Origin of the sequence: Pantoea eucrina (assembly GCF_002095385.1) — a bacterium.
Classification (GTDB): domain Bacteria; phylum Pseudomonadota; class Gammaproteobacteria; order Enterobacterales; family Enterobacteriaceae; genus Pantoea; species Pantoea eucrina.
In genome coordinates this window covers 1-57,671 of sequence record NZ_MIPP01000016.1, presented here as the reverse complement: position 1 = coordinate 57,671, position 57,671 = coordinate 1, and the positions used below count along the sequence as shown (strand labels likewise).

The window sequence follows — 57,671 nt, the reverse complement described above, 5'->3', positions numbered from 1 at the left end:
CGCCAGATTGTTTGCCACGCTGTCAGAAAACAGAAACGGCGTCTGGCTCACTACCGCCAGGCGGCTGCGCCAGCTGTCCAGCTGCAGCTGCGCCAGCGGCAGCTCGCCGTAGCGGATCTCTCCCCGAACGATGTCGAAGTGCGCTGGATGAGGCTGAGCAGCGTGCTTTTACCGCAGCCGGTCGGGCCACATAATCCCAGCATCTGCCCTGGCTGCAGCTGCGCGTGAATATCCTGCAGTACGGCATTTTCTGTCCCCGGGTAGTGAAAGGCGTCAATGGCGAGCTGCAGCACAGCCGGCTCAGGCGGTAACGTCAGGGTACCGTCAGCCACTGCCGGCGCTTCAGCCAGCAGCGCGCGAATACGGCTCCAGGCCGCACTGCCGCGCTCCACGATGTTGATCATCCACGCCAGCGCCAGCATCGGCCAGATCATCAGCCCCAGATACATCACAAAACTGGTGAGCTGGCCCAGCGTCAGGATACCGTGCCATACCATCCAGCCGCCGCCTGCGATCGCCAGCAGGTTGGAGAAGCCAACGGCGACGTAAATAATGGGATCAAATCGCGCATCCACCCGCGCAACATGCAGATTTTTACGTCCGGTATCGCTGGCGATGTCAGCAAACTGCTGCGACTGGTGATCTTCCAGTCCAAATGCTTTGATCATACGGATGCTGGTCAGGCTCTCCTGCGTCTGATCGTTAAGGCTGGAGAACGCCGCCTGCGCAACTTTAAAACGCTGATGCAGCCGGGAACCATCCCGCTGGATCGCCAGCGCCATAAAGGGCATCGGGATCAGCGCCAGCAGCGTCAGCTGCCAGCTTATCTGCGTACTCATGACCGCCAGCACTACCAGCCCCATGACCAGGGAGTCCACCAGCGTCAGCACTCCCTCTCCCGCTGCAAACACAACGCGGTCGACATCATTCGTTGCGCGCGCGATGAGATCGCCGGTGCGATGGCGCAGATAGAACGCAGGATGCTGCCGGCTTAGCTGACGATAAAAGTCCTCGCGCAGCTCTACCGCCAGCTGATACGAGGCGCCAAACAGCAGCACGCGCCAGACATAGCGCAGCAGATAAACGATAACGGCGGTCAGCAACATAACGCCGATCCACATCATAATCTGCCCGGCAGAGAGCCGCTGCTGCGTGACGCCATCGACAATTACGCCGACCAGATGCGGCGGGATCAGCTGCAGTAAAGCGATGATAATAAGCAGGCAGACAGCACCGGCATAGCGGCGCCACTCACGCAGGAAATACCAACTAAGCTGGCTGAATAATCGCACAATCTCTCTCTTTATTTACGCTTCAGGGCACAACGGGCAGCGCGGTTGAATATTTAATCTCTTCCATCGCAAAGCTGGAGGTGACATCTATCAGGCCCGGCACGCCATTCACCAGCCGCTTATAAAACGCGTCGTAGCTCTTCATATCCGCAACCTGTATTCGCAGCAGATAGTCATACTCACCGGCCATACGGTAGAACGCCATGACTTCCGGCATTGGCTCAACCACGGCGACAAACTGTCTGAACCATTCGCTGCTGTGCTGCTGCGTTTTGATCAGCATAAACGCGGTCAGTGACAGACCGAGTTTTTCACCATCCAGCAGCGCTACGCGCGCCCGGATGATACCGTCATCTTCAAGTTTTTTCAGGCGCTTCCAGCAGGGCGTGGTGGTCAGATTGACCGCCTCTGCCAGCGCCTGCAGCGATAGCGTGCAATCCTTCTGCAAAAGGGCGAGCAGCTTACGGTCAACTTTATCTATCATCACGCCTCACCGGAGAATATTTTTCTCTAAAAAGCCGATTATACCCTGGTTTTAGCAACCTCTTTTTCCTGCCCGTGCCGTACACTGGCGGCAATGAAAACCGGAGAGAATCGCCATGCAACCCCCCTGGATCCGCCACGCCATTAATGAGATCAACGCTGATATCCAGCGCTCGGCTGACACACACCTGATCCGCTTTACGCTGGACGATTTCCCGGGCATCTTTTTCTATCTCAAAGATGAGAGCACGCACCCCAGCGGCAGCCTGAAACATCGCCTTGCGCGTTCGCTGTTTCTGTATGGACTGGCTAATGGCTGGATCGGTGAAAAAACCCCGATTATTGAAGCGTCATCCGGCAGTACTGCCGTATCGGAAGCCTACTTTGCCCGGCTGCTCGGCCTGCCGTTTATCGCGGTTATGCCGGTCAGTACCGCAAAGCGCAAAATTGAGATGATCCGTTTTTATGGCGGAGAGTGCCATTTTGTGGCTGATCCGTGCCAGCTCTACGCGGAGTCTGAGCGGCTGGCGCGTGAACTCAACGGCCACTTTATGGATCAGTTTACCTATGCCGAGCGCGCGACGGACTGGCGCGGCAATAATAATATTGCTGAAAGTATTTTCCGGCAGATGGCGCATGAGCCGTTTCCGGTGCCGCATACGCTGATCATGAGCGCCGGCACCGGCGGCACTTCCGCCACGCTGGGCCGCTATATTCGCTATCAGGGCTACTCCACCCGCCTGCTGGTTACTGACCCGCAGCATTCGGTATTTTTTGACTACTGGCACAGCCGGGACAGCAGTTTGCGCAATGCACGCGGCAGCCTGATTGAAGGAATCGGTCGCCCGCGCGTCGAACCCTCTTTTCTGCCCGACGTGATTGATGAGATGATCAAAGTCCCCGATGGCGCCACGCTGGCGGCTATGCTGCGGCTGGAACAGATCCTCGGGCGGCGCCCCGGCGCTTCAACCGGCACCAACTTCTGGGGCATGATGCAGGTGGCGAAACGCATGCGCGCCAGCGGTGAACGGGGCGCGCTGGTTACGCTGCTCTGCGACAGCGGTGAACGCTATCCTGACACCTATTACAACCCGGCGTGGGTTGCGGCGCAGATTGGCGATATTCAGCCCTGGCTGCAGGCGCTGCAATAAAAAAACCGGACATCCGGTCCGGCTCACGGCAAGACTCAGCCCCGGGGGGAGTAATCAAGGTGGGGCGTGGTCAGCCAGTGATTTAAATAGTGAGACACCGCCTGTGTCTCGCAATGGCCGATAACCGGCAAATGCGGCAGCGCGGCTTTAAGCTGATGCATCGCGTTGCCCATAACAAAGCCTTTACCTACCTGCTCCAGCATCTCGCGATCGTTCATCGCATCACCAAAGGCCATACACTCCGCCAGCGGCAGATCGAGATGTTCGCACAGTCGCGCCAGCGCCGCGCCTTTATGGCAACCTGTCGGCAGAACCTCAAGACAGTCCCAGGCGGAAAAACAGATAGTGGCACGCGCGCCCAGCGCCTGCTGCAGCTCTTCCTGCAGCGCCAGCAGCATCTCGTGGGGTGCGATAAAACAGATTTTGGTGATGTTATTTCCTGACATCTGCTGCAGATCGCACAGCTGATAGCTAAATCCGCTCAGCGAGTGCGCCTCCAGCGCGCCAGGCAGTGGCTTATCAGTAAACCAGCCCTCGTCGGTAAACAGGTGAATGGAGGCTGGCGTTTCCCAGCGGGTTCGCATGACCTGCTCTGCGACGTCCGCTGGCAGATCGCAGCCATACAGCTGGTTGCCCTGCGGGTCGTGAATACGCGTGCCGTTACCGGTTATCAGCCAGGCAGGCAGCGTGATCTGTGTACGGATCACCTGCATATCCAGCAGATGGCGACCGGTGGCAAAAGCCAGAATCACATTGCGCTGCTGCAGCGCATGCAGGGTTTCCAGCGTCTCTTTACCTAACTGATGCGTGGGCAGCAGCAGCGTGCCGTCCATATCAAATGCTGCAAGACGAGCCATGCCTGTTCTCCTGTCAGGGGATGCTTTTACTATCGCCTGGTAATTACGGAACGAATAGTGAATACTTTTTGAAAACTGTTCCGGGTTTAACTATGCGTGAACTTCATCGTGTCAGCCAGTTTCAGCGGCTGTGGCACGCCAGCCAGGGAGAGACGCAGCGACTAAGCGTTGCCATGCTGGCTCAGCGCTGTTTCTGCAGCGAACGTCATGCGCGTACTCTGCTGAAAAAATGGCAGCAGGCGGGCTGGATCCGCTGGAGCAGCCAGCCGGGGCGCGGTAAGCAGGGTGAACTGCAGTTTCTGATCGCACCGGAGACGCTGCGCCAGCAGCTGCTTAACCGCCAGCTACTGGCGGGCGAACCGATCCAGATGCTGCAGACGCTTGATCTGCCGCCGGAACGCCTGCTGCAGCTGCTGCAGCCACTGATGGGCGGGCACTGGCAGGATCGTATGCCGGTGCTGCGCATTCCTTATTATCGTACCCTCGCGTTCCCGGCCCCCCTGCAGCCTCTCGGTCGCGCTGAGCAGCATCTGGCCCGGCAGATTTTCTCTGGCCTGACGCGCGTAGAAAACAACCGCGTCAGCGGCGATCTGGCGCACCACTGGCAGCATGACAGCAGCGGACTGAACTGGAGCTTCTGGCTGCGTCCGCAGCTCAGCTGGCATAACGGCGAGCCGCTGTATGCCGCGCAGCTGGCAGCGGTCCTGCAGCAGATTATCCGCAGCCCCGACGGCCGCGCGCTGCTTGCCAGCGTGGCGCAGATTGACGCGCCGCATCCGCTCACGCTGCGTATCCGGCTGCATCGGCCCGACTACTGGCTGCCGCAGCGGCTGGCTCATCAATTTTGTCTGCTGCCGCACCCCGACAGCCCGCAAACCGGCAGCGGTCCCTGGCAGCTGGTGCAGTTTACCCCGACCCTGCTGCGGCTGGAGAGCTATGCGCGCTGGCATCTGCAGCGCGCGCTGATCCAGCGTATTGAATACTGGATCACGCCTGCCCTGTTTATGCCGGAACAGGGCAACAGCTGCCGGCATCCGGTACAGATTGCGATTGGCAATGCTGACGAACTGCAGCAGCTGCGGCCGGTAGACCGCAGTATCAGCCGCGGCTTCTGCTATCTGGCGACCCGCCCCTCGCTGCGTTTCAGTACGGCTCAGGCCCGGACGCTGATTGCGCTGATCCAGCGCAGCGATGTGATCCGCCAGCTGCCGCTGGCAGAAGGATTGATTACGCCGAGTCACTCGCTGCTGCCCGGCTGGCCGGTTCCGCAGACCGGGGCGGACCCCGTTGCCCTGCCCGCCCGACTGACCCTGCATTACCATCTGCCGGTTGAACTGCACGTGATGGCGGAGGCGCTGGTCACGCTGCTGGCTTCACACGGCTGTGAGCTGAGCTGCGTCTTTCATGAGGTAAAAAGCTGGGGCCACGCGCAGGATCTCACCGCAGCGGATATTATTATGGGCGACCGGCTGATCGGTGACGCGCCGCAGTTTACCCTGCTGAACTGGCTGGAGCAGGACAGGTTGTGGCAGCCGCTGCGCGACAGCTTTCGTCAGTCGCTTCAGCAGATCGCCCGTGAGCCAGACGACAGCGTACGCTCGTCCGCCGTTCAGCAACTTTTCCATACGCTGATGAGCGAAGGTTATCTGCTGCCGCTGTTCAATACCGTTATCAGGTACTGGCACCAGCGGGCGTTGAAGGTGTGCGGCTGACTTCACTGGGCTGGTTTGACTTTACCCGGGCGTGGATCCCGCCGCCAGCCTTCAGCCCTGTTCACTCCGGCGCTGACGCAGTACCATAAGAGACCACACCAGGAGAGATAAGTTAATGAAACGCGCCGTTGTCGTTTTTAGTGGTGGACAAGACTCCACCACCTGCCTGATTCAGGCTCTGCAGCACTATGATGAAGTTCACTGCGTCACCTTCGATTATGGCCAGCGCCACCGCGAAGAGATCGAAGTGGCGGCGGAGCTGGCACGTAAACTGGGCGCGCGCGCGCATAAAGTACTGGATGTCACCCTGCTTAACGAACTGGCGATAAGCAGCCTGACGCGCGATAACATTCCGGTACCGGCCTATGAGGCTGATGCCAGCGGATTACCCAGCACCTTTGTCCCGGGCCGTAATATTCTGTTTCTGACGCTCGCTTCTGTCTACGCGTATCAGGTAGAAGCTGAAGCTGTTATTACCGGCGTCTGCGAGACCGACTTCTCCGGCTATCCCGACTGCCGCGATGAGTTTGTTAAAGCGTTAAATCACGCGGTCAGCCTTGGCATGGCTCGCGAGATACGTTTTGAGACGCCGCTGATGTGGCTGAATAAAGCAGAGACCTGGGCGCTTGCTGATTACTGGCAGCAGCTGCCGCTGGTGCGGACAGAGACGCTGACCTGCTATAACGGCATTAAAGGAGATGGCTGCGGAACCTGCGCCGCCTGTCATTTACGTGCCCGCGGGCTGGCGGAGTATCAGAACAATGCCGCCGCGATAATGACGGCAATGAAGCAAAAAAGCGGCCTGCGCTGAGTCAGCATGCCGCTGGCGTGGCGTCAGCAGTGACGCCACGGTTTAACGTCCGGCCATGAGAGCGGCCAGGCGTTCGCGCAGTTCTCCTTCCAGCGGCACCGCTTTTTGCGTCCGTAAATCGATACAGACAAACGTCAGCAGAGCGTCAGCCACCAGAGTGCGATCGTCTGCAAGCAGCACACGCTGTGCAATGATCCCGCTGCGGCCGCTGAGCTGTGACACGTCACTTTCAATAACCAGACGATCGCCCAGAACCGCAGGCCGGCGATAGTTGATATTGATGTTTACCACCACGAACGCCAGTTTTTGCGCCATCAGCCAGTTAAAGGCGTCCGCTTCTTCCAGCCACTGCCAGCGCGCCTCCTCCAGGAATTCGAGATAGCGCGCATTATTAACGTGCTGATAGACATCCAGATGATAGCCGCGCACTTTTATTGTGGTTTGCATCAACGCTCCTGAACAGGCTGAAATTGCTAACTGGTTGGACCTGTTGAGCATAGCACAGCCTGTTGCCGGGACTTACTGATACTTCAGCATCGCGAAGTGCTTCACAGTTTGAGTCGATCGCTGTTGCGTTCTACCAGCGCACTGCCGATACCGGGTACCTCTTTGAGCTGATCCAGCGCGGTGAAGCGCCCATACTCTTCGCGATAGCTGACGATCGCCTGCGCTTTTTTCAATCCGATGCCATTCATGGCGCTCGCCAGCTGCTCCGCGGTAGCGTCGTTGATGCTGACCGCTCCGGCCGTCAGCGATGCGGGCGGCTTCGCCTGTGCTTCCGCGGGCTCTCCCGCCGCATGCGCAAGAGTGCTGCCGCAGAGTGCGCCGCCCAGCGCCAGTGTCAGACAAAATGCGTGAAAAGTAGATTTGTTCATGCTGTTTTTCTCCTTGTGTTTGACAGCATCAGCAGCGTGTCACAGCAGAGGATGTCCGGCAAAAGGCGAAGCGCAGAGATGGAAAAGGCCGCAGAAGCGGCCTTTGATTGTTGCAGAGAATTACCTGTTTTTGTGAGGCTTACTGGGTTTGTGCCGCTGCCCCATATTTGATCTTCGCCTCTTTACGCAGGTTTTCAAGCAGCGCTTCAAACGCGATCTGCGCATTGTTCTGCGTCACGCCTTTGATCATCTCATCGACCTGGTTCTGCGGCAGGCTGCCGGCAGAGACTTTATCCAGCGCGACCAGCACGACGTTGCCCTGCATATCTTCGCTTACGCCCCAGGACGGTTTATTCTCTGCCGGCTGCGGCAGTGAAAATGCGGTCTGGGCGACCGGATCCTGTGCGTTACGATCAACCACTTTGCTGCTGCTCAGCGTCAGTCCTGCCGCGCTCAGCGCCTCACTCTTGCCCGCTTTCAGCCCGGCCAGCAGTTTATCTGCCTGCGCTTTAGCCTGCTGCGTCGCCTTATCGTGTTTGATGCGGTCGGTCACCTGTACCTTCACCTGGTCAAGCGGTTTTACCGCTTCCGGTTTGTGTTCGCTGATGCGCAGCACAAACGCGCGATCGCCATCCACGCTGATAATATCGGAGTTATTGCCCGGCGCGCCGTTCTGCCCAATTAAGCCGCCGCTGAAGACCGCCTGTTTAACCGCGTCAAAGTCGAGGTCGGCAGGCATATCATCACGGGTAAACCAGCCTGTTTCGCTGACCTTAAGACCCGATACCTGGGCTGCACCCGCCAGCGATTCATTGTCATTGCTGGCGGCTTCACTGACTTTCTGCTGCAGCTTATAGAACGCGTCAAGCGCTTTCTCCTGCTTAACTTTATCTGCAATAACGTCATGCACCTGCGCCAGCGGCTTCACCTGCTCCGGCTGGATATCATCCAGACGTACCACCAGGAAACCTACTGAGGACTTGATCACGTCTGAAAGCTGGCCTTTCTGCGTCAGGCCGGCGTTTTTCAGCTCGTCCGGCGTGGTTGCAGGCTCCAGCCAGCCCATATCACCGCCTTTACGCGCGGAGATAGGATCGGCAGATTTGCTTTTCGCCAGGCTGGCAAAGTCCCCGCCCTGCTTCAGCGCATCCAGTACCGATCGGGCTTCCGCCTCAGTTTTGGTCTGTATGATGCTGTAACGGCTGCGCTGGGGCTGTGAATAGTCCGCTTTGTGTTGATCGTACCAGCTCTGAATGTCCGCTTCGCTGACCGGCTGCTGCATCGCTGCTGCATCCATTTTGATGTAGCTGACGCGGAACTGCTCCGGAGCCATAAAACTGTTCTGATGCTGCTGATAATACTGCGCGATCTCATCGTCATTAACCGTCTGCTTCGCTGCCAGCGCATCCACGTTAATCACCGCCTGACGAATTTCCCGCTGCTGCGAGACTAAATCGGTCAGCTTTGTGGTTTCATCTTTCAGCATAAAATCAGTGTTAGCGATGGCATTGATCAGCTGCTGATTAAGCAACTGCTTGCGCAGCGCTTCTGCATATTGATCGGCTGAGAAGCCCATGCTGGTGATCAGACCGTTATATTTGGCATTATCAAATTTGCCGTTGGTCTGAAACGCTTTCTGGTTAAAAATGGCCTGCTTTACCTGCTCATCACTGATGCCAAGATGCAGCTCGCTGATGTACTGATCCAGCAGCGCCTGATCCACCAGCTGTGACAGCGCCTGCTGGCGCATCTGCTGGATATACCCATCATTGCTCGCCAGCTGCGAGAACTGATCGCCCAGCATCTGCTGCTGACGATTGCGCTCGCTGTTAAACGCCTGCTCCAGCTCAGCCCGGCTGATTTCGTGGCCGTTAACTTTCGCAGCGTAATCGCCATTGCCACCTATCAGGTAGTTGCCCACCCCGGTAAGCACAAAGGACAGGATAATCAATCCCAGAATAACCTTGAGCACGACATGATTCGACGCCGCGCGTAAATTGTCCATCATGGTATGACAACACTCCGCTGTAGTGTGAATGTAAAGCTCAGACACGATGCCATCATCGTGCAGCTGCAGTTCAGGCTGGCAGCTGGCAACCATGCGGAGACTGAAGCCACTGGCTTAAGCTGCGCATCAAATAAAAAGGGCACATCAGTAATGATGTGCCCGTATGTTACATGAGAACGGCTTTTTCGTCCTCAATCCAGAGAAGAAAATGCTTCACTGGTTAATCCTGACTGGCTTAATTAACGGCGTCTTTCAGCGCTTTACCGGCGCGGAATCCCGGTACTTTGCCAGCCGGGATGGTGATCTCTTTACCGGTCTGCGGATTACGGCCGGCACGCTCAGCGCGCTCGCGCACAGAGAAAGTACCGAAACCCACCAGGGCTACTTCGTCGCCCTCTTTCAGTGCGCCAGAAACAGATTCGGTAAAGGCCTCCAGTACACGTCCGGCTGCTGCTTTTGAAATGTCCGCTTCTGCAGCGATTTTGTCGATCAACTGTGACTTATTCACTCTCTTCATCCCCTCTTTTATTATTCACTTTGCCCCGTCTCTTTACGCCGGAGCAAACGCGCAGCCAGTTATAACAAGCCTGTGGTGCTGAAACAACGGTATTCATCTTAATCGCCGATCCAGCAGCCCTCTAACTTAACAGGCAAAAAAAGCTGGCAAGCCTGATTTGGCCTGCCAGCTTCGCTTTTTAGCCGCGTTTACTGCTCAGCGCTATTTTGCCGTCACAACCTGCATACCGGATGGCGCATTTTCCAGGGCCAGATTCAGCACCTCTTCAATGCGTTTAACCGGATGAATGCTGAGGTCAGCAATCACGTTTGCCGGGATCTCTTCCAGATCGCGCTTGTTTTCATCCGGGATCAGTACAGTTTTAATCCCGCCACGGTGTGCTGCCAGCAGTTTCTCTTTCAGACCGCCGATAGGCAGTACCTGACCGCGCAGCGTGATCTCGCCGGTCATCGCCACATCGGAACGGACCGGGTTACCGGTCAGACAGGAGACCAGCGCCGTACACATCGCAATACCGGCACTCGGACCATCCTTCGGCGTAGCTCCTTCCGGCACGTGCACGTGGATATCGCGCTTCTCGTAGAAGTCGCCGTTAATACCCAGTTTTTCTGCCCGGGCGCGAACCACGGTTAATGCAGCCTGAATCGACTCCTGCATAACCTCGCCGAGAGAACCGGTATAGGTCAGCTTGCCTTTACCTGGCACACACGCGGTTTCGATGGTCAGCAGATCGCCGCCCACTTCTGTCCACGCCAGGCCGGTCACCTGTCCTACGCGGTTTTCGCTGTCAGCGCGACCGTAATCAAAACGCTGTACGCCAAGGAAATCTTTCAGGTTGTCGCCATTAATTGTGATGCTCTTCTGAGTTTTATCCATCAGCAGCGCTTTGACCGCTTTACGGCATAACTTAGAGAGCTCACGTTCCAGGCTACGCACGCCTGCTTCACGCGTGTAATAGCGGATGATGCCGATGATTGCGCTATCGTCAACGCTGATCTCTTTCTCTTTCAGCGCATTGCGCTCAATCTGTTTTGGCAGCAGATGCTGCTTCGCAATATTGAGTTTTTCATCTTCGGTATAGCCCGACAGGCGGATCACTTCCATACGATCCAGCAGCGGTGCCGGAATATTCATGGAGTTGGAGGTCGCGACAAACATCACGTCAGACAGATCGTAGTCGACTTCCAGGTAGTGATCGTTAAACGCGATGTTCTGTTCCGGATCCAGCACTTCCAGCAGCGCCGAAGCGGGATCGCCGCGCATATCAGACGACATTTTATCAATCTCATCCAGCAGGAACAGCGGGTTTTTCACCCCGACTTTTGCCATTTTCTGGATCAGCTTGCCCGGCATTGAACCGATATAGGTACGACGATGTCCGCGAATTTCTGCTTCATCGCGTACGCCGCCCAGCGCCATACGCACATATTTACGTCCGGTCGCTTTCGCAATCGACTGTCCCAGAGAGGTTTTACCCACACCCGGCGGGCCAACCAGACAGAGGATTGGGCCTTTGATTTTGCTGACGCGACTCTGCACCGCAAGATACTCAAGGATGCGATCTTTGACGCGCTCAAGACCAAAGTGATCGGTATCAAGCGTCTCCTGCGCTTTGCGCAGATCTTTCTTCACCTTACTGCGCGCGTTCCATGGAACCTGCACCATCCAGTCGATATAGCCGCGTACCACTGTCGCTTCCGCCGACATCGGCGACATCATCTTCAGCTTCTGCAGCTCAGCTTCCGCTTTTTCACGCGCTTCAGCCGGCATTTTAGCCGCGTCGATTTTACGCTTCAGAGCTTCATACTCGTCTGGCGCATCATCCATCTCGCCCAGCTCTTTCTGAATCGCCTTCATCTGTTCGTTCAGATAATATTCGCGCTGGCTTTTTTCCATCTGCTTTTTGACGCGATTGCGAATACGTTTTTCAACCTGCAGCAGGTCGATTTCCGATTCCATCATCGCCATCAGATATTCCAGACGCTCGTTAACGTCGGACATCTCCAGCACGGACTGTTTATCCGCCAGCTTAAGGGGCATATGCGCCGCCACGGTATCGGCCAGGCGCGCCGCGTCATCAATGCTGTTCAGCGACGTCAGCACTTCAGGCGGGATCTTTTTGTTCAGCTTGATATAGCCTTCAAACTGATTAATCGCGGTGCGCACCAGCACTTCCTGCTCGCGCTCTTCAATTTCTGGCGAAGTCAGATATTCAGCCTGAGCGACAAAGTGATCGCCATTGTCAGATAGCGTGGTAATGCGGGCACGCTGCAGGCCCTCCACCAGCACCTTAACCGTGCCATCAGGCAGCTTCAGCATCTGCAGTACGGACGCCACTGTCCCTACGGCAAAGAGATCGTTAATTCCAGGTTCATCCGTTGAAGCCTCTTTCTGGGCAACCAGCATGATCTTCTTGTCATGATCCATTGCTGCTTCCAGGCAACGAATCGATTTTTCCCGACCAACAAACAACGGAATTACCATGTGCGGATAAACCACCACGTCGCGCAGCGGCAACACGGGGATTTCAATGCGTTCAGAACGCTCAGGATTCATAGAGCTCTCTCTTAGTTTAATGTCCGCCAGGTGATGGGTACCGCGTAATACAGGCTGTATGCAGTTAAACCCACAGGATTATGAGTATATGGGGATGCTTGTCCGACATTCAATGTCACAGCGGTGAGAAAAGTAAAAGGGGAATAAAATTCCCCTTTTTTAAGATAACAACGTGATTTGGCTGCTTATTTATTCGCCAGAAGCTTGTGCTTCATGCTTACCATAAATCAGCATTGGATCGGACTCGCCATCAATCACCGAATCATCGATAACCACTTTCTCGACATCTTCCATTGAAGGCAGGTCATACATGGTTTCCAGCAGCGCCGCCTCAACGATAGAACGCAGACCGCGCGCACCGGTTTTACGCGACATCGCCTTTTTAGCGATAGCCGTCAGCGCTTCGTCGCGGAACTCCAGCTCAACGCCTTCCAGGTTAAACAGCGCCTGATACTGCTTGGTGAGCGCATTTTTCGGCTCGCGCAGGATCTGAATCAGGGCTTCTTCGCTCAGCTCGTTCAGCGTGGCAACCACTGGCAGACGACCGATAAATTCCGGAATCAGACCAAATTTGATCAAATCTTCCGGTTCTACCTGTGACAGCAGTTCGCCTTCGCTGGCTTTTTGCGATTTGCCTTTTACTGTCGCGCCAAAGCCGATACCCGATCCGGTTTCTACACGCTGCGAAATCACCTTATCAAGGCCGGCAAATGCGCCGCCGCAGATAAACAGGATTTTCGATGTATCAACCTGCAGGAACTCCTGCTGCGGATGTTTGCGGCCACCCTGAGGCGGGACAGCGGCAACGGTGCCTTCGATCAGCTTCAGCAGGGCCTGCTGTACGCCTTCGCCTGACACATCACGCGTAATAGAAGGGTTATCAGACTTACGGGAGATTTTATCGATCTCATCGATGTAGACGATACCGCGCTGCGCCTTCTGCACATCATAGTCGCACTTCTGCAGCAGCTTCTGGATGATGTTTTCTACATCTTCGCCCACGTAGCCCGCTTCGGTCAGCGTAGTGGCGTCCGCCATGGTAAAAGGCACATCCAGCAGGCGCGCCAGCGTCTCTGCCAGCAGTGTCTTACCGCTACCGGTTGGGCCGATCAGCAGGATGTTACTTTTGCCCAGCTCAATACCGTTGCTGGTATCGCCATTGCGCAGACGTTTGTAGTGGTTGTAAACGGCAACCGCCAGCACTTTTTTCGCCTTTTCCTGACCAATAACATAGTCATCGAGATGGTGACGAATTTCATGTGGCGTTGGCAGAGCGCTACGCTCGCGATGGGGCGCAACCTCTTTGATCTCTTCACGAATGATGTCATTACATAAATCGACACATTCGTCGCAAATATAGACTGACGGCCCGGCAATCAGCTTACGGACTTCATGCTGGCTTTTGCCGCAGAAAGAGCAGTACAGCAACTTACCTGAACCGTCTTTGCGCTTATCTGTCATCAGCTAACCTCTTTTCGTTCTCAGACCTACTCTGGTGTACGGCACTGGCCGTACAACAACGGCCGGTATGCATGCAACTCATCTGCCTGCCCCCCGTTAACTATAGCGTAAGGGCCAGGCAGGTGCGTCTTATTGACGGTGTGTCAGTATAGAGTCAACCAGGCCATACTCTACCGCTTCGCTGGCAGAGAGGAAACGATCGCGTTCGGTATCGCGCTCAATCTGCTCCAGCGATTTGCCGGTATGCTCAGCCATCAGCTCATTCATGCGCTGTTTTACTTTCAGAATTTCACGCGCGTGAATTTCAATATCCGTTGCCTGTCCCTGATAGCCGCCCAGCGGCTGGTGAATCATCACGCGGGAGTTAGGCAGGCAGAAGCGTTTACCTTTGGTTCCTGCCGTCAGCAAAAACGCGCCCATTGAGCACGCCTGGCCCATACAGATGGTGCTGACGTCCGGCTTAATGAATTTCATGGTGTCGTAGATCGACATACCAGCCGTAATCACGCCACCCGGTGAGTTGATGTAGAGATAGATATCTTTTTCCGGATTCTCTGCTTCCAGAAACAGCATCTGCGCCACAATCAGGTTCGCCATGTGATCTTCAACCTGACCGGTCAGAAAGATAACGCGCTCTTTAAGCAGGCGGGAATAGATGTCGTAAGAACGCTCGCCGCGCGAGGTTTGTTCGACCACCATTGGCACCAGCGCATTAGTTGGTGCAGTAAATTCACGATCGCCACTGTATGACATTACCGTCTCCTGATAAATTTCATTGGCAACATTCTGTACCGATTCTACGTGAGACGCGCTGCGAAAACTATGCACAGCCGCCTCGTTCCGACATTTCAGGACGGTTAATCAGCCAGCCTCACGGTTCTCTCGCATTCTTCCTCTATCTGGGGATGCTGCCCGGTTGTTTCAAGCATAACAACCTTTTCTCTATTCGCTAACCTGGAAAAAGAGCATAACGGATAATTTGCCGCTTAATTAGTCAAATAGCAGTGCAGGAAGGGGGTTTTTATCATAAATATAAAAAAGCCCGCGACAGGAGGTCGCGGGCTGAGCACATTCCGTTAAGTGATTAATCAGGCCGCAGAGGTCTGGTTCATCAGCTCCTGGAAAGAGGTCGCTTTGTCGGCGACTTTGGCTTTCGCCAGCAGAGCCTCGACCGCCTGCTCTTCCAGCGCAACGTTGCGCATGTTGTTCATCAGCTCGCTGTTCTTGCTGTAGAACTCGATAACTTCCTGCGGATCTTCATACGCAGAAGCCATCTCTTCGATCAGCGTCTTAACGCGATCTTCATCCGCTTTCAGCTCGTTGATGCGGATCACTTCGCCCAGCAGCAGACCTACAACAACGCGACGTTTTGCCTGCTCTTCGAACAGCTCACGTGGCAGTTCCAGCGCCTGCTTCTCATTGCCACCAAAGCGCTGAGCAGCCTGACGACGCAGCACGTCGATTTCGCCATCAATCAGAGCGGCTGGCACGTCGATGTTGTTCGCTTCAACCAGACCATCCAGAACCTGAGACTTCACGCGGTTGCGGATAGCGCCTTTGAGCTCGCGCTCCATGTTTTTACGCACTTCTGCACGCAGGCCATCAACTGAACCATCTTCTACGCCGAAACGTTTGATGAAATCAGCGGTCAGTTCTGGCAGTTCACGGGTTTCAACTTTCTTCAGAACGATATCAAACTTCGCATCTTTCCCTTTCAGGTTTTCTGCGTGGTAATCGTCCGGGAATTTAACGTCGATAGTAAAGGTGTCACCCGCTTTCTTACCGGTGATGCCTTCTTCAAAACCAGGGATCATACGACCCTGACCCATCGCCAGTACGAAGTCAGACGCTTTACCGCCTTCAAACTCTTCGCCATCAACAGAACCGTTGAAATCGATGGTAGCGCGATCTTCAGCGGTAGCCGCTGCGTCAGTCTCTTTCCAGGTAGCCTGCTGCTTCTGCAGGGTATCCAGCATCGCGTCAACGTCTGCATCGGTCACTTCAACAACCGGTTTTTCAACTTCGATTGCGTCCAGACCCTGTAATTCCACTTCCGGGTAGACTTCAAACTCAACCGCATAGGTAAAGTCTTCGCCTTCTTTATACTCACCCGGCACGTAGTCAGGCGCGCCTGCTGGATTGATTTTCTCTTTGATGATGGCGTCAACAAAGTTACGCGTCATCAGCTCGCCCAGCACATCCTGGCGAACAGAGGCGCCGTAGCGCTGATTGATGATATGCGATGGCACTTTACCTTTACGGAAACCATCGATACGGACTTTCTTAGCCACTTCAATCAGTTCTTTCTTAACTGCAGCGTCAATGCTGTCAGCTGGAATAGTAATCGAAATGCGGCGGCCCAGACCCTGGGTGGTTTCTACTGAAACTGTCATTTTGTTACCTCAAAAAATCACGTGCTCGGTCAACTTCAGACACCACACAATTAATGCGCCGTATCCAATAACCGGGACGGCCTCTGCGGGCAGAACCACATCCCTGTCACCAGAAGCGTCCCGAAGACATTCCGGAAAAATAGACGCCGCATTATAGCGGCATCGCCGGAATGAGTCGAGGCTGCAAACTCACCACTTTTTAACGACTTTGCTGCTTTTTTGCGCCGCAGATCGCGTTTAGCGTCTGAGAAACGAAAAAACGGCCCGCAGGCCGTTTCAGGAAAGGTTGAAGATGCCAGCATCAGGCAAGCGTACCGGCACCCCGGCAGTTAGGCGAAGCCAGAACAGTATCCTGCAGCCCGTGCCACTCTTTTTGCGTGTAAGTATGCAGCGCCAGCGCGTGTACGCTGCCTGCCAGTTCCGCAGACAGTTCGCCATAGATGGCGCGATGCCGCTGTAAAAAGCGCTGGCCGGTAAAGTGATCGCTGACAATCACCACTTTAAAGTGACTTTCAGAACCGGCAGGCACGTTATGACGATAGCTTTCATCATGCACTTCGAGGTGTGCAGGTGTGAAAGCGTTGCGCAGCTTTTCTTCTATTTGTTCGCGAATCATTGTTTACACCCTCTCCGGCGAGCGCTGTGCCCCATCTGTTTAAATATTAGTAGGTTTTGCATTACTGCCCGGTAAAAATCAGAAAATATTCCCGCTCTGCAGCGCATCATAACCGGCAATCCGGGCGGGTCAACCTGCGGGTTTTCCTCCGGGCTGAAAAAAGCCTTTACAATCAATTTCCCGGTGGCTGGGGCTTTTTTCACCTCGCTGCAATGCTATGATGACGCCGGATTTATCTCCCAACCTAACGCTAATGAGAATGAGTATGTTGAAAAAACTGTTATTCCCTCTGCTGGCTGCTTTTGTTTTAGCCGGCTGTGCCAGCAACAGTACAACCCTGAACATTCAGCCAAAGATCCAGCTGCCACAACAGGATCCGAGCCTGATGGGCGTTACCGTCAGCGTAAACGGTGCCGATCAGCGCAGCGATCAGGCGCTGGCAAAGGTTAACCGCGATGGACAGCTGGTTACGCTGACGCCATCACGCGACCTGCGTTTTCTGCTGCAGGAAGTGCTGGAGAAGCAGATGACCTCCCGCGGATATATGATTGGTCCGAACGGCGCAGTGGATCTGCAGATTGTGGTGAATGGCCTCTACGCTGACGTCACGCAGGGTAACGTGCGCTACAGCATCACCACGAAAGCGGATATCTCTATTATTGCCACGGCGAAAAACGGCAATAAGCAGGTGAAAAACTACCGTCAGACCTACAGCATTGAAGGCGCTTTCAATGCCACCAATGACAAGATCACCAACGCTGTGAATGCGACGCTGAGCGATGTGATCGCCGATATGGCGCAGGACACCAGTGTAAACAACTTTATTAAACAGAACGCACGCTAACCGCTCCGCTGTCATCTGCCCGGCCGTCTGTGCCGGGCACTACCTCAGGCTGGCTATGACCTCTCACTATCTGCGAATATTTACCCAACGTAACGCGGCGGTACTGCTGCTGCTTGGCTTTGCTTCCGGCTTGCCGCTGGCGCTGACTGCGGGCACGCTGCAGGCATGGATGACCGTAGAGAATGTCGACCTCAAAACTATTGGCTTCTTTTCTCTGGTAGGACAGGCTTACGTTTTCAAATTTCTCTGGTCGCCGGTGATGGACCGCTATACGCCGCCGTTTCTGGGACGTCGCCGGGGCTGGCTACTGCTGACTCAGCTGGCGCTGATTGCCGGCATTGTCGCGCTCGGTTTTATGCATCCGGCTCAGGATTTAACGCTGCTGGCGGCCATCGCCGTGCTGGTCGCATTCTGTTCCGCCTCTCAGGATATCGTTTTTGATGCGTGGAAAACGGATATCCTGCCGCCGGAAGAGCGCGGCAGCGGCGCAGCGATTACGGTGCTGGGCTATCGCCTGGCGATGCTTATCTCCGGCGGGCTGGCACTCTGGCTTGCCGATCGCTATCTGGGCTGGCGCGCAACCTACTGGCTGATGGCGCTGCTAATGATCCCGGGGCTGATTGCCACGCTGCTGGCTCGCGAGCCCGCTGCAGCTAAACGCGAGCCGCATACGCTGCGCCAGGCCGTTACGTTTCCTCTGGCGGATTTTTTTCAGCGTAACAATGCCTGGCTGCTTATCACCCTGATCATCCTTTATAAGCTGGGAGATGCCTTCGCGGCGTCGCTGACAACAACCTTTCTTATCCGCGGCGTCGGCTTCAGCGCGGGCGATGTTGGCCTGGTGAATAAAACGCTGGGGCTGCTGGCGACGATTATCGGCGCACTCTATGGCGGCGTGCTGATGCAGCGTCTGAGCCTGTTTCGCGCTCTGATGCTGTTTGGCATTCTGCAGGCCGTATCGAACGCCGCTTACTGGCTGCTGGCGGTTACCCCGCCCCACCTCTGGAGCATGGCCAGCGCGGTGTTTATTGAAAATCTGTGTGGTGGCATGGGAACAGCAGCCTTTGTGGCGCTGCTGATGACCATGTGTAATAAAGCGTTCTCTGCCACCCAGTTCGCTCTGCTCTCAGCGCTGGCTGCTGTTGGCCGCGTTTATGTGGGTCCGGCCGCCGGCTGGCTGGTTGAGCTATGGGGCTGGTCAGCTTTCTATGCGTTTACCGTTGTGGCTGCGCTACCGGGACTGCTGCTGCTGTGGCTTAGCCGCACCACGCTTCTTCAGATGCAGCAGAGCGGCACGTTTATTCCGCGTACCAGCTGGCCTGTGGGCTATCGCTGGATTGTCCGCCTGTTCACCGCAGGCTGCGCGTTACTGAGCTGCTGGCTGCTGACGCTGGCGCTAACAGCTGCAGGCGCAGAATCGCTGACTGCGCTGCTGACGCCACTGTTTGAGGCGGGCATCGGCATTGCCGTTCTGGCCGTTATGCTGGGCGTGGTACTCGACTGTCTGGCTCTGAGGAAAACCCACCGGCTCGCTGAGCGATAGCCAGACACTATTTGCAGGCGCTATTTATTTTGTTTAAAAATAGCACCTGCGAATTAGCGCAAATAGCATTTTTTTCATCGCGAAATAAAAACATTAATTTAACAACATCGGGCGATATTTAAATCCGGTGAGCAATCAGTTTGTGGAAAAATTATCGCTCAAATGATGCATAATTGTTAAATAAGTGAGCATTAAAAGTACGGTTTATGCTTTCCCTGTTTTTTCTGCGGTTTCTGTCATTGCTTTTTGTTATATTGCCGCCAACTGCTTGTCGCGGTTAATAATTTGTCACTCTGCGTAACATCTGTGACTCCCTTAGCAAAAGGTGTCAACACCCTTCTGACACATCCTTAAGCTGGTTTACACTGCATAAACCTTACCGTAAAATGCGCGCACACTTAAACGACAATAGAGCCCTTGTCATTGAGGTCGTTAAATGAGACTCATGAAATACAATAAATGTTTGGGGATTTTGTCATTAATCGCAGGCGCTGTATTACTCAGCGGCTGCGATAGTGCGTTGTTAAATCCCAAGGGACAGATTGCAATGGAGCAACGTTCACTGATTCTGACAGCCTTTGGCTTGATGATGATTGTCGTTATTCCGGCAGTCTTAATGGCTGTTGTGTTTGCCTGGAAATATCGGGCGACCAATACCGAAGCGAAGTACAGCCCTAACTGGTCACACTCTAACAAAGTGGAAGCCGTGGTCTGGACCATTCCGATCCTGATCATCATCTTCCTCGGCGTGCTGACCTGGAAATCAACGCATGCGCTGGAGCCGGCTAAACCGCTGGTCTCTGACGTTAAGCCTGTTGAGATCGATGTGGTTGCACTGGACTGGAAATGGCTGTTCATTTACCCGGAACAGGGTATTGCCACCGTTAACCAGATTGCCTTCCCGGCAAATACGCCAGTTAACTTCAAAATCACCTCTAACTCCGTGATGAACTCGTTCTTCATTCCTACGCTCGGCAGCCAGATCTACGCCATGGCGGGCATGCAGACCAAACTGCACCTGATCGCCAATGAGCCAGGAACGTTTGACGGTATCTCATCAAACTTCAGTGGTCGCGGTTTCTCTGGCATGAAGTTCAAGGCCATTGCAACTAAAGATGATGCGGAATTCCAGCAGTGGGTTGCCAAAGTTAAAGCGGCACCTAACACGCTGACCACCATGGATGAGTTTGAGAAACTGGCTTCGCCAAGTGAGAATCATCCGGTGGAATATTTCTCAACTGCGAATCCTGAACTTTTCAAGCAGATTATTGATAAGTTCAAGATGAGCCACGGGAAAATGGACATGTCACACGAAGGCATGGACATGAATCACGCCGCTGCTGCGGGAACCGGGGAATAATACGATGTTCGGAAAATTAACACTGGATGCAGTGCCGTACCATGAGCCTATTATCATGGTTACGGTCGCCGCTATCATCATTGGTGGTCTGGCGCTGGTTGCCGCCCTCACCTATTTTGGTAAGTGGAAGTATCTGTGGTCAGAATGGCTTACCTCCGTTGACCACAAAAAACTGGGTATCATGTATATCATCATGGCATTCGTCATGCTGCTGCGCGGCTTTGCCGATGCAGTAATGATGCGTACCCAACAGGTTATGGCTTCTGCCGGTGAGGCGGGCATTCTGCCTCCGCACCACTACGATCAGATCTTCACTGCTCACGGCGTGATTATGATCTTCTTCGTGGCAATGCCATTCGTTGTAGGTCTGATGAACATCGCGGTTCCGCTGCAAATCGGTGCCCGTGACGTTGCGTTCCCGTTCCTGAACAACCTGAGCTTCTGGTTTACCGCGGTCGGTGTGATCCTGGTGAACATCTCTCTGGGTGTAGGCGAGTTCGCACAGACTGGCTGGCTGGCTTATCCGCCGCTTTCTGGCGCGGAGTATAGTCCTGGCGTCGGGGTCGACTACTGGATCTGGAGTCTCCAGCTCTCAGGGATCGGGACCACGCTGACCGGTATCAACTTCTTCGTGACCATTCTGAAGATGCGTGCGCCGGGCATGGACCTGTTCAAAATGCCGGTCTTTACCTGGGCATCACTCTGCACCAACGTCCTGATCATCGCTGCGTTCCCGGTTCTGACCGTGACGCTGGCACTGTTGACGCTTGATCGTTACCTCGGCTTCCATTTCTTTACTAATGATATGGGCGGTAACATGATGATGTACGTCAACCTTATCTGGGTCTGGGGTCACCCGGAAGTGTACATCCTCGTTCTGCCGGTCTTTGGTGTCTTCTCTGAAGTTACCGCGACGTTCTCGAAAAAGCGTCTGTTTGGTTACACCTCACTGGTGTGGGCAACCATCGCCATTACCGTACTGTCGTTCATCGTCTGGCTGCACCACTTCTTCACCATGGGTGCGGGCGCTAACGTTAACGCCTTCTTCGGTATCATGACGATGATCATCGCGATTCCGACCGGGGTGAAAATCTTTAACTGGCTGTTCACCATGTATCAGGGTCGTATTGAGTTTAACTCAGCGATGCTGTGGACCATCGGCTTCCTGGTGACCTTCTCAGTCGGTGGTATGACCGGCGTACTGCTGGCCGTACCGGGCGCAGACTTTGTCCTGCACAACAGCCTGTTCCTGATTGCACACTTCCATAACGTTATTATCGGTGGTGTTGTCTTCGGTTGCATGGCCGGTGTGACTTACTGGTTCCCGAAAGCATTTGGCTTCACGCTGAACGAAACCTGGGGTAAACGCGCTTTCTGGTTCTGGATCATCGGCTTCTTTGTTGCCTTTATGCCGCTGTACGCACTGGGCTTCATGGGTATGACCCGTCGTCTGAGCCAGGATATCGATCCACAGTTCCACTCGCTGCTGGTTGTTGCAGCTGGCGGTGCGGCGCTGATTGCCTGCGGTATTCTGTGCCAGCTGGTTCAGTTCTGGGTATCGGTACGTGACCGCGATCAGAACCGCGATCTGACTGGTGACCCGTGGGGCGGTCGTACGCTGGAGTGGGCAACCTCTTCACCACCACCGTTCTACAACTTTGCTGTTATCCCTCATATCCACGAGCGTGATGCGTTCTGGGAAATGAAAGAGAAAGGCGAAGCGTACAAGCAGCCAGAAAAATATGAAGAAATTCATATGCCGAAAAACAGCGGCGCGGCCATTGTTATCGCTGCATTCGTAACAGTCTTCGGTTTCGCCATGATCTGGCATATCTGGTGGCTGGCGGGTCTCACTTTCCTGGGCACTATCGTGACCTGGATTGTGAAGAGCTTCGATGAGGACGTGGATTACTACGTTCCGGTTGCTGAAATCGAGCAGATCGAGAAGAAGCACTTTGATGACATCAGCAAAGCAGGTCTGAAATAATGTCGACTCAAACCGTAAAACACCACCACGACGCCCATGCGGAGCATGGGCATCACGATGCAGGAGCCAATAAAGTCTTTGGCTTCTGGATCTACCTGATGAGTGACTGCATTATCTTCGCAACGCTGTTTGCGACCTATGCAGTAATGGTCAACAACACTGCCGGTGGCCCGGCAGGTAAAGATATTTTCGAACTGCCGTTTGTGCTGGTTGAAACCGCGCTGCTGCTGCTGAGCTCCATTACTTATGGAATGGCAGTGATTGCGATGAACAACCAGAACAAAGGTTCGGTCATTGGCTGGCTGGCCCTGACCTTCCTGTTCGGTGCCGGATTTATCGGGATGGAAATCTATGAATTCCATCACCTGATTGCGGAAGGCTTCGGTCCAAACCGTAGTGGCTTCCTTTCTGGCTTCTTTACTCTGGTTGGTACGCACGGTCTGCACGTTACCTCTGGTCTGATCTGGATGGCGGTTCTGATGTTCCAGATCGCTAAACGTGGTCTGACTGAGAGCAACCGTACCCGTATCATGTGCCTGAGCCTGTTCTGGCACTTCCTGGATGTGGTGTGGATCTGCGTATTCACCGTTGTCTATCTGATGGGGGCCATGTAATGAGTCATTCTGTAAACGAACATGGTGCATCACACGGTAGCGTGAAGTCTTACATGATCGGCTTCATCCTCTCTATCATCCTGACGGCGATCCCGTTCTGGATGGTAATGGATGGCAGTGCCTCACACGGCACCATCCTGGGTGTGGTTCTGGTGTGTGCAGTGGTTCAGGTGCTGGTGCACCTGGTCTACTTCCTGCATCTGGACAGCAAATCAGAGGGTGGCTGGAACATGGTGGCCATTGTCTTCTCAGCAATCATCATTCTGATTGTTGTGATCGGTTCACTGTGGATTATGTGGAACCTCAACTACAACATGATGGCCCACTAAAGAGTCACGCGTAATGATTAAGCAATACCTGCAAGTAACAAAACCAGGAATTATTTTCGGAAATTTAATTTCTGTCATCGGTGGATTTCTGCTGGCCTCTAAAGGCAGCATCGATTATCCCCTGTTTCTCACCGCGCTGGCTGGCGTATCGCTGGTGGTCGCATCGGGTTGTGTATTCAACAATGTGATTGACCGCGATATCGACATCAAAATGGAGAGAACGCGGAACCGGGTTCTGGTCAAAGGCCTGATCTCGGCGAAAGTAAGCCTGGTTTATGCCACTGCGTTGGGTATTGCTGGCTTTGCGTTGCTGTATTTCGGCGCCAACCCGCTGGCCATGTGGCTGGCGGTCATGGGCTTCGTGGTCTATGTTGGCGTTTACAGCCTCTATATGAAGCGTCATTCGGTCTACGGAACGCTGATCGGCAGCCTCTCCGGTGCTGCGCCACCGGTAATTGGCTACTGCGCAGTCACCAATGAGTTTGATGCTGGCGCATTAATTTTACTGGCTATCTTTAGCCTGTGGCAGATGCCGCACTCCTACGCGATTGCCATCTTCCGCTTTAAAGATTACCAGGCCGCCAACATTCCGGTTCTGCCGGTGGTGAAAGGCATCTCTGTGGCGAAAAATCATATTACGCTCTACATTCTGGCGTTTATGATTGCCACGCTGATGCTCTCACTGGGTGGTTATGCGGGCTACAAATATCTGATCGTGGCTGCGGCGGTCAGCGTCTGGTGGCTGGGTATGGCACTCTCAGGTTACAAAACCTCAAACGATAAAGTCTGGGCGCGTAAACTGTTTGTGTTCTCTATCATCGCCATCACCGCGCTGAGCGTCATGATGTCAGTTGACTTCATGGCTCCCGCATCCAAAGACCTGCTCACTTACGTCTGGTAAGCGGGCACCGTCACTCTGAGAAAGGGCGCGATTTTCGCGCCCTTTCTTTTTGTTACCACTGCTTAAAAACAAATGTTTTACCCGCCCTCCCCTGCTCCCTAAAATGGGTGCTAAATGCCCGAAATAAATCGATTTGCAGCAACAGGGTGTTACTGGCTGCTGCAGCATGGTGCATGACAGGCAGACACTTACAGAGGTTGGAATGAACGACAATAAAATGACGCCGGTAGAGCTGCGCGCTACATGGGGTTTAGGTACCGTTTTTTCCCTGCGTATGCTCGGAATGTTTATGGTTCTGCCGGTACTTACTACTTACGGCATGGCGTTGCAGGGTGCCAGCGAAACCCTGATTGGTCTGGCAATTGGTATTTATGGTCTGGCACAGGCCATTTTTCAGATCCCCTTCGGGCTGCTTTCCGATCGTATCGGACGCAAGCCGCTGATTGTCGGCGGCCTGCTGCTGTTTGTCCTTGGCAGCGTGATCGCCGCCACGACAACCTCAATCTGGGGCATTATTCTTGGTCGCGCCTTACAAGGCTCCGGCGCTATTGCCGCAGCCGTAATGGCGCTGCTGTCCGATCTCACCCGTGAGCAGAACCGCACTAAAGCGATGGCATTTATCGGTATCAGTTTTGGCGTGACCTTTGCGATTGCCATGGTGGCCGGACCCATTGTCACGCACGCACTGGGGCTGCATGCGCTGTTCTGGATGATTGCGCTGCTGGCAACGCTGGGTATCGTTATCACGCTGCTGGTCGTGCCGAATGCGCGCGGTCACGTGCTTAACCGCGAGTCCGGGATGGTAAAAGGCAGCATTCGCGCCGTGCTGGCCAATCCCAGACTGCTGAAGCTTAATATCGGCATTCTCTGTCTGCACGTGCTGCTGATGTCGAGCTTTGTCGCCCTGCCCGGCCAGTTTGAACTGGCAGGCCTCCCGGCAGCTGAGCACTGGAAAATCTATCTGGTGACCATGCTGGTTGCCTTTGTCGCCGTAGTGCCGGTCATTATCTACGCCGAAGTAAAGCGCCGTATGAAGCGGGTTTTTGTCAGCTGCGTGGCGCTGATTATCATTGCGGAAATCGTTCTCTGGGGAGCAGAAGGCCACTTCTGGACGCTGGTGGCTGGCGTGCAGCTCTTTTTCCTCGCGTTTAACGTAATGGAGGCCATTCTGCCCTCGCTGATCAGCAAAGAGTCACCGGCTGGTTATAAGGGCACCGCCATGGGTATCTACTCCACCAGCCAGTTTCTTGGAGTGGCGATTGGCGGCAGCCTCGGCGGCTGGATTTTTGGTCATATTGATGCGCAGACGGTATTTCTCATCGGAGCGATTATCGCTGCGGCCTGGCTGTTTGTTGCGATGTCGATGCAGGAGCCGCCTTACGTCAGCAGCCTGCGGCTGGTACTGAGCGACGCCGTGCTGGCCGTGCCGAATCTGGAAAAACGTCTGAAAGCTCAGCCTGGCGTGGCATCCGTATTTATCGTGCCGGAAGAGAAAAGCGCGTATATCAAAATCGACAGCAAAGTCACGAGCCGCGTTGAGATAGAGGCGCTGCTCGCCAGCTGCTGAATCTGAAGCCCGACCACTGCGTCGGGCTTTTTTTTACAGCGATCTATCCGGCATGGTGCGCTGTCGATCTATCGCGGTACGGCGTGCGCCAGAGAGGATTAATCGCGGAAGTTTTTGAACTGGAACGGCTGGCCGAGGTTGCCACCGCGCACCAGCGCCATCGCGCCCTGCAGATCGTCGCGCGATTTGCCGGTCACGCGCAGTTCGTCGCCCTGAATCTGCGTCTGCACCTTAAGCTTGCTGTCTTTGATCAGCTTCACCAGCTTTTTGGCAACGTCGCTTTCAATGCCTTTTTTCAGTTTGGCTTCTACGCTCCAGCTTTTACCGCTGTGTTCAATCTCTTCCGGCACCTCAATCGCAGCGTTTTCAATACCGCGCTTCAGTAGCTTTTCACGCAGAATATCGACAATCTGCTTCACCTGAAAATCGGACTCGGTGGTGATTTTAATCGTCTCGTTCTTCTCATTCAGCTCAACGCTGGCGGTGACGTTACGAAAGTCGAAGCGGGTTGAGAGTTCACGGTTGGTATTTTCTACCGCGTTGCGGACTTCCTGCAGCTCGACTTCGGAAACGATATCGAAAGATGGCATCTTTTCTTCTCCTGATACTAAAGTGACATGCATAATACGCGTCTTGCTGCGCTAATAAAACACGCGGCAGCTCAAAGCTATACTGAGTATGTGATGTGAAAATACCCCGCCAGCAGGAGGCAGAATGAAAATTACCGTGCTGGGCTGCGGCGCGCTGGGGCAGGTCTGGCTGACTGCGCTGGCCCGTCAGGGTCACGACGTACAGGGCTGGCTGCGCGTGCCGCAGCCCTACTGTTCCGTTAACGTCACCGATCTGCAGGGCGAAGTGAGCAATCACACCTTTATCGCCAACGATCCGCTGTTTCTGGCGCGCAGCGACCTGTTGCTGGTTACCCTGAAAGCGCCACAGGTTTCGCCAGCAATTAAAAATCTTCAGAGCGTGCTGCGCGCGGACATGCCGGTTTTGCTGCTGCATAACGGTATGGGAACGCTGGAGGAGCTGCGCGATTTGACGCAGCCGCTGCTGCGCGGCATCACCACCCATGCGGCGATGCATGACGGGACAGTGATCCGCCACGTGGCGGCTGGCATCACGCATATCGGACCGGTCAGCCGTGACGCCGCGCCGTTGAGCCATCTCGCGGATCTGCTGCATCAGGCATTACCTGACGTTGCCTGGCATGATGATATTGCTTCCGCCTGCTGGCGCAAGCTGGCGGTGAACTGCGTTATCAATCCGCTAACGGTAGAGCATGAGTGCCTGAACGGCGCGCTGCGCGCCTGGCCGGAGCAGATCGATACGCTGTGCGACGAGCTGGCGCTGCTGCTGACGCGTGAAGGACAGCATATGGATGCAGAGACGCTACGCGCCATTATTTATGACGTTATCGACACGACTGCCGCCAATGTCTCTTCTATGCTGCAGGATATCCGTACGCAGCGACAAACTGAAATTGATTATATTACCGGCTATCTGCTGCGCCGCGCGCGCAGTCAGGGCATTACGCTGCCGGAGAATAGCCGCCTTTATGATCTGGTAAAACGTAAGGAGTCACAATATGAACGCCAGCCCATCCGTACTGGTATGCCTCGCTCATGGCAGTGAAGAGACCGAAGCGGTCACCACCATCGACGTGCTGGTGCGCGGCGGCATCACTGTCACCACCGCCAGCGCAGAGAGTGACGGCACACGGGAAATTATATGCTCGCGCGGCGTGCGCCTGCTGGCTGATGCCCCTCTGGCAGAAGTGGCAGATAACGATTTTGACGCCGTTGTTCTGCCCGGTGGTCTGAAAGGTGCGGAGACGTTCCGCGACAGCCCGCTGCTGGTGGAAACGGTGCGCCAGTTTCATCTGACAGGCAAAATTGTGGCGGCTATTTGCGCAGCGCCAGGCACGGTACTGGTGCCGCACGATCTTTTTCCGGTCGGGAATATGACCGGCTTTCCGGGCCTGAAAGAGACAATTCCGGATGCGAAATGGATGGAGCGCCGCGTGGTATGGGATCCGCGCGTCAATCTGCTCACCAGCCAGGGACCGGGTACAGCGTTTGATTTTGCATTAAAGCTGGTGGATCTGCTGCAGGATAAAGAGACCGCACGCGAAGTCGCCTCACAGCTGGTGCTGGCGGCAGGCATTTATAATTATCAGGAGTTCGACGAGCGCGAATAAAGTGCGCCTCTGCGAATTCCGTTGCGCGAAATTAATTCCGGTATCACCGTAGGGGGTGCATTAATGCGCCCCTGGGCCGAATCGGATGCCGCACATAAACCAGGGCGCCATTAATGGCGCCCCTACGAAGCCAGACGTAGGGGGCGCATTAATGCGCCCCAACAAATTCCGGTGATATCCCGGCGGATAATCCCGGTGGCGCCCCTGACGTGCTATGGGCGATAAACTTTCACGTTTGTAAAACCCTGCTCGTGCAGATAAAGCGCCTGCAGTTTGCTCATCACGCCACGATCGCAATAAAGCAGCCAGGTCCGGTTCTGATCCAAATCGCCAAACTGCGTGCTGAGCTTATAGAACGGCAGCGACTTCACCTCCACGCCGCTGAGATCCAGCGGGGAAGCGTCCTGCTCGTCAGCGGCACGGATATCGAGCACCACATCGTTAGTGCCAAAAGAGTCCACGGTCTCTACTTCCACCACTTCTTCTTCGGTCTGTTCAGCAATCTCGCGGATATCGAGATTAGTCGCTTCCTGCACCACGCGCTGAAGAATATCGAAGTTGAAATTCTGCTCTTCCGCTTCAATTTTGCCTTTCACCGCTTTAACCGTCGGGCTCTTTGAGATAACGCCGCAGTATTCCGGCATGGTGCGGGCGAAATCTTCCGTACCGATCTGCCGCGCCACGTTAATAATATGCTCTTTATCGTGTGAAATCAGCGGACGCAGGATCAGCGTATCGGATGCGTTATCGATCAGGCGCAGGTTGGTCAGCGTCTGGCTCGATACCTGCCCCAGCGCTTCGCCGGTCACCAGCGCCTGTACACCGTAGCGCTCGGCAATCATTGACGCAGCGCGAACCATCATGCGCTTCAGCACCACGCCCATCTGCCCGTCATCAACGTTTTCCAGAATCTCGCCGACGACCGGCTCAAAATTGATGGCGACAAAGCGCACGCGGTGTGAGCGGCCAAAACGATTCCACAGATAGTGTGCTACCTGACGCACGCCAATCTCATGTGCCGCGCCGCCAAGGTTAAAGAAGCAGTAGTGCACGCGGCAGCCGCGTCGCATCAGCATGTAACTGGAGACACCGGAATCAAAGCCACCGGAGATCAGCGACATCACATCTTCCTGCGTGCCGATTGGAAAGCCGCCCAGCCCTTCAGAGCGACCGGTAATCAGCAGCAGACGATCGTCTTCAATCTCCAGATTAACTGTCTCATCCGGCTGCTTCAGCTGCACGCGCGCGCTGGCGATATGCTGATTCAGGCCGCCGCCTACATAGCGTTCCACATCCTGTGAACTGAAGCTGTGGGTGCCGCGACGTTTTACGCGCACGCTGAAGCTTTTATTTTCCAGGCGCTCACGATTCAGCGCCAGCGTCTGCTCAAAGATATCGTGCATATCTGTGTAAGCACGATCTTCAACGGCGAGCACGTGGTGGATACCAGGAATACGCGTCAGCTCATCCACTATGGTTTCACGCAGCGCTTCGTTTTTGGCGCGTACTTCAATGTGATCCCAGTGGCGCACCACCTTGATATCCTCATTCAGAGAACGCAGGGTATTGCGGATATTGCCGGTAAGAATTTTGATAAAGCGCAGCCGCACCGACTGACTTTTGATGGTGATTTCAGGGAAGAGCTTGATGATAAACTTCATGGCGACACAGCTTCGTTGGGCAAATAAGTGCTAAAATCATCAGCACTTAGCTGGTAAGATCATAATATTGCGGGGATCGCGAGAGCGTCCGCATCCGAGGCGCAAAAGTATACCACCTTTACTGCGTGACTGCTTCTGCTACCGCAATCACATTCAACATTTTGCTTATTATTCCCCGTCGGCTACCATGACCGATTGCACGAAGATGTCCCAAACTGTGAGTCGACACTGATTATGCCGAAAAAAGCCGAAGCGCCCGTGAGTTTTGAAACCGCCCTGCAGCAGCTGGAGCAGATTGTGAGCCGGCTGGAAAGCGGCGAGCTGCCGCTGGAAGAGGCGCTGAATGAGTTTGAGCGCGGTGTGCAGCTGGCGCGCAGCGGTCAGCAGACGCTGCAGCAGGCTGAACAGCGCGTACAGATCCTGCTGAGCGATGATAAAACGGCCGACCTTACCCCTTTTACGCCGGATAACGACTAATGGATTTTGTCCAGCTACAGCAAACCTATCATGAGCGCGTAAATCAGGCGCTGACACGTTTAATAGATCCACTGCCTTTTCAGAGTTCCCCGCTGGTGAATGCCATGCATTATGGGGCACTATTAGGAGGTAAGCGTCTGCGTCCTTTTCTGGTCTATGCCACCGGTGAAATGCTTAACGCCGACGCAGCCAGCCTTGATGCGCCTGCCGCCGCCACAGAGTGTATCCACGCCTATTCGCTGATCCATGACGATCTGCCGGCGATGGATGATGACGCGCTGCGCCGCGGACAGCCTACCTGTCATATTCGTTATGGTGAAGATACGGCCATTCTGGCGGGCGATGCGCTGCAAACGCTGGCCTTCTCTATTCTGGCTGATGAACCGATGCCGGGCGTCAGCGCGGCAACGCGCGTGAGAATGATCTCTGAACTGGCGCAGGCCAGCGGCGTTGCCGGTATGTGCGGCGGCCAGGCGCTGGATTTAGCGGCCGAAGGCAGACAGATCGATCTGGCGCAGCTTGAGCAGATCCATCGCCATAAAACCGGCGCACTGATCCGTCTTGCCGTGCGTCTGGGTGCGCTGGCTGCAGGCGAGCCGGCTCGCCTGGCGCTGCCGCTGCTGGACACCTATGCTGATGCTATCGGCCTGGCGTTTCAGGTGCAGGATGACATTCTGGATGTCACCGGCGATACCGCCGTGCTGGGCAAAACGCAGGGCGCCGATCAGGCGCTGGGCAAAAGTACCTACCCTGCCCTGTTAGGGCTAGAGGGCGCGCGTACAAAAGCGCAGGCGCTCTATCAGGAAGCTTTGGGGGCGCTGGAGATCCTCGCCGGCCAGGGCTATGACACAAGCGTATTACAAGCGCTGGCAAGCTTCATAATTGAACGCGATAAATAACTTTCATAATGAGTCTCTGATGAGTTTTGATATTGCAAAATACCCGACACTGGCGTTAGCAGGCACGGTGCAGGAATTACGTTTACTGCCGAAAGAGAAACTTCCGGCCCTGTGCGACGAGCTGCGTCAGTATCTGCTGGATAGCGTCAGCCGCTCATCCGGCCACTTTGCGTCGGGTCTGGGCGTTGTCGAGCTGACCGTCGCATTGCATTACGTCTACAATACTCCGTTTGACCATCTGGTCTGGGACGTAGGCCATCAGGCTTATCCGCATAAAATTCTGACCGGACGCCGCGATCGCATCGGCACCATCCGGCAGAAAAACGGCCTGCACCCGTTTCCGTGGCGCGGTGAGAGCGAATATGACGTCCTGAGCGTCGGACACTCTTCTACCTCCATCAGCGCTGGTCTCGGCATGGCGGTCGCCGCCGAGCGGGAAGGTAAAGGTCGCCGCACCGCCTGTATCATTGGCGACGGCGCAATTACCGCCGGAATGGCGTTTGAGGCGATGAACCATGCCGGCGATATCAAGCCCGATATGCTGGTGATCCTCAACGACAATGAGATGTCGATCTCGGAGAACGTTGGCGCGCTGAATAACCGCCTGGCGCAGATCCTCTCCGGTAAAACCTATTCGCGCCTGCGCGAAGGCAGCAAGCGCGTGCTGGACGGTCTGCCGCCGATTAAAGAGCTGGTGAAGCGCACCGAAGAGCATCTGAAAGGCATGGTGGTGCCCGGCACGCTGTTCGAGGAGCTGGGCTTTAACTACATCGGTCCGGTTGACGGCCATGATGTACTGACGCTTGTCGGCACGCTGAAGAATATGCGCGATCTTAAAGGTCCGCAGTTCCTGCATATCATGACCAAAAAAGGCAAAGGCTATGCCCCTGCCGAGCAGGATCCTATCGCCTGGCATGCCGTACCGAAGTTTGACCCGGCCAGCGGTGCGCTGCCAAAAAGCGTGCCTGGTCTGCCGAGCTACTCGAAGATTTTTGGCGACTGGCTGAGCGAGATCGCCGCTGACGATCCGCGCATGATGGCGGTCACGCCGGCAATGCGTGAAGGGTCCGGCATGGTGAGTTATTCGCGCGCCTATCCGCAGCAATATTTTGACGTGGCGATTGCTGAACAGCACGCCGTGACCTTTGCTGCCGGCATGGCGATTGGCGGTTACAAGCCGGTCGTGGCGATTTACTCCACCTTCCTGCAGCGCGCTTACGATCAGGTGATCCACGATGTGGCGATTCAGCAGCTGCCGGTGCTGTTTGCTATCGACCGCGGCGGTATTGTCGGCGCGGATGGTCAGACGCATCAGGGCGCATTTGATATCGTCTATCTGCGCTGCGTGCCCGGCATGGTGATTATGACGCCAAGCGACGAGAATGAGTGTCGCCTGATGCTCTACACCGGCTATCACTATCAGGCGGGTCCGAGCGCGGTGCGCTATCCGCGCGGTACCGGTACCGGTGCCACGCTTGAGCCGCTTACCAGTCTGCCGCTGGGCAAAGGGGTGGTGAAGCGTCAGGGTGAAAAGCTGGCGATCCTCAATTTCGGCACGCTGCTGCCGGATGCGCAGGCCGCGGCTGAAGCACTGAACGCCACGCTGGTAGATATGCGCTTTGTGAAACCGCTGGATGAAACCCTGATTTGCGAGCTGGCGCAGAGCCATGATGCGCTGGTGACGCTGGAAGAAGGTGCCATCATGGGTGGCGCCGGCAGCGGCGTAAATGAGTTTGTGATGGCGAAACGCCTGGCCGTGCCGGTGCTCAACCTTGGCCTGCCAGATGAGTTTATTCCACAGGGTACTCAGGAAGAGGTGCGTCACGACTATCAACTGGATGCCGCCGGCATTCAGCAGCAGATCGCTGCCTGGCTCGCGCAATAACTCCCCTCTTCGCTCCTGCTGCTATGCTTACGGAATCCTTTTCCCACGCATAAGAGCAGGAGCTCTCAATGAAAACCGTTCGTTTAGGCCAGACCGATCTCCAGGTATCCCGACTCTGCTTAGGCTGCATGACTTATGGCGATCCGATGCGCGGCAACCACGCCTGGACGCTGCCGGAAGAGAGCAGCCGGCCGCTGATCAAACAGGCGCTGGACGCGGGGATCAACTTTTTTGATACCGCCAACAGCTATTCTGACGGCAGCAGCGAAGAGATCCTCGGACGCGCGCTGAAAGATTTCGCGCGGCGCGATGACGTGGTGGTCGCGACCAAAGTTTACTTCCCGCTCAGCAACCTGTCGCAGGGCCTGTCGCGGCAGAATATTCTGCAGTCGATCGATGACAGCCTGATGCGACTCGGCATGGATCATGTGGATCTGCTGCAGATCCACCGCTGGGACTATGCAACGCCCGTTGAAGAGACGCTGCAGGCGCTGGATGAGGTCGTGAAAGCGGGTAAGGCGCGTTATATCGGCGCCTCTTCCATGCACGCCTCTCAGTTTGCTCAGGCACTGCAGCTGCAGCAAGATCATGGCTGGGCGCGCTTTGTCAGCATGCAGGATCAATACAATCTGATCCAGCGCGAAGAGGAAAAGGAGATGCACCCGCTCTGTCAGCGTGAGGGCATCGCCGTGCTGCCGTGGAGCCCGCTGGCGCGCGGCAAACTGACGCGCCCCTGGGGGGAAACTACCGCACGCTCGGTCTCTGATAATGTGATGGAGAAGTTGTATACCGGTACAGAAGAGAACGACGCCGCGATTGCGGAGCGACTGGCCACCATTGCCGCGGAGAAAAAGGTGACGCGCGCGCAGGTCGCACTGGCATGGCTGCTGCATAAACCCGCCGTGACCGCCCCTATTATCGGCGCTTCACGTGAGCAGCAGTTTGCCGAATTGGTTAAAGCGGTTGACGTTGAATTGAGTGCGGAAGATATCGCCGAGCTGGAGATGGTCTATCAGCCGCATCCGGCTGTAGGGTATGAGTAAGCAATTGATATCCGCATAAACCAGGGCGGCATAAATGCCGCCCCTACGGTAATTCCGGCGTAGGGGGCGCATTTATGCGCCCCTGGCCGAATCATGCACCACGGTTATACGCATTCATGCGCCCCTGGCCAAATCATACACCTGAAACCAGGGCGGCATAAATGCCGCCCCTACGGTAATAATTACGCGGCGGGACACCGCGCGTAGGGGGCGCATTAATGCGCCCCTGGCCGCCCTTACAGCAGCAGGCCGGCGCCGTATAATACGGCTGCGGAGACTACGCCGGCGATGATATCGTCGACCATAATGCCCATTCCGCCATGAACGTTCTTATCGAACCAGCGAATAGGCCACGGTTTCCAGATATCAAAAATCCGGAAGATGACAAAACCAGCCAGTACCCACCAGCCGTTAAGCACCGGGATCGCCATTAGCGTGATCCACATGCCGACAAACTCATCCCAGACGATGCTGCCGTGATCGTGTACGCCCATGTCACGCGCGGTGCGATGACAGAGATAGACGCCCACGCTGATACCCACCAGCACCACCAGCGAATAGAGCTGCAGCGGCAGAAACGTCATCAGCCACCAGAACGGGATCGCGGCCACCGAGCCTACGGTACCCGGCATAAAAGGGCTTAATCCGCTGCCAAAACCGGTTGCCAGCAGATGCCAGGGATTGCGCATCCGCAGGCGACTTTTCGCTACATCTTTATCGCGCGTCAAAATGGTCAAATCCTTTATGGTTAAAGCGGCGCGGCTTACCGTGCTCCAGCAGCGTCAGCCCTTCCGCTTCCGGGGCGATCTGTCCGATACAGGTATAAGGTGCGCCAAGCCGGCCCAGCGCCACATCCAGCGCGCCGCGGTTAACTTCAGGCACCGTGAAGCAAAGTTCATAATCTTCACCGCCGCTCAGCGCCCAGCGCAGCACCTGCTCCGGCGCAAAATGATCGCGCAGCGTAGCGGAGAGCGGCAGCGCGTCGAGATTCAGGCGTGCGCCAACCCGGCTGGCCGTCAGAATATGGCCAAGATCGGAAATCAGGCCATCAGAGATATCGATCGCCGAGGTAGCAAGGCTGCGCAGCGCCTGGCCCTGCAGCACGCGCGGCATCGGACGCAGATGACGCTTGATCAGCACCTCGTGCACCGCCGGATCGTCAAGACGATGATGATGCTGCAGCAGCGACAGTCCCGCCGCGCTGTCACCCAGCGTGCCGGTAACGTAGATCCAGTCACCCGGCTTTGCACCGGAGCGCTTCAGCGCGCGCCCGACAGGCACCAGCCCGTGAATACCCAGCGTCAGGCTGAGCGGACCGCGCGTGGTGTCGCCGCCAATCAGCTGCATATCGTAGTAGTCGAGCAGCTCAAACAGGCTGTCGCTGAAGCCCGCCAGCCAGGTCTCATCGACCTCAGGCAGCGTCAGTGCCAGCGTCAGCCATGCCGGATCGGCGCCCATCGCAGCTAAATCGCTGAGGTTTACCGCCAGCGCTTTGTAGCCGAGATCGGCCGGATGGATATCGCGTAAGAAATGGACGCCCGCTACCAGCGTATCGGTGCTGATAGCGAGGGTCTGTTTGTCAGGAACGTTCAGTAACGCACAGTCATCACCAATGCCCTTCTCCACGTCGCGACGGGAGCTGGTTACACGGTTGAAATAGCGTGCGATCAGTTCAAATTCACCACAGGACATAAATCAGGTCTCAATGAAAAAAGGCCGGTCACCCGGCCTTCTGCACTACTTTCTGTTTGGTCGTATTTGCGGAGCGGCTTTATCCAGCACGCCGTTGACAAACTTATGGCTGTCTTCAGCGCCAAACACTTTTGCCAGCTCAATACCTTCGTTGATGGCGACTTTATAAGGCACATCCGCACGCTTGCTCAGCTCATAGAGCGAGAGGCGCAGGATCGCTTTTTCTACCTGACCCAGCTCTTCAAGCTGGCGTGACAGCCAGGGTTTCATCAGGCCATCCAGGTACGCGCTGTTGGTCGCCACACCGGCCAGCAATTCGCGGAAATAGCTAATATCGACGTCTTTGACGTCTTGTTCCGCCAGAAACTGGTATTCCACATCGGCAATGTCGTTGTTGGACAACTGCCAGGAGTAGAGCGCCTGGACAGCGCACTCACGGGCGCGACGACGAGCAGCAGGTTTCACAAAATTCCCCTTACAAAAATCAGGCTTTAATGGCTTTCAATACGTTGATCATTTCAAGTGCGGTCAGCGCGGCTTCTGCGCCTTTGTTACCCGCTTTCGTGCCGGCGCGTTCAATCGCCTGCTCGATATTTTCGGTGGTCAGAACGCCGAAGGTGACCGGGATTTCGCAGCTCATTGCCACGTTAGCGATACCGGAGCTCGCTTCACCTGCCACATATTCGAAATGGGCAGTGCCGCCACGGATCACCGTGCCCAGCGCAACAATCGCGTCGTGCTTACCGGTATTCGCCAGCGCGCGCGCGGCCAGCGGCAGCTCATAGGCGCCCGGCACCCAGACCACGGTAATGTTTTCAGCTTTAACCTGACCGATACGCTTCAGCGCATCGACCGCGCCATCCAGCAGACTGTCATTAATAAAGTTGTTAAAACGCGCAATCACGATGGCAATTTTAGCATCAGGCGTGGCAACAGCAGCTTCGATAACGTTCATACATATCCTTTGGGTGTGTGTTTTATAGCCCCCGCAGAAGGGGGCGGATTCTATCATACTCTTTAGCCCGGCGCTCAGGCTTTTCCGTGCATGCTTAACGCAGGGTCAGGGTAAGACGCAGATCGTCACCCACTTTGCGCACATCACGAAAATCGAGGCGCGGCGCGGCGCTCAACGCCTCCAGCCCGGGGAGCGTACAGAGCCCGCGTCCGGCGTCGCCAAGCAGCACCGGTGCGATATAAACAATCAGCTCATCCACCAGTCCGGCCTGAATCAGCGCGCCCGCCAGGCCCGCTCCCGCCTCGACCCAGACGCTGTTAATCTGACGCTGACCGAGCAGCATCATCATCGCGACCAGATCAAGCTGTTCGCCGCGCGGCGGCACCGCAATCTGCGTTACGCTCTCCGGCCACGCGGCGTCATCGGGAGCGGTACGCATCAGCCAGCTCTCACCCGGCTGATGAATCAGCCGGTGCTGCGGCGTCACGCGCTGCTGGCTGTCAACCACCACCCGCACCGGCTGCCGCAGAGTTTGCGTATCCAGCTGCTGGAGAACGCTGTCGCTGAGTTCATCTGCGCGTACCGTGAGTGACGGATCGTCGGCCAGCACGGTGGCACTGCTGGTAAGAATGGCGGAACTCTGCGCGCGGAACTGCTGCACATCCCGGCGGGCGGCCGCCGAGGTGATCCACTTGCTCTCACCGCTCGCCATCGCTGTGCGGCCATCCAGTGAAGCGCCAAGCTTGAGCTGTATCCAGGGAAACCCGGTGCGCATACGCTTGAGAAACCCGCGATTGAGCGCTTCCGCTTCCGCCATCATCAGCCCGTGACTGACTTCAATTCCCGCCTGCTGCAGGCGCCAGAGACCGCGCCCTGCGACCTGCGGGTTAGGATCCTGCATGGCGACCACCACGCGGCTGACGCCAGCAGCAATCAGCGCATCGCAGCAGGGTGGCGTCCGGCCATGATGGCTGCACGGCTCCAGCGTAACGTAGGCGGTTGCACCGCGCGCTTGCTCTCCGGCCATGCGCAGCGCATGCACTTCAGCATGCGGTTCACCCGCGCGCTGATGCCAGCCTTCGCCGACAATTGTGCCGTCACGCACGATCACGCAGCCGACGTTGGGGTTTGGCGTGGTGGTGAAACGACCGCGTCGCGCCAGTTCCAGCGCGCGCGCCATATAGCGAGCATCGGTCATGATTCAGTCCTGTAAGCGGGCGATCTCTTCGCCAAAGTCGCGGATATCTTCAAAGCTGCGGTAGACCGAGGCGAAGCGGATATAGGCGACCTTATCCAGTTTTTTTAGCTCTTCCATCACCAGATTGCCAATCAGCTTGCTGGCAATCTCACGTTCGCCGGTCGCACGCAGCTGGGTTTTAATGTGATTGACTGCGCTATCGACCGCATCAGCACTGACGGGACGCTTCTCCAGCGCCTTCATCATGCCGCTGGTCAGCTTATCTTCGTTAAAAGGCTCACGCACGTCGTTGCTTTTTACCACGCGCGGCATCACCAGCTCCGCCATCTCAAACGTGGTAAAGCGCTCATGGCAGACCAGACACTGACGGCGGCGGCGCACCGAGGAACCTTCACTGACCAGGCGTGAGTCGATCACTTTGGTATCCACAGCGGAACAGAATGGGCAATGCATGACGTTTCCTGTCGCGACATTTTGGGCCACACAGTGTAACGCGAACTCACATTTAACAAAACAGAGGCCGCCTGCCTGGCGGTTTTTTCAGCGCTCATAACCGCTTCTGCCAGCAAATGTCAAAAACGCACTACGCTTAAAGAGCCAATCCGGCACAATCACAGGAGGAACTATGGGTCTGTTTAACTTCGTCAAAGAAGCAGGAGAGAAGCTGTGGGACAGCGTGACAGGCGGTGATGACTCCAGCAAAAAGCTGCAGGATCACATCAACAAGCTCGGCCTGCCAGACAGCGATAAAGTCAACGTCAATGTGCAGGGTGATACCGTAACCGTCAGCGGCGACGGCATCTCACAGGAGCTCAAAGAGAAGATTCTGGTGGCAGCCGGTAACGTTGCCGGCATCACTAAAGTGGATGATAAAGTTACCGTCAGCGACACCGCACGCGAAGCCAACCTCTACACAGTGAAAAAAGGCGACACCCTGAGCGCTATTTCCAAACAGGTCTACGGCGATCCGAATCAGTACAACAAAATCTTCGAAGCTAATAAGCCGATGCTGAGCCATCCGGACAAAATCTATCCGGGCCAGGTACTGCGTATTCCGGAATAAGGTGCGGGAGAGAGCATGAGACTCAGGAGCTTACCGGTTCTGGCGGTGCTGTCGCTGCTGCTGCTGAGCAGCTGCAGCACTCCGCCTCCTGCCCCGCAGGTCAGAGAGCTGCATCAGGAGGTGAGCCAGCTCAATCAGCAGATGCGTCATCTCACCCGCCGCGCCGGCGCGCTGGAGCAGCAGGGCCAGCTTAACAGCCGCTCCACTCAGGGCGCATGGCTGGTACCTGGTTCCGCGACGCCGGTTGATCTGGAGACGCAGCTGGGTACGCTGCGTCTCGCACTGCTGAACGTGAGTGCAGAAGCAAACGGCAGCCAGGCCAGCCTGGTTATCCGCTCTGCTGATGACAAGCCGGTACCCGCGCTGAGCGCGACCGTGGTGTGGGGTGAAAGCGATCCCGCCAGTGGTCAGCCGCTGGCCGCCGACAGCCTGAGTCAGCGCATCAGCGTGCCCGCCAGCCTGATGCCGCGCAGCACGGTAACAGTGCCGCTGCACCTGAGTGGCCTGACACCGGATCGGCTCGGCTATGTGCGCGTACATGAGGTAACGGCAGACGCCGCGCCATAAAAAAAGGCCCTTCCGGAGAAGGGCCTTTTTGCATCGGTCAGCGCCGGGCTTACGGCAGAATAGAAGGCTGATCGGCGCCCTCTTTTTCCACTTTCTGCACCAGCATATGCTCACGCTTCATCCCCAGCTTCAGCGCCAGCGCTGAAGAGACGTAGATGGATGAGATCGTACCGATCGTCACACCAATCAGCATCGTGAGCGAGAAGCCTTTCAGCAGCGCGCCGCCAAAGATGAACAGGATCAGGATCATCGCCAGCGTGGTGATAGAAGTGATCAGGGTACGGCTCAGCGTCTGGGTCAGCGACACGTTGGTGATATCGTAAGAAGAACCGCGACGGATCTTACGGAAGTTCTCACGAATACGGTCAGAAACCACAATCTTATCGTTAAGCGAGTAACCAATCACCGACATCAGCGAGGCAACGATGGTCAGATCGATTTCAATGCTGAATAGCGCCAGCAGGCCGCAGGTGATGATAACGTCATGCGCCAGCGCCAGCACGGTGCCCAGCGCCAGACGCCATTCAAAGCGAAACCCGATGTAGATAAGAATAGCGATCAGCGCAGAGAGCAGCGCCATCGCCCCCGCCTGCGCCAGGTCGCTACCTACGCTTGGTCCGACAAACTCAATGCGTTTTACCGTCGCGTTCTGCTGCGTGGTCTGGTTGATAGAGGACAACACCTTGTTGCCCAGCTCCTGACCCGCATTGCCGGTCGCAGGTGGCATCCGCACCATCACGTCGCGGCTGCTGCCGAAGTTCTGCACCAGCGGCTCGTCAAAGCCCGCTTTTACCAGACCTTCGCGCAGCGCATCGAGATCTGCAGGTTTCTCCAGGTTAATCTCAATCACCGTACCGCCGGTGAAATCGAGTCCCCAGTTAAACCCGCGCACGCCGATAATGGCGATTGACGCCACGATCAGCAGACCCGAGATGATAAACGCCAGCGTATCCCAGCGCATAAAGTCTACGACCTTACGCCCGTGGTTCAGCTGTTCAATACTATATTCCTGTGCCACAACGCACTCCTCAGATAGACAGCTTGTTGATGCGTTTGCCGCCGTACACCAGGTTAACGATGGCACGGGTGCCGACGATAGCGGTAAACATCGAGGTTGCAATACCGATAGCGGTGGTGATTGCAAAGCCTTTGATGGAGCCGGTACCCACCGCATAAAGAATGATGACTTTAATCAGCGTGGTGACGTTGGCGTCGACGATACTGGAGAAGGCGCCTTTGTAGCCCTCATGAATCGCCTGCTGTACCGAGCGTCCGTTACGCAGCTCTTCTTTAATACGTTCGTTAATCAACACGTTGGCATCTACGGCAACCGCCAGCGTCAGCACGATACCGGCAATGCCCGGCATGGTGAGCGTGGCGCCTGGCAGCAGCGACATGATGCCGACAATCAGCACCAGGTTACACAGCAGCGCGCTGGTCGCAATCAGACCAAACTTTTTGTAGAACACCACCATAAAGATGATCGAAGCGATCAGACCCCACAGGCAGGCTTCCAGACCCTGGGTGATGTTCTGCTGACCCATAGTCGGGCCAATGGTACGCTCTTCGACAATCTGAATCGGCGCAATCAGCGCACCGGCACGCAGCAGCAGCGACAGCTGACGCGCTTCGTTCGGGTTGCTGATACCGGTGATGCGGAAGCTATTACCCAGCCGTGACTGAATGTTCGCCACGTTGATCACTTCTTCCTGCTTCGCCAGAATCGCTCTGCCGTTGGCATCTTTCTTGCCGCTGTCCTTGTACTCCACAAACAGGGTCGCCATCGGCTTGCCGATGTTGTCCTTGGTGAAGTTCGACATGATGTTACCGCCCGCGCCATCCAGTGAAATATTCACCTGCGGCTGGTTGTACTCATCCATGCTGGACGTGGAATCGGTGATGTGATCGCCGGTAAGAATGACACGCTTATAAAGCACAACCGGCTGCCCTTCCCGCGTTTTCTTCACTTCTGAGTCACCCGGCACGCGTCCATTTGCCGCAGCACCCGGATCTACGCTGGTATTAACCAGACGGAACTCCAGCGTCGCGGTGGCACCAAGGATCTCTTTTGCCCGCGCGGTATCCTGGATACCCGGCAGCTCAACCACGATGCGGTCGGCACCCTGACGCTGCACCAGCGGCTCAGCAACGCCCAGCTGGTTAACACGGTTGCGCAGGATATTAATATTCTGCTGTACCGCATATTCCCGCGCTTCACTCAGGCGCGCATCGGTCATCACCGCGCGCATTGCATCGCTGCCCGCACTGGTGAATACCATATCGCGGTGGCGTGGCGTCAGGTAGCCGATCGCGTCATCGCGGCTTTTGGCGTCGCGGAAACGCACTTCCACACCGTAGTTAGCGAGTTTGCTGACGTTGGTATAAGGAATATTCTTTTCACGCAGATCGCTGCGCAGGCCGTCTGCATTCTGCTCCTGCAGCTTGCCCAGCGCGGTATCCATATCCACTTCCATCAGGAAGTGCACCCCGCCCCGCAGGTCCAGACCGAGTTTCATCGGTTCCGCTGCCAGCAGAGTGAGCCAGCGCGGCGTGGCCGGTGCGAGATTGAGGGCTACCACGAAATCGTCACCCAGCGCAGTTGTAAGCGCTTCGCGCGCGCGCAGCTGCACATCGGTGTTAGCGAAACGCGCCAGAATAGCGCCATTTTCCAGTGCGAGGGATTTGCTCTGAATGTTGTCTTGTTTGAGTACGTTCTGGATCTGATCCAACGTCTGCTCACTGGCGGCGCTTCCGCGCGCACCAGTGATCTGAACGGCCGGATCCTCACCATAAAGGTTAGGAAGCGCATACAGCAGGCCGATAAGAATAACGGCGACCAGCATGATGTACTTCCACAAAGGATAACGGTTTAACACGGCAGTTCCCTTCGGGAAGATAAAATTACAGCGCCTTCATCGACCCTTTCGGCAGGACGGCGGCCACGAAATCACGTTTAATCACTACTTCAGTGGTGTCGTTCAGGGCGATAGCGATATAACCGGTATCAGCAACTTTAGTGACACGACCCACCAGGCCGCCGTTGGTCAGCACTTCATCCCCTTTCGAGATGGAGTCCATCAGCTTTTTATGATCTTTGGCGCGCTTCTGCTGCGGACGCAGGATCATGAAGTAGAAAATCAGACCAAAAACCACCAGCATGATCACCAGAGAATACGGACTTCCCTGTGACGGAGCGCCCGCTGCTGCGACGGCGTCAGAAATGAAAAAGCTCATTTAATTTCCCTCATTGATAGAATAATCAGACGTTTAACGGTGGAACCGCTTTGCCCGTCCGTAGGTAGAACTCGCTAACAAAGTGCTCTAATTTACCCTCTTCGATAGCCTGGCGTAAACCCGCCATCAGACGCTGGTAATAGCGCAGATTGTGAATCGTATTCAGGCGTGCGCCCAGTATTTCGTTACAGCGATCAAGATGGTGCAAGTAGGCGCGACTGTAATTGCGACAGGTGTAACAATCACACTCCGCATCCAGCGGCGCGGTGTCATCTTTATACTTCGCGTTGCGGATTTTCACCACGCCGTCGGTAACAAACAGATGACCGTTGCGCGCGTTGCGGGTAGGCATGACGCAGTCAAACATATCGATACCGCGGCGTACGCCTTCCACCAGATCTTCTGGCTTTCCGACACCCATCAGATAGCGCGGTTTATCCTGCGGAATTTGCGGACAGACATGTTCCAGAATACGGTGCATATCCTCTTTCGGCTCACCCACCGCGAGGCCGCCCACAGCGTACCCATCAAAGCCAATCTCTACCAGACCTTTGACGGAGACATCTCGTAAATCTTCGTAAACACCACCCTGGATAATCCCGAACAGCGCATTTTTATTACCGAGCGAATCGAAGCGATCGCGGCTGCGTTGTGCCCAGCGCAACGACATCTCCATCGAACGTTTTGCATAATCCCAGTCAGCCGGATATGGCGTGCACTCATCGAAAATCATCACGATATCGGAGCCGAGATCGTACTGGATCTCCATCGATTTTTCCGGATCGAGGAAGATCGGATCGCCGTTGATGGGGTTGCGGAAATGCACGCCCGCTTCGGTGATCTTACGGATATCACCCAGGCTGAATACCTGGAAGCCGCCCGAATCGGTCAGAATCGGTCCCTGCCAGTTCATAAAGTCATGCAGATCGCCGTGCAGCTTCATGATCTCCTGCCCCGGACGCAGCCAGAGGTGGAAGGTATTGCCCAGCAGGATCTGCGCACCGGTCTCTTTCACTTCTTCCGGCGTCATGCCTTTAACGGTGCCATACGTGCCCACCGGCATAAATGCCGGGGTTTCAACCACGCCGCGATCGAAAACCAGACGTCCGCGACGCGCGCGTCCGTCTGTTGTATCTAATTCAAATTTCACATTAACCTCATCAGAGAAACAGTCTGATTTACCCGACTGTAGCCGTGCCACCCGCAGGCGGCACCGGAACATTAAGGGTGTGTGCTTCCGACAGGTTCGTCAGGAGCGTGCGGATTACGGGTGATGTACATCGCATCCCCGTAGCTAAAGAAACGGTACTGTTCGGCCACCGCGCTCTGGTACGCCGCCATGGTGTTTTTATAGCCGGCAAACGCAGAAACCAGCATAATCAGCGTCGATTCCGGCAGATGGAAGTTGGTAATGAGCGCATCGATAATCTGGTAGCGATAGCCAGGATAGATAAAGATCTGCGTGTCATCAAAGAAAGGCGCCAGCGGCGCATCCTGACTCGCCTGAGCGGCGCTCTCCAGCGAGCGCACCGACGTGGTCCCTACCGCGACAACTTTATTGCCGCGTGCTTTACAGGCCAGCACCGCGTCAACCACATCCTGCGGCACCTCTGCATATTCCGAGTGCATGATATGGTCATTGATATTTTCAACGCGCACCGGCTGGAAGGTACCGGCCCCGACGTGCAGCGTCACAAACGCCATCTCCACCCCTTTGGCTTTCAGCGCCTCCAGCAGCGGTTCATCAAAGTGCAGCCCGGCGGTTGGTGCTGCCACCGCGCCAGGACGGGCGCTGTATACCGTCTGGTAAAGCTCGCGATCGGCCTCTTCATCCGGGCGATCGATATAGGGCGGCAGCGGCATATGGCCTACGCTATTGAGAATATCGAGCACCGCGCGTTCATCGGTAAAGGCGATCTCAAACAGCGCATCGTGCCGCGCCACCATGGTCGCTTTTACGCTCTCATCGTCGCCCAGCAGCAGCTCAGTGCCCGGCTTTGGCGCCTTTGAGGCACGCACGTGCGCCAGCACCCGCTTATCATCCAGCATACGCTCTACCAGCATTTCAATCCGGCCGCCGCTGGCTTTACGTCCATAGACGCGCGCCGGGATCACCCGCGTATTATTGAACACCAGCAGATCGCCGGGATTAAGCTTCTCCAGCACATCGGTAAAGACACCGTGCGTCAGGGCGCCGCTCGGGCCATCAAGGGACAGCAGACGGCATCCGCTGCGCTGCGCCTGGGGATAGTGGGCAATCAGGGATTCGGGCAACTCAAAGCTAAAATCGGCGACACGCATGTATAACTTTTCCGGACTCAAAAACAGGCGGCATAGTTTAGCGGAAAAGTGGGAAATTCTGAACAACTGGCTGCAGAGACGCGATTCTGCCTATAATAGCGCATGAATTTTCTTGCTCACCTTCATCTTGCCACGCTGGCAGAAAGCTCGCTGCTGGGCAACCTGCTGGCCGACTTTGTGCGCGGCAATGTTCAGGCGCAGTGGCCGGCACCGGTTGCAGCGGGGATCGCCCTGCACCGCCGTATCGATGTGCTGACGGACAACCTGCCTGAAGTGCGTACCGCCCGGCAGTGGTTTCGTCCGGAAACGCGGCGCGTAGCCCCGATTACGCTTGATGTGATCTGGGATCATTTTCTTGCGCGCCACTGGCAGCAGTTCCAGCCTGATATCTCACTCGCCGCCTTTAGTGAGGCTGCGCAGCGGCATATTGTGCCGCAGCTGGCGGGAACGCCAGAAAGCTTTATTGAGCTCAACGCGGTGATGTGGCGCGAACGCTGGTTTGAACACTACGCCGAACCGGCGCGGCTGGAGCGGGTGCTGCGCGGCATGGCGTATCGCCGTCCCCGTCTTGCGGCGCTGCGCGACTCCTATCAGGATTTTGTTGATCACTATGACGCGCTGGAAGCGCTGTTTTTTGCTTTCTATCCGCGCCTGATGGCAGACGCTCGCGCGCAGCGCCTCTGAATCCGTAATCCGCGCCAATACCTCTTCTCCCCTCTTGCCAGCCGCATATATCTGCGGCTTAATGAAGCCTTTCTTAACTTTACCAGACCCGGCCACACCACCATTCCGCCTGTTCAGGCACGTCTGGTTACTACACCAGCCAGAAAATGATAAGAGGGAAACATGTCATCAGCTACGTTAACTGAATTAGAGGCGCGCTATCAGTTTGCCTGCGAGGTCGCCAGAGCCGCTGGCAGTCGCGCCATGTCGTGGTATCAGCAGCGTAACCAGCTGATTGCAGAATATAAGAAGGATTTACAGGATCTGGTCAGTGAGGCTGACCGCAACGTTGAGGAGTTAATCCGGCACCTTATCCTGGAACGCTTTCCTGAAGACGCAGTTATCGGTGAGGAGAGCGGCGGAGACGCCGGACAGGCACGCTTTATCTGGGTAGTTGATCCGATTGATGGCACCAGCAACTTTCTCAGCGGGCTGCACAACTGGTGCGTGGCGCTGGCGATTGTGTGTGAAGGCGAACCGGTTATTGGCGTGGTATGCGATCCCAATCATCATGAGATCTTTCACGCCTGCCGGGGCAAAGGCGCATGGATGAACGAGCAGCGTATCCGGGCACACAGCGCCGGCCAGCTGAGCCAGGGGCTGTTTGGTCTGGGCTGCTCCACCAGTCAGCCTGCGGCTCCACTGCTCGACTTTATCAGCGCGCTGCTGCAGCAGGGCGGCATGTTTATCCGCAACGGTTCCGGGGCGCTGATGAGCGCGTGGGCGGCGGCCGGGCGGCTGACCGGCTATTACGAAGCGCGCATGCAGCCGTGGGACGGCCTGCCAGGCATCGTACTGATGCGGGAAGCGGGTGGAGAGACCAACCGTTATGAGCAGAATAATGGCCTGACGCAGGGCAATCCGGTGCTGCTGGCTAACGCCACGCTCTGGCCGCAGATCAATGCGCTGCTGGCGGAGCCGCTGACGTGAAATCGCTGCTGATATTGCTGCTGCTGCCGCTGCTCGCCACCGCAGCCGATCGCTGGCAGCTGGAAAAGGTGGTAGAGATCGGCCGGCACGGCGTACGTCCTCCGACGGCGGCTAACCGGGCAGAGATTGAAGCGGCCACGCAGCACCCCTGGCCGCGCTGGAGCACGGCGGATGGCGAACTTACCGGTCACGGCTACAGCGCGGTGGTCAATAAAGGACGCTGGCAGGGTAACTACTACCGTCAGGCGGGCCTGCTCCACGCGGGCTGCCCTGACAGCCGGCAAATTTATGTGCGCGCCAGCCCGCTGCAGCGCACGCGGGCCACGGCACAGGCGCTGACTGACGGCGCGTTTCCCGGCTGCGGTGTGCCGGTGCACGTTGTTGCCGATGGGGCGGATCCCCTGTTTCAGAGCGATAAATTTCCATTTGCCCGGACCGATCCTGCCCGCGAGCAGGCAGCGATTGCCGCACGGGCTGGCGACCTTGCTGCGCTGCAGCAGCGGCTGCAGCCGGCGATCCGGCAGCTAAATGCGGCGGTCTGTGACGGCGATTGCCGCTTTTTTTCGCGCCCGTGGCAGCTGAAGCAGACCCGGAGCGGCCACAGCTATATCCAGGGATTAAGCGTCATGGCGAGCATGGTGGAAACGCTGCGTCTCGGCTGGAGTGAAAATCTGCCACCAGAGGCGCTGGCGCAGGGGCGCCTGAACAGCGCGCAGCAGATTACGGCGCTGCTGCCACTGCTCACCGCAAATTACGATCTGAGTAACGATGTCCCTTATCTGGCACAAAAGCGCGGCTCAATATTGCTCAATACGGCGATCGCGGCGCTCGAAGATCGTCCCGGCTCGCCCGATACCCGCTGGCTGCTGCTGGTAGCCCACGATACCAATATCGCAATGGTGCGCACCCTGATGAATTTCAGCTGGCAGCTGCCGGGCTACGCGCGCGGTAATATCCCGCCGGGCAGCAGCCTGGTGTTTGAGCGCTGGCGCGATACGCGTGACAACAGCCGCCGGCTGCGCATTTACTTTCAGGCGCAGAGTCTGGATGCGCTGCGCCAGCTCGCGCCGGTGGATCGGCAGCACCCTTTACTGCAGGCAGAGTGGCATCAGCCAGACTGTCACGACAGCGCCATCGGCACGCTCTGTCCTTATCAATCGACGCTGGCTCAGCTCAGGCAGGGAGTCGACAGCAGCGCCCTCGCCCCCGTCACATGGGCTCCCTGAGTCAGTTGCACCTTTGTTCAGCCCGCCATGCGGGCTTATCAGTTTCCCGGCCGCCTCTTCGTTCTGCTGAAGCGTTTTTATGGCTGAATTGCGATAATTCTATATTTGTCCGCTGTGACATAACGCTATGAAATTTAGCGTATTCTGAGTGCGTCAATCATCCCTTAGTTTTGACCTATTTTTCCGTTTTGGTTCTATTTTTCGGCGACAGGATGCGCCGAATACTTTTTTTCCCATAAAAAAAGTCGCCACACAGGGCGACTCTTTTCTTTTTAGCCTGACGCTCAGCGTTTCTGCTTTTTCACCAGCGGCCACGCCAGCAGCAGCAGCATAATCCAGGCAAAGCCACGTAGAGTGAAATTCGCGTATCAGGGAAATAGCCAATCAGCGCAATGATAAAGGCGAGAAACAGCACGCCTGCCCAGGTGGTGGCACTGCCGCCCGGTACGGCAAACTGCAGCTGCGCCGCCTGCGCCTTGCCAATTTTGCGCCGGAATGCGATCTGCGACAGCAGGATCATGATCCATACCCAGACCGTGGCAAAGGTCGCCAGCGAGGCGATCACCAGGAAGACTTTTTCCGGCATCAGGTAGTTCAGATAAACGGCGATAAGCATCGCAAACATCATCACCACCACCGTCACCCACGGGATGCCGCGCGAAGAGACTTTCTGGAACACTTTAGGCGCATGGCCCTGCTGCGCCATACCGTGCAGCATACGCCCCACGCCAAACACATCGCTGTTGATGGCAGATAGCGAAGCGGTCAGCACCACAAAGTTAAGAATTGACGCCGCCGCAGCGATACCCAGATGCTGGAACGTCAGCACAAAGGGGCTGCCCTCGGTACCGACCTGATTCCACGGGTAGATCGACATGATGACAAAAAGCGTACCCACATAAAACACCAGGATACGCAGCGGCACCGAATTGATCGCGCGCGGAATCGATTTGGCGGGCTCATCCGCTTCACCGGCGGTAATACCGATGATTTCGATCCCGCCATAGGCAAACATCACCATCTGCAGCGAGAGCAGCATACCCACAATACCGTGGGCGAAGAAGCCGCCGTTGCTCCAGAGATTATGGATCCCGGTCGGCGTTCCGCCGTTGCCGATGCCCCAGAAAATCATGCCAAAGCCCGCCACAATCATGATGATAATGGTGGCGACCTTAAAGAAAGAGAACCAGAACTCTACTTCGCCAAACACCTTCACGCTCATCAGGTTGATGGCGCCGATAATCAGCACTACTGACAGCACCCAGATCCAGTGCGGTACATCCGGAAACCAGACGCCCATATAGATGCCAAATGCGGTGACATCCGCGATCGCCACAATCAGGATCTCAAAGCAGTAGGTCCAGCCGGTGATATAGCCCGCCAGCGGACCGAGATAATCCTGCGCATAGCGCGAAAAGGAGCTTGATTGCGGATTGTTAACCGACATCTCCCCCAGCGCACGCATGATGATATAGGCCACCGCGCCACCAATAATATAGGCCAGTAAAACGCTGGGCCCCGCCATCCTGATAGCATCCGCCGAGCCGTAAAACAGCCCGGTACCGATTGCCGATCCCAGCGCCATAAAGCGAATATGGCGCGTGCTCAGTCCGCGTTTGAGCGTGTTGGTTTCTTGCATAACAAACAGGTCCTGTGAAAATGAAAAAACCACGGGCAAGCCCGTGGTCGGAATGAACAGCCGTGTCGTTTACTGCCGGACGACTACCTGCTGTGGTCCTTTAACGCGATCCACGACGGCAGCAATCACCATCATTGCCAGCGAAGGCGGCAGCCAGGCGAGTCCCTGATCGGCCAGCGGCAGATGCTGGCTGAACAGCGGCAGTATCTCTTTAAAGCTGGTGGTTTTGATTGCATCCACAATGCCAAACAGCAGGCTGACCAGCATGGTTGGCGCAATAATACGCGCGCTGCGGTTCCACCAGTTGAGGGTGAAGCTTAGCACTATCAGCACGATACAGGGCGGATAAATTGCTGTCAGCACCGGGATGGAGATCTGAATCAGATGGCTCAGCCCCAGATTTGACACCACCATCGAGAACAGGCCCAGAATAAACACCAGCGCTTTGTACGAGAGCGGCAGATACTGTGCAAAGAACTCAGCGCAGGCGCAGGTCAGGCCAACGGCCGTTACCATGCAGGCGATAAAGATCAGCGCCGCGAGGAAGAAGCTGCCCATGCTGCCAAACGTCTGCTGTACATAAGCGTGCAGAATAGCGGCGCCGTTGGCATTCTGGTCAACCAGGCCGGCGCTGCCGGAGCCAAGCTTGAACAGGCTCAGGTAGACCAGCGTCAGTCCGACACCGGCGATCAGGCCAGCCAGCATGGTGTAGCGCGTCAGCAGTTTCGCATCTTCAACGCCGCGCGAACGCGCCGCATTCACAATCACGATACCAAACACCAGGGCGCCCAGCGTATCCATGGTGAGATAGCCATTTACAAAACCGGTAGAGAACGCCGCGCGCTGATAGTCTGCCGTCGCAGGCGCAATACCGCCCGCCGGCCAGACCAGCGCGGCAACGCCGAGTATGGTCAGCGCGACAATTTTCAGCGGCGCCAGCACGTGCCCGACGGTATCCAGCAGCTTGCCCGGATAGAGGGAGATCCCGATAACCAGCGCAAAGTAAATAAGGCTATAGATAAACAGCGGCAGCGGGCCGTCACCGGTCAGCGGAGCGATACCGACTTCAAACGAAACGGTCGCGGTACGCGGCGTCGCAAACAGCGGTCCCACGGCCAGATAGCAGACCGTCGCCAGCAGCAGACCCGCTGCTTTACCGATTGGCGAACTGAGCGCATCGATGCCACCGCCAACGCGCGCCAGCGCGATCACGGTCATGACCGGCAGGCCGACCGCGGTCGCGAGGAAGCCGAGTGCGGCGACCCAGACGTGTTCACCAGACTGAATTCCCACCATCGGTGGAAAGATAATGTTGCCTGCGCCAACGAACAGGGCAAAGGTCATAAAGCCCAGCGCAAGGATGTCCCTCGAGGTTAAACGGTATGTCATAACTTCTGTCGTGCCTGTAGCTGATGTTGCGGTGGAAGTTGAGTTTGTGTTGTCCCCTGATTGCGCGATAACAATGGCTTAGCTGGATTACCCAGTGCGAAATGTGGGCCGAATCGAGACAGCGCAGGTGATTTAATCTGCTTTTCTTCTGTTCACAGAGGGATGAATCGACAACGGCGCAAATTAAAACGTTTATAGCGGAGAAAGACAATACGGGATCGGAAAACCAGAAGGATATCGCGCATAAGCGTATGCAGGCAGTGAATATGGGCGAAATAGCCGCTAAACACCCCAGATGATTTGTTTAAAATTCAGACAAAGCGAAAGTTGTTCTTGCATAAGTGCGGTTCAGGATGCACAAAAGGCGCGATTTACGCGCCTGTCTGCACAACTTTACACTCTCACCACACCTGTTTAGCGATATCCACCACCAGACGGATCTTCTGCCACTGCTCCGCTTCGCTCAGGCTATTACCCTCTTCGGTGGAAGCAAAGCCGCACTGCGGGCTGAGGCAGATCTGATCGAGGCTGACGTACTGCGCCGCTTCCTGCAGCCGCGCTTTAACCTGTTCAGGATCTTCCAGCGCGCCGGTTTTGGTCGTGATAAGGCCGAGTACCGCTTTCTGATGACCTGGCTTAATAAAGCGCAGCGGCTCAAATCCGCCGGAGCGTTCGTTGTCATACTCCAGGAAAAAGGCGTCGATATTCACGCCGCCAAACAGGATCTCCGCTACCGGCTCATAGCCGCCTTCTGATATCCAGGTCGAGCGAAAGTTACCGCGGCACACGTGCAGCCCGACGGTGAGATCGGCCGGTTTATCTGCCAGCGCCGCGTTCAGCACCTGGGCATAAGTGCGGGCCAGCGCCTGCGGATCGTCGCCGCGTGCGCGGATCTGCTCCTGCTGCTCCCCGGAGCAGAGATAGGCCCAGACGGTATCGTCCAGCTGCAGATAGCGGCAGCCGGCAGCATAAAACGCGGCAATGGCGTCTTTATAGGTCTGCGCCAGATCGGCAAAGTAGGCATCCAGATCGGGGTAAACCGTGGCGTCGATAACCTTGCGGCCGCCGCGGAAATGCAGCACGCTCGGGCTGGGAATCGTCATTTTAGCGACCGCGTCGCCGGCGATACTCTGCAGAAAGCGGAAGTGTTCCAGCATCGGATGCGCCGGATTAAACGAGACTTTACCGGTGACTTTTACACCGTGCGCTTTGGTCTGTACGCCGTTGAACTGGATCCCCTGCTCCGCTTCGAACAGCTCTACGCCATTCAGATCGCCAAAGAAATCGAAGTGCCACCACGCGCGACGGAACTCGCCGTCAGTGACAACCTGCAGGCCATTGGCACGCTGCTGCGCGACAACATCGCGAATAGCCTGGTCTTCCACTTCGCGCAGCTGCTCAGCGCTAATCTCGCCACGGGCGTGCTGTTCGCGCGCCTGTTTGATCGCAGCGGGACGCAGAAAACTGCCGACGGTATCGGCGCGGAACGGGGCGTGCTGAGCGGGCATAGATTCTCCTTGCAGACCGGTAGTTGCGGTCAGGTATAATTTCTTCTGGTTATTTCAGCCATCTGGATGGCTATATGTCCAAAGACTGCCACGCTTCCGCGCGCGGGGCAACGGAAGAATTTTCAGCAGACATGAAGAAAATTCATTTTCCTGAGCACGCGCTTGCTGCTTATTTAATGGCCGCCCGCGCAGCGGAGATTTGCGCATCGGAGAGAGGTAAATAGCCCGCTTCCGCCACCCGCCGCTGTCCCTGCGACGACAGTACCTGATGCAGAAATGCCGCCACCAGCGGCGGCAGCGGCTTGCCCGGTGGTTTGTTCACGTAAATATAGAGCGGCCGGGACCAGGGATAGCGGCCGCTGCGGATGGTATCGGCATCGGGCATGATGCTTTCGCCGGTCCGGGTGACAATCGGCACGATCTTCACACCGCTGAGATGAAAGCCAAAGCTGGCGTAGCCGATACTCTCTGGCGTGGTCGCAACCGCCTGCACCACGGCAGCCGAACCGGGAAACTCCGCCACGTCAGCGCGAAAATCGCCGCGGCAAAGCGCCTGCTGCTTGAAGAACCCCCAGGTGCCGGAGGCAGAGTTGCGGCCAAAGCGCTGGATGCGCCGCTGCGCCCACTTATCATCTGTCACGCCCGTATCGCCCCAGCGCTGCGGAACCTGCGTGCCGCCGCACAGCCGGGTAACAGAATAGAGCGCATCAAGCTGCGGCTGGCTGATACGCTGCAGCGGATTAGCCTGGTTCACCACCACGACCAGCGCATCCATGGCGACCGGTACGGCGAGCGGCGGATAGCCGTAGCGGGCAATAAACAACTGTCGCTCATCGTTCTGCATCGGCCGGCTCATCGCGCCCAGCTGTGCGGCTCCTGCCGCCAGCGCCGTTGGCGCGGTCGAAGAGCCCGCCGCCTGTACCTGAACGTTGACGCCGGGCGCCTGCAGGCTGAAATCTTCCCCCCACAGCGTCATCAGATAACCCAGCGTATCTGACCCGGCGCTGCTGAGGTTGCCGGTCAGCATCGCTTTTTGCGCCTGCGCCAGCACAGAGAAGAGCAGCAGAAGTGTGAACAGCAGAGATTTCAGCATGGAGCCGCCGTCAGAGAGAAGAAGAGCGCTATTGTGGCAAGCCTGCGAAAACGGCGCAATGCAGATTACCCCGCCCGCTCCTGCGCGGCCTCTTCCACAATCAGACGCGACGGCAGCAGAAAGCGAAAGCAGGTCTCCTGATGCGGCCAGCTGCTGATCTCCAGCCGCGCACCGTGATGGCTCAGCGCATGCTTGACGATCGCCAGCCCCAGTCCGCTGCCCCCGGTGGCGCGCGACCGCGCTTTATCAACGCGGTAAAAGCGCTCCGTCAGGCGCGGCAGATGCTCTTCGCTGATGCCGGGACCGTTATCGCAGACTTTAAACTCCGCTCCCTGCCGCGTGCGCAGCCAGCTGATATGAATATGCGTGCCTTCCGGCGTGTGGTTAACCGCGTTATAGACCAGGTTCGAGATAGCGCTGCGCAGCTGCTCGTCGTTACCCAGTACGCGCAGATGAGGATCGGTATGGAAGTGAATAACATGGCGCCCCTGGCTCAGCGTTTCCGCTTCGCGCTGCAGCAGATGCAGCATGGCCGGTACATCAACCCGCTCTTTGAGATCGAGCGCCGGGGCCGCCTCGATGCGCGACAGCGTCAGCAGCTGCCTCACCAGGCTGTCCATGCGTCGGGTCTGCTCCTGCATCGTGCCCAGCGCTTTGCTGCGCGTGCGCGCATTCATCGCCTCATCGTCCATCATCTCCAGATAGCCCTGCAGCACCGTGAGCGGCGTACGCAGTTCATGACTGACGTTGGCAAAAAAGTTGCGGCGGGCGCCCTCCAGCTGATGCATCTGGGTCACATCACGCGCCACCATCAGCCACTGCCCCTCGCTGTAAGGCATCACGCGGAACTCCATGTGCCGCTGATTATTCAGCACCACCGTCAGCGGCCGGGCAAAGTCGCGCTGGCGGATATAGCGGGAGAATTCAGGATAGCGCAGCAGGTTGAGAATATTCTGGCCGTTATCCTCCGGCCAGCGCAGCCCCAGATGCTGCTGAGCGAGGCCGTTGCACCAGAAAATGGTGCCCTCTTCGGTGGTGAGCACCACGGCATCCGGCAGCGACTCCGCGCCGCTGCGAAAACGCCTGATCAGGTTTCCCAGCTCGCGGCGGCGACGGCGGTTACGCAACTGCATCTGGTAGAGGCCATAAAACAGCGGTTCCCAGCTGCCGCGCCCGGTGGGCGGCGTCATTGAGCGGTCGACCCACAGCCAGTGGGAGAGCCGCATCAGATTAGTAAAGTGCCAGGCCAGAACGCCTGAGACGGCTGCCAGCAGCCACCACGGCAGATAACCAAACAGCAGGCCGAACAGCAGCGCAGGCAGACAGGCCAGCGCCAGCTCGGTCAGTAATCGCTTCCAGGAGAGGCGTTCCAGCACGGTAGCAGGCTCCGTTTAGTAGCGGGCAGAGAAACGATACCCTGTTCCGCGTACGGTTTGCACCATACGATCGTGGCCGGAGATTTCCAGTGCTTTACGCAGGCGACGAATATGCACATCTACGGTGCGATCTTCGACATAGACGTTGGTGCCCCAGACGTGGTTCAGCAGCTGTTCGCGGCTGTAGACCCGCTCCGGATGCGTCATAAAGAAATGCAGCAGCTTATATTCGGTTGGCCCCATCTCCAGCGGCGTGGTCTCCGACATCACGCGGTGTGAGGAGGGATCGAGACTCAGCCCCTGCATCTCAATCACCTCTTCGACCGCCATCGGGGAGATGCGCCGCATGACGGCTTTGATACGCGCCATCAGCTCTTTCGGTGAGAACGGCTTGGTGATGTAATCATCTGCGCCCACTTCCAGTCCGCGCACGCGATCCTCTTCCTCACCGCGCGCGGTCAGCATCATGACCGGGATATCGCGCGTCATGGCTTCGCGCTTCAGATGCTTAATAAACTGGATGCCGCTGCCGCCGGGCAACATCCAGTCCAGCAGTATCAGATCGGGCCAGGGTTCAATCAGCCGGCTAATCGCGCTGTCATAATCTTCCGCTTCAATAGGCTGATAGTCGTTCTGTTCCAGCACAAAACATAACATTTCCCGGATGGGCGCTTCATCTTCCACAACCAAAATGCGCTTGGCCATTATTGCTCCTGCGAGTGTGACGGGATGTCACTAGGATATGCGGCGTCATTATGCGTCAGTTTTATGACACTTTTATGAAAAACCCGGCCGGTAAGCAAGAGATAAAAACCACCCTCGCACCGGCAAAAACGTCTTTTTTCCTTTGTGCCCGAAGCCGTTATACTGGCCGCCAGCTTTCAGGCAGGACACCCCATGCGCATTATTCATACCGCAGACTGGCACCTCGGTCAGTTTTTTTACAGCAAGAGTCGCGCCGCCGAACACCAGGCTTTTCTTGACTGGCTGCTCCGGCAAATTGCTGAGCATCAGGTTGATGCACTGATCGTGGCAGGCGATCTGTTTGATACCGGTTCGCCCCCCAGTTACGCCCGTGAAATGTTTAACCGGTTTGTGGTCGCGCTGCAGCCCAGCGGCTGTCAGCTGGTTGTGCTGGCGGGCAATCACGATTCAGTCGCCACGCTGAATGAGTCGCGCGAACTGCTGGCCTGCCTTAACACCCGGGTGATCACCAGCGCTACCCCCGGCGGTGAACAGCAGGTGCTGACGCTGACGCAGCGCGACGGATCGCCGGGCGCGCTGCTGTGCGCCATCCCCTATCTGCGCCCGCGCGATATTCTGCGCAGTCGGGCCGGTCAGTCCGGTCGCGACAAGCAGTTATCGCTGCTGCAGGCGATCGAGCAGCATTACCAGCACTGCTATAGCGCCGCCGTGGCAGAAAGAGAACGGCTGGATGAGCCGCTGCCAATCGTCGCCACCGGCCACCTCACTACCGTGGGCGTGACCAAAAGCGACGCGGTACGCGATATCTATATCGGCACGCTGGATGCGTTTCCGGCGCAGGCGTTTCCGCCCGCAGACTACATTGCACTCGGCCATATTCACCGCGCGCAGCGGATTGCCGGCACGGAACATATTCGCTACAGCGGCTCACCGATCCCGCTCAGTTTTGATGAGAGCGGACGTGATAAAAGCGTCTGGCTACTCGATTTTGGCCGCACGCTGGAGAGCGTAACCGCGCTGACCATACCCGCCTTTCAACCGATGCAGATGCTAAAAGGTTCGATGGCAGAGATTGAGGCGCAGCTGGCACAGTTTGCCCGCTATGAGGGATCGCTGCCGGTATGGCTGGATATCGAGATCACCACGCAGGAGTACCTCACCGATCTGCAGCGGCGTATTGAGCAGCTCACGGCCACGCTGCCGGTAGAGGTGCTGCTGGTGCGCCGCAGCCGCGCGCTGCGTCAGCGCAGTCTGGAACGGCTGACAAATGAGACGCTGAGCGAACTGAAAGTCGAAGAGGTTTTTGCCCGTCGCCTGGCACAGGAGTCAGAGCTGGACGCGCAGCAGAGTGACGGACTGACCCGCCTGTTTCGCAGCGCGCTGACCGCCCTCGAGGATCCGCACGCATGAAAATTCTGACGCTACGTTTTAAAAATCTCAACGCGCTGCGCGGTGAATGGCTGATCGACTTCCGCCAGGAGCCGTTCGCCAGCAACGGTCTGTTTGCCATCACGGGCGCTACCGGCGCCGGCAAAACCACGCTGCTGGATGCGATCTGCCTGGCGCTCTATCACCAGACGCCGCGCCTTGGCGGGCTGTCGCAGAGTGAGAATCAGCTGATGACGCGCGACACCGCCGAGTGTCTGGCTGAAGTCGAGTTTGAAATCAAAGGTGAAGCCTGGCGCGCCTTCTGGAGCCAGAACCGGGCGCGCGGTCAGGCTGACGGCAAGCTGCAGGCGCCGCGCGTGGAGCTGGCGCGGGTCGCTGATAATCAGATCGTGGCGGATAAAGTCGGCGATAAGCTGAAAGCCATAGAGTCGCTCTCCGGGCTCGATTTTGCCCGCTTCACCCGCTCAATGATGCTGTCACAGGGTCAGTTTGCCGCGTTTCTCACGCCCGGCCCGGCGAGCGTGCCGAACTGCTGGAGGAGCTGACCGGTACCGAAATTTATGGCGATATCTCCATCCATATCTTTGAACGCTGGCGCGCGGCGCGCGGCGCGCTTGAGACGCTGCGCGCCCGTGCCGGCG

General features: G+C 56.5%; 51 protein-coding genes and 4 pseudogenes (1 of these 55 running past the window's edge). 24 read left to right on the top strand and 31 right to left on the bottom strand.

Annotated elements, in window-relative coordinates; translation table 11 throughout:
* A pseudogene (locus HA43_RS09200) lies at positions 1–1,292 on the bottom strand (SmdA family multidrug ABC transporter permease/ATP-binding protein); it reaches 492 nt to the left of the window's first position.
* A gap of 22 nt (positions 1,293–1,314) precedes the next feature.
* Positions 1,315–1,776: an Lrp/AsnC family transcriptional regulator gene (locus HA43_RS09195; RefSeq protein WP_039382996.1), complete on the bottom strand. Its 462-nt coding sequence runs from the start codon at positions 1,774–1,776 to the stop codon at positions 1,315–1,317.
* Between the two features lie 115 nt (positions 1,777–1,891).
* Here HA43_RS09195 and HA43_RS09190 point away from each other — a divergent pair, with 115 nt between their 5' ends.
* Positions 1,892–2,926, top strand: a complete 1,035-nt coding sequence (locus HA43_RS09190; protein WP_094111505.1) for a PLP-dependent cysteine synthase family protein — start codon at positions 1,892–1,894, stop codon at positions 2,924–2,926.
* 35 nt (positions 2,927–2,961) lie between these two features.
* Here HA43_RS09190 and cof read toward each other — a convergent pair whose 3' ends face one another.
* Complete coding sequence (cof, locus tag HA43_RS09185) at positions 2,962–3,783, bottom strand: HMP-PP phosphatase (RefSeq protein WP_094111504.1); 822 nt, start codon at positions 3,781–3,783, stop codon at positions 2,962–2,964.
* A 92-nt stretch (positions 3,784–3,875) separates the two neighbouring features.
* On the opposite strand from cof, the pseudogene HA43_RS09180 reads away from it, so the two are divergent.
* Together HA43_RS09180 and queC are read left to right on the top strand one after the other, a co-directional pair.
* A pseudogene (locus HA43_RS09180) lies at positions 3,876–5,584 on the top strand (SgrR family transcriptional regulator).
* Positions 5,585–5,610: 26 nt separating this feature from the next.
* Positions 5,611–6,306: a 7-cyano-7-deazaguanine synthase QueC gene (queC, locus tag HA43_RS09175; protein WP_094111503.1), complete on the top strand. Its 696-nt coding sequence runs from the start codon at positions 5,611–5,613 to the stop codon at positions 6,304–6,306.
* A gap of 42 nt (positions 6,307–6,348) precedes the next feature.
* Here the strand turns inward: queC and HA43_RS09170 are convergent, their stop codons facing one another.
* The 9 genes from HA43_RS09170 to bolA all read right to left on the bottom strand — a co-directional run bounded on the left by HA43_RS09170 (position 6,349) and on the right by bolA (position 16,732).
* Positions 6,349–6,753, bottom strand: coding sequence for an acyl-CoA thioesterase (locus HA43_RS09170; RefSeq protein ID WP_094111502.1), 405 nt, complete (start codon positions 6,751–6,753; stop codon positions 6,349–6,351).
* Between the two features lie 101 nt (positions 6,754–6,854).
* Positions 6,855–7,181 (bottom strand): ComEA family DNA-binding protein, encoded by a 327-nt coding sequence (locus tag HA43_RS09165; protein ID WP_094111501.1) that lies wholly within the window; start codon positions 7,179–7,181, stop codon positions 6,855–6,857.
* Between the two features lie 139 nt (positions 7,182–7,320).
* Positions 7,321–9,189: a peptidylprolyl isomerase gene (gene ppiD, locus HA43_RS09160; protein ID WP_094111515.1), complete on the bottom strand. Its 1,869-nt coding sequence runs from the start codon at positions 9,187–9,189 to the stop codon at positions 7,321–7,323.
* A 235-nt stretch (positions 9,190–9,424) separates the two neighbouring features.
* Positions 9,425–9,697, bottom strand: a complete 273-nt coding sequence (hupB, locus tag HA43_RS09155) for a nucleoid-associated protein HU-beta (RefSeq protein WP_039382989.1) — start codon at positions 9,695–9,697, stop codon at positions 9,425–9,427.
* A 210-nt stretch (positions 9,698–9,907) separates the two neighbouring features.
* Entirely contained in the window at positions 9,908–12,262 is a 2,355-nt protein-coding gene (gene lon, locus HA43_RS09150) for an endopeptidase La (RefSeq protein WP_039382988.1), read from the bottom strand.
* 189 nt (positions 12,263–12,451) lie between these two features.
* Positions 12,452–13,723 (bottom strand): ATP-dependent protease ATP-binding subunit ClpX, encoded by a 1,272-nt coding sequence (gene clpX / locus HA43_RS09145; protein ID WP_039382987.1) that lies wholly within the window; start codon positions 13,721–13,723, stop codon positions 12,452–12,454.
* A 129-nt stretch (positions 13,724–13,852) separates the two neighbouring features.
* Positions 13,853–14,476, bottom strand: a complete 624-nt coding sequence (clpP, locus tag HA43_RS09140) for an ATP-dependent Clp endopeptidase proteolytic subunit ClpP (RefSeq protein WP_010616837.1) — start codon at positions 14,474–14,476, stop codon at positions 13,853–13,855.
* A gap of 335 nt (positions 14,477–14,811) precedes the next feature.
* Positions 14,812–16,116, bottom strand: a complete 1,305-nt coding sequence (gene tig, locus HA43_RS09135; protein WP_094111500.1) for a trigger factor — start codon at positions 16,114–16,116, stop codon at positions 14,812–14,814.
* A 301-nt stretch (positions 16,117–16,417) separates the two neighbouring features.
* Positions 16,418–16,732, bottom strand: a complete 315-nt coding sequence (gene bolA / locus HA43_RS09130; protein ID WP_039382985.1) for a transcriptional regulator BolA — start codon at positions 16,730–16,732, stop codon at positions 16,418–16,420.
* A gap of 265 nt (positions 16,733–16,997) precedes the next feature.
* On the opposite strand from bolA, the gene HA43_RS09125 reads away from it, so the two are divergent.
* From HA43_RS09125 to HA43_RS09090, 8 genes are all read left to right on the top strand, one after another.
* Complete coding sequence (locus HA43_RS09125) at positions 16,998–17,576, top strand: lipoprotein (protein WP_039382984.1); 579 nt, start codon at positions 16,998–17,000, stop codon at positions 17,574–17,576.
* A 55-nt stretch (positions 17,577–17,631) separates the two neighbouring features.
* Positions 17,632–19,119 carry a muropeptide MFS transporter AmpG gene (gene ampG / locus HA43_RS09120; RefSeq protein WP_094111499.1) on the top strand — a complete coding sequence of 496 codons (1,488 nt, stop codon included), beginning with the start codon at positions 17,632–17,634 and terminating at the stop codon, positions 19,117–19,119.
* 436 nt (positions 19,120–19,555) lie between these two features.
* The gene (cyoA, locus tag HA43_RS09115; protein ID WP_039382982.1) at positions 19,556–20,479 is read left to right on the top strand and encodes a cytochrome o ubiquinol oxidase subunit II; all 924 of its coding nucleotides are present in this window, start codon (positions 19,556–19,558) and stop codon (positions 20,477–20,479) included.
* 4 nt (positions 20,480–20,483) lie between these two features.
* On the top strand, positions 20,484–22,466 hold the full coding sequence (cyoB, locus tag HA43_RS09110; protein WP_039382981.1) for a cytochrome o ubiquinol oxidase subunit I: 1,983 nt from the start codon (positions 20,484–20,486) through the stop codon (positions 22,464–22,466).
* Entirely contained in the window at positions 22,466–23,080 is a 615-nt protein-coding gene (locus HA43_RS09105) for a cytochrome o ubiquinol oxidase subunit III (RefSeq protein ID WP_039382980.1), read from the top strand. Before cyoB ends, HA43_RS09105 begins: the two co-directional genes overlap by 1 nt.
* Complete coding sequence (locus tag HA43_RS09100) at positions 23,080–23,409, top strand: cytochrome o ubiquinol oxidase subunit IV (protein ID WP_039382979.1); 330 nt, start codon at positions 23,080–23,082, stop codon at positions 23,407–23,409. Before HA43_RS09105 ends, HA43_RS09100 begins: the two co-directional genes overlap by 1 nt.
* Positions 23,410–23,422: 13 nt before the next feature.
* Positions 23,423–24,310 carry a heme o synthase gene (gene cyoE / locus HA43_RS09095; RefSeq protein WP_039382978.1) on the top strand — a complete coding sequence of 296 codons (888 nt, stop codon included), beginning with the start codon at positions 23,423–23,425 and terminating at the stop codon, positions 24,308–24,310.
* A 202-nt stretch (positions 24,311–24,512) separates the two neighbouring features.
* Positions 24,513–25,877: an MFS transporter gene (locus HA43_RS09090; RefSeq protein WP_094111498.1), complete on the top strand. Its 1,365-nt coding sequence runs from the start codon at positions 24,513–24,515 to the stop codon at positions 25,875–25,877.
* A gap of 98 nt (positions 25,878–25,975) precedes the next feature.
* On the opposite strand, the gene HA43_RS09085 is transcribed toward HA43_RS09090, so the two are convergent.
* Positions 25,976–26,467, bottom strand: a complete 492-nt coding sequence (locus HA43_RS09085; RefSeq protein ID WP_039382976.1) for a YajQ family cyclic di-GMP-binding protein — start codon at positions 26,465–26,467, stop codon at positions 25,976–25,978.
* A gap of 124 nt (positions 26,468–26,591) precedes the next feature.
* On the opposite strand from HA43_RS09085, the gene panE reads away from it, so the two are divergent.
* Both panE and yajL read left to right on the top strand, forming a co-directional pair.
* On the top strand, positions 26,592–27,512 hold the full coding sequence (gene panE, locus HA43_RS09080) for a 2-dehydropantoate 2-reductase (protein WP_039382975.1): 921 nt from the start codon (positions 26,592–26,594) through the stop codon (positions 27,510–27,512).
* Positions 27,466–28,077 carry a protein deglycase YajL gene (yajL, locus tag HA43_RS09075; RefSeq protein ID WP_039382974.1) on the top strand — a complete coding sequence of 204 codons (612 nt, stop codon included), beginning with the start codon at positions 27,466–27,468 and terminating at the stop codon, positions 28,075–28,077. The genes panE and yajL overlap by 47 nt, the downstream gene beginning before the upstream one ends.
* A gap of 212 nt (positions 28,078–28,289) precedes the next feature.
* Here yajL and thiI read toward each other — a convergent pair whose 3' ends face one another.
* Positions 28,290–29,738, bottom strand: a complete 1,449-nt coding sequence (gene thiI / locus HA43_RS09070) for a tRNA uracil 4-sulfurtransferase ThiI (RefSeq protein WP_094111497.1) — start codon at positions 29,736–29,738, stop codon at positions 28,290–28,292.
* A gap of 234 nt (positions 29,739–29,972) precedes the next feature.
* On the opposite strand from thiI, the gene xseB reads away from it, so the two are divergent.
* The 4 genes from xseB (at position 29,973) to HA43_RS09050 (ending at position 34,042) form a co-directional block, all read left to right on the top strand.
* Entirely contained in the window at positions 29,973–30,215 is a 243-nt protein-coding gene (xseB, locus tag HA43_RS09065) for an exodeoxyribonuclease VII small subunit (protein WP_039382972.1), read from the top strand.
* Positions 30,215–31,114, top strand: coding sequence for a (2E,6E)-farnesyl diphosphate synthase (ispA, locus tag HA43_RS09060; RefSeq protein ID WP_039382971.1), 900 nt, complete (start codon positions 30,215–30,217; stop codon positions 31,112–31,114). Before xseB ends, ispA begins: the two co-directional genes overlap by 1 nt.
* A gap of 19 nt (positions 31,115–31,133) precedes the next feature.
* On the top strand, positions 31,134–32,999 hold the full coding sequence (dxs, locus tag HA43_RS09055; RefSeq protein WP_094111496.1) for a 1-deoxy-D-xylulose-5-phosphate synthase: 1,866 nt from the start codon (positions 31,134–31,136) through the stop codon (positions 32,997–32,999).
* Positions 33,000–33,067: 68 nt separating this feature from the next.
* Positions 33,068–34,042 carry an aldo/keto reductase gene (locus HA43_RS09050; protein WP_039382969.1) on the top strand — a complete coding sequence of 325 codons (975 nt, stop codon included), beginning with the start codon at positions 33,068–33,070 and terminating at the stop codon, positions 34,040–34,042.
* A 236-nt stretch (positions 34,043–34,278) separates the two neighbouring features.
* On the opposite strand, the gene pgpA is transcribed toward HA43_RS09050, so the two are convergent.
* From pgpA to nrdR, 6 genes are all read right to left on the bottom strand, one after another.
* Complete coding sequence (gene pgpA, locus HA43_RS09045; RefSeq protein WP_039382968.1) at positions 34,279–34,770, bottom strand: phosphatidylglycerophosphatase A; 492 nt, start codon at positions 34,768–34,770, stop codon at positions 34,279–34,281.
* On the bottom strand, positions 34,757–35,734 hold the full coding sequence (gene thiL, locus HA43_RS09040) for a thiamine-phosphate kinase (RefSeq protein WP_039382967.1): 978 nt from the start codon (positions 35,732–35,734) through the stop codon (positions 34,757–34,759). The genes pgpA and thiL overlap by 14 nt, the downstream gene beginning before the upstream one ends.
* A 45-nt stretch (positions 35,735–35,779) precedes the next feature.
* Positions 35,780–36,199 (bottom strand): transcription antitermination factor NusB, encoded by a 420-nt coding sequence (nusB, locus tag HA43_RS09035; protein WP_039382966.1) that lies wholly within the window; start codon positions 36,197–36,199, stop codon positions 35,780–35,782.
* Positions 36,200–36,218: 19 nt separating this feature from the next.
* A complete protein-coding gene (ribH, locus tag HA43_RS09030; RefSeq protein ID WP_039382965.1) occupies positions 36,219–36,689 on the bottom strand; it encodes a 6,7-dimethyl-8-ribityllumazine synthase in 471 nt (156 codons plus the stop codon).
* 94 nt (positions 36,690–36,783) lie between these two features.
* Entirely contained in the window at positions 36,784–37,887 is a 1,104-nt protein-coding gene (ribD, locus tag HA43_RS09025; protein ID WP_094111495.1) for a bifunctional diaminohydroxyphosphoribosylaminopyrimidine deaminase/5-amino-6-(5-phosphoribosylamino)uracil reductase RibD, read from the bottom strand.
* 3 nt (positions 37,888–37,890) lie between these two features.
* Complete coding sequence (gene nrdR / locus HA43_RS09020; protein WP_039382963.1) at positions 37,891–38,340, bottom strand: transcriptional regulator NrdR; 450 nt, start codon at positions 38,338–38,340, stop codon at positions 37,891–37,893.
* A 172-nt stretch (positions 38,341–38,512) separates the two neighbouring features.
* Here nrdR and lysM point away from each other — a divergent pair, with 172 nt between their 5' ends.
* Both lysM and HA43_RS09010 read left to right on the top strand, forming a co-directional pair.
* A complete protein-coding gene (gene lysM / locus HA43_RS09015) occupies positions 38,513–38,950 on the top strand; it encodes a peptidoglycan-binding protein LysM (protein ID WP_039382962.1) in 438 nt (145 codons plus the stop codon).
* A 15-nt stretch (positions 38,951–38,965) separates the two neighbouring features.
* Positions 38,966–39,517, top strand: coding sequence for a SadB/YajI family lipoprotein (locus tag HA43_RS09010; protein WP_094111494.1), 552 nt, complete (start codon positions 38,966–38,968; stop codon positions 39,515–39,517).
* 49 nt (positions 39,518–39,566) lie between these two features.
* Here the strand turns inward: HA43_RS09010 and secF are convergent, their stop codons facing one another.
* From secF to queA, 5 genes are all read right to left on the bottom strand, one after another.
* Positions 39,567–40,535, bottom strand: a complete 969-nt coding sequence (gene secF / locus HA43_RS09005) for a protein translocase subunit SecF (RefSeq protein WP_065649969.1) — start codon at positions 40,533–40,535, stop codon at positions 39,567–39,569.
* A 10-nt stretch (positions 40,536–40,545) separates the two neighbouring features.
* Positions 40,546–42,393 carry a protein translocase subunit SecD gene (gene secD / locus HA43_RS09000; RefSeq protein ID WP_071668617.1) on the bottom strand — a complete coding sequence of 616 codons (1,848 nt, stop codon included), beginning with the start codon at positions 42,391–42,393 and terminating at the stop codon, positions 40,546–40,548.
* A gap of 25 nt (positions 42,394–42,418) precedes the next feature.
* Positions 42,419–42,751, bottom strand: a complete 333-nt coding sequence (gene yajC / locus HA43_RS08995; RefSeq protein ID WP_039382958.1) for a preprotein translocase subunit YajC — start codon at positions 42,749–42,751, stop codon at positions 42,419–42,421.
* A gap of 25 nt (positions 42,752–42,776) precedes the next feature.
* Entirely contained in the window at positions 42,777–43,901 is a 1,125-nt protein-coding gene (tgt, locus tag HA43_RS08990) for a tRNA guanosine(34) transglycosylase Tgt (protein WP_039385736.1), read from the bottom strand.
* A gap of 71 nt (positions 43,902–43,972) precedes the next feature.
* Positions 43,973–45,052 (bottom strand): tRNA preQ1(34) S-adenosylmethionine ribosyltransferase-isomerase QueA, encoded by a 1,080-nt coding sequence (queA, locus tag HA43_RS08985; RefSeq protein WP_094111493.1) that lies wholly within the window; start codon positions 45,050–45,052, stop codon positions 43,973–43,975.
* A gap of 102 nt (positions 45,053–45,154) precedes the next feature.
* Here queA and HA43_RS08980 point away from each other — a divergent pair, with 102 nt between their 5' ends.
* The 3 genes from HA43_RS08980 to HA43_RS08970 all read left to right on the top strand — a co-directional run bounded on the left by HA43_RS08980 (position 45,155) and on the right by HA43_RS08970 (position 47,931).
* Positions 45,155–45,736, top strand: a complete 582-nt coding sequence (locus HA43_RS08980; RefSeq protein ID WP_094111492.1) for an ACP phosphodiesterase — start codon at positions 45,155–45,157, stop codon at positions 45,734–45,736.
* 162 nt (positions 45,737–45,898) lie between these two features.
* A complete protein-coding gene (locus HA43_RS08975; RefSeq protein ID WP_094111491.1) occupies positions 45,899–46,705 on the top strand; it encodes an inositol monophosphatase family protein in 807 nt (268 codons plus the stop codon).
* Entirely contained in the window at positions 46,702–47,931 is a 1,230-nt protein-coding gene (locus HA43_RS08970; RefSeq protein WP_094111490.1) for a histidine-type phosphatase, read from the top strand. Before HA43_RS08975 ends, HA43_RS08970 begins: the two co-directional genes overlap by 4 nt.
* A gap of 284 nt (positions 47,932–48,215) precedes the next feature.
* Here HA43_RS08970 and proY read toward each other — a convergent pair.
* The 6 genes and pseudogenes from proY to phoB form a co-directional block, all read right to left on the bottom strand.
* Positions 48,216–49,570: pseudogene (gene proY / locus HA43_RS08965) on the bottom strand (proline-specific permease ProY).
* Between the two features lie 69 nt (positions 49,571–49,639).
* Positions 49,640–50,959, bottom strand: a complete 1,320-nt coding sequence (gene brnQ / locus HA43_RS08960) for a branched-chain amino acid transport system II carrier protein (RefSeq protein WP_039382952.1) — start codon at positions 50,957–50,959, stop codon at positions 49,640–49,642.
* 401 nt (positions 50,960–51,360) lie between these two features.
* Positions 51,361–52,467, bottom strand: coding sequence for a cobalamin-independent methionine synthase II family protein (locus HA43_RS08955; RefSeq protein WP_039382951.1), 1,107 nt, complete (start codon positions 52,465–52,467; stop codon positions 51,361–51,363).
* Positions 52,468–52,636: 169 nt separating this feature from the next.
* On the bottom strand, positions 52,637–53,557 hold the full coding sequence (locus HA43_RS08950) for a PstS family phosphate ABC transporter substrate-binding protein (protein ID WP_094111514.1): 921 nt from the start codon (positions 53,555–53,557) through the stop codon (positions 52,637–52,639).
* A 68-nt stretch (positions 53,558–53,625) separates the two neighbouring features.
* Positions 53,626–54,936: a phosphate regulon sensor histidine kinase PhoR gene (phoR, locus tag HA43_RS08945; protein WP_071668615.1), complete on the bottom strand. Its 1,311-nt coding sequence runs from the start codon at positions 54,934–54,936 to the stop codon at positions 53,626–53,628.
* 15 nt (positions 54,937–54,951) lie between these two features.
* Entirely contained in the window at positions 54,952–55,641 is a 690-nt protein-coding gene (gene phoB, locus HA43_RS08940; RefSeq protein ID WP_039382949.1) for a phosphate response regulator transcription factor PhoB, read from the bottom strand.
* 192 nt (positions 55,642–55,833) lie between these two features.
* Between phoB and sbcD the strand changes: the two genes are divergently transcribed.
* Both sbcD and HA43_RS08930 read left to right on the top strand, forming a co-directional pair.
* Entirely contained in the window at positions 55,834–57,051 is a 1,218-nt protein-coding gene (gene sbcD, locus HA43_RS08935) for an exonuclease subunit SbcD (RefSeq protein WP_094111489.1), read from the top strand.
* Positions 57,048–57,671, top strand: a pseudogene (locus tag HA43_RS08930) (AAA family ATPase); the annotation flags it as partial. The gene sbcD and the pseudogene HA43_RS08930, both read left to right, overlap by 4 nt.

Coding starts and splice junctions, on each gene's coding strand:
- HA43_RS09195 (WP_039382996.1), bottom strand. CDS start 1,776: ATGATAGATAAAGTTGACCGTAAGCTGCTCGCCCTTTTGCAGAAGGAT.
- HA43_RS09190 (WP_094111505.1), top strand. CDS start 1,892: ATGCAACCCCCCTGGATCCGCCACGCCATTAATGAGATCAACGCTGAT.
- cof (WP_094111504.1), bottom strand. CDS start 3,783: ATGGCTCGTCTTGCAGCATTTGATATGGACGGCACGCTGCTGCTGCCC.
- queC (WP_094111503.1), top strand. CDS start 5,611: ATGAAACGCGCCGTTGTCGTTTTTAGTGGTGGACAAGACTCCACCACC.
- HA43_RS09170 (WP_094111502.1), bottom strand. CDS start 6,753: ATGCAAACCACAATAAAAGTGCGCGGCTATCATCTGGATGTCTATCAG.
- HA43_RS09165 (WP_094111501.1), bottom strand. CDS start 7,181: ATGAACAAATCTACTTTTCACGCATTTTGTCTGACACTGGCGCTGGGC.
- ppiD (WP_094111515.1), bottom strand. CDS start 9,189: ATGATGGACAATTTACGCGCGGCGTCGAATCATGTCGTGCTCAAGGTT.
- lon (WP_039382988.1), bottom strand. CDS start 12,262: ATGAATCCTGAGCGTTCTGAACGCATTGAAATCCCCGTGTTGCCGCTG.
- clpX (WP_039382987.1), bottom strand. CDS start 13,723: ATGACAGATAAGCGCAAAGACGGTTCAGGTAAGTTGCTGTACTGCTCT.
- clpP (WP_010616837.1), bottom strand. CDS start 14,476: ATGTCATACAGTGGCGATCGTGAATTTACTGCACCAACTAATGCGCTG.
- tig (WP_094111500.1), bottom strand. CDS start 16,116: ATGACAGTTTCAGTAGAAACCACCCAGGGTCTGGGCCGCCGCATTTCG.
- bolA (WP_039382985.1), bottom strand. CDS start 16,732: ATGATTCGCGAACAAATAGAAGAAAAGCTGCGCAACGCTTTCACACCT.
- HA43_RS09125 (WP_039382984.1), top strand. CDS start 16,998: ATGTTGAAAAAACTGTTATTCCCTCTGCTGGCTGCTTTTGTTTTAGCC.
- ampG (WP_094111499.1), top strand. CDS start 17,632: ATGACCTCTCACTATCTGCGAATATTTACCCAACGTAACGCGGCGGTA.
- cyoA (WP_039382982.1), top strand. CDS start 19,556: ATGAGACTCATGAAATACAATAAATGTTTGGGGATTTTGTCATTAATC.
- cyoB (WP_039382981.1), top strand. CDS start 20,484: ATGTTCGGAAAATTAACACTGGATGCAGTGCCGTACCATGAGCCTATT.
- HA43_RS09105 (WP_039382980.1), top strand. CDS start 22,466: ATGTCGACTCAAACCGTAAAACACCACCACGACGCCCATGCGGAGCAT.
- HA43_RS09100 (WP_039382979.1), top strand. CDS start 23,080: ATGAGTCATTCTGTAAACGAACATGGTGCATCACACGGTAGCGTGAAG.
- cyoE (WP_039382978.1), top strand. CDS start 23,423: ATGATTAAGCAATACCTGCAAGTAACAAAACCAGGAATTATTTTCGGA.
- HA43_RS09090 (WP_094111498.1), top strand. CDS start 24,513: ATGAACGACAATAAAATGACGCCGGTAGAGCTGCGCGCTACATGGGGT.
- HA43_RS09085 (WP_039382976.1), bottom strand. CDS start 26,467: ATGCCATCTTTCGATATCGTTTCCGAAGTCGAGCTGCAGGAAGTCCGC.
- panE (WP_039382975.1), top strand. CDS start 26,592: ATGAAAATTACCGTGCTGGGCTGCGGCGCGCTGGGGCAGGTCTGGCTG.
- yajL (WP_039382974.1), top strand. CDS start 27,466: ATGAACGCCAGCCCATCCGTACTGGTATGCCTCGCTCATGGCAGTGAA.
- thiI (WP_094111497.1), bottom strand. CDS start 29,738: ATGAAGTTTATCATCAAGCTCTTCCCTGAAATCACCATCAAAAGTCAG.
- xseB (WP_039382972.1), top strand. CDS start 29,973: ATGCCGAAAAAAGCCGAAGCGCCCGTGAGTTTTGAAACCGCCCTGCAG.
- ispA (WP_039382971.1), top strand. CDS start 30,215: ATGGATTTTGTCCAGCTACAGCAAACCTATCATGAGCGCGTAAATCAG.
- dxs (WP_094111496.1), top strand. CDS start 31,134: ATGAGTTTTGATATTGCAAAATACCCGACACTGGCGTTAGCAGGCACG.
- HA43_RS09050 (WP_039382969.1), top strand. CDS start 33,068: ATGAAAACCGTTCGTTTAGGCCAGACCGATCTCCAGGTATCCCGACTC.
- thiL (WP_039382967.1), bottom strand. CDS start 35,734: ATGTCCTGTGGTGAATTTGAACTGATCGCACGCTATTTCAACCGTGTA.
- ribH (WP_039382965.1), bottom strand. CDS start 36,689: ATGAACGTTATCGAAGCTGCTGTTGCCACGCCTGATGCTAAAATTGCC.
- ribD (WP_094111495.1), bottom strand. CDS start 37,887: ATGACCGATGCTCGCTATATGGCGCGCGCGCTGGAACTGGCGCGACGC.
- nrdR (WP_039382963.1), bottom strand. CDS start 38,340: ATGCATTGCCCATTCTGTTCCGCTGTGGATACCAAAGTGATCGACTCA.
- lysM (WP_039382962.1), top strand. CDS start 38,513: ATGGGTCTGTTTAACTTCGTCAAAGAAGCAGGAGAGAAGCTGTGGGAC.
- HA43_RS09010 (WP_094111494.1), top strand. CDS start 38,966: ATGAGACTCAGGAGCTTACCGGTTCTGGCGGTGCTGTCGCTGCTGCTG.
- yajC (WP_039382958.1), bottom strand. CDS start 42,751: ATGAGCTTTTTCATTTCTGACGCCGTCGCAGCAGCGGGCGCTCCGTCA.
- queA (WP_094111493.1), bottom strand. CDS start 45,052: ATGCGTGTCGCCGATTTTAGCTTTGAGTTGCCCGAATCCCTGATTGCC.
- HA43_RS08980 (WP_094111492.1), top strand. CDS start 45,155: ATGAATTTTCTTGCTCACCTTCATCTTGCCACGCTGGCAGAAAGCTCG.
- HA43_RS08975 (WP_094111491.1), top strand. CDS start 45,899: ATGTCATCAGCTACGTTAACTGAATTAGAGGCGCGCTATCAGTTTGCC.
- brnQ (WP_039382952.1), bottom strand. CDS start 50,959: ATGACATACCGTTTAACCTCGAGGGACATCCTTGCGCTGGGCTTTATG.
- HA43_RS08955 (WP_039382951.1), bottom strand. CDS start 52,467: ATGCCCGCTCAGCACGCCCCGTTCCGCGCCGATACCGTCGGCAGTTTT.
- phoB (WP_039382949.1), bottom strand. CDS start 55,641: ATGGCCAAGCGCATTTTGGTTGTGGAAGATGAAGCGCCCATCCGGGAA.
- sbcD (WP_094111489.1), top strand. CDS start 55,834: ATGCGCATTATTCATACCGCAGACTGGCACCTCGGTCAGTTTTTTTAC.